Here is a 57,671-nt window from a genome sequence, read left to right on the forward strand (position 1 = left end):
GCGGCACGACCCGAAACGCTGAGAGTCAAATAATTGGCATTGACTATCAAGCACACTGTTGAGTTCTCAAACAACCGACGCACACCGTCAGAGCCACGATCTTCGTGACCGTTTCCCTGTCCGGGGCAGTTCCTTAAACTTACCAGATTCTTTCGGCCGATCAAATTCGCTTCGGTTCTGACGAACCGGAAGGAATTGCAACCCGCTTGCCGAAAATGGCGTCCCACCCGATTCCGGGGAACACAAAGTCCCTCGATCCTGCGATGTGGGTTTCAGCCCCGGCGCGGCCACTCGGTTCGTTTCCTACCCGGTGTCCGTCTGCCCGTCGGGCTGACCTGGAGAACATTACACACGATCCCGCGTACACGCCAACTCGGCCGCAGTGGCCTGCGGCACACCATGTTTCCGCAGGTCAGAGCGCATTTGAACAGCTGATGAGCGAACACCGGACAACGCTTGTGACCGGGGCCACGCACCTGAGGCACCAGCCCCTGGTCCGCGCACCTCGATGTGCCGTCCGTTGCCGCTCCCCCACGCTCATTTTCCGCTCCCCGTGCCTGGACCGCACGTCGAGACCGCACACCACGGCCGCGTACTACGTTCGGGTCGTGACACCTGAGCACTCACCGGCGTCGTCCGCCGGGCACCAGACCGCACCCCGCACCGCGCCGGACGCGCTCTCCGGCGCCGTCCGCCGGGCGGGCGTCGACGACGCGGCCGAGACCGCGTGGCTCGCCGCCCTCACCTTTCCGCTGGCGTGCCCGCCGGGTACACCGCCGTCCGACATGGCCACGCACATCGCGCACCAGCTGACTCCGGGGCGCTTCCGTGCGTGGGCCGACAGCGACCGGCACGTGCTGCTCGTGCACGACGACGGCACGCGCCTGCTGGGCTACGCGCTCCTCGTGCTCGGTACGCCCGACGGCACGGCGGAGGCCGACGCCGTCCGCACCGCGACCGGGCGTGCGGCGCCGTACGTCGAGCTGTCCAAGATCTACGTGCACCCCGACGTCCTGGGCGGCGGGGTGGCCGGCGCGCTCATGCGGGGCGCCGTGGACGCGGCGGCCAAGCTCGGTCCGGGCCTGCCGTTCTGGCTCGGCACCAACGCGCGCAACGAGCGCGCTCAGGCCTTCTACCGCAAGAGCGGCTTCGAGGTGGTCGGACGGCGCACCAAGCGCGTGGGCGACCTGGACCACGACGACCTCGTGCTGCTGCACACCCGGGCGTAGCCGGCGGGCAGAAAGGTGTGGCCGACGCCCTCCGGCGTCGGCCACACCTCACCTACCTGGCTGCGTGCGCCGGGTCAGCAGCGCTCGGCGCGCAGCGAGCGGATCTCGACGTACGACCGCTCGGCGTTGCCGAACGAGTCGACCGGGAAGCCGGGCGCGGCCACCGAGGCGGCGTTGTCCTGCTCCCAGATGCCGTGCCGCCGGCCCGAGCCCACGAGCGCCGACAGGAACTCGGTGTACGGCAGGTCGCCGGCGCCGAACTCCACGATGTCGTACCCACCGGTGTTGGCCGGGTTCGCGTCGCCGTCCTTGAGGTGCAGGAGCGGGTAGCGGTGCGGGTTGCGCTTGACGTAGTCGACCGGCTCGAAGCCCGGGTAGCGGTGCTGGCCCACGAACGCCCAGTAGACGTCCATCTCGAGGAAGACCTTCCTCGGGTCGGTGTTGTCGTAGAAGACGTCGTAGAGCCGCACGTCAGGGTTGTCGGTGGCGAAGCCGAACTCCCCGTCGTGGTTGTGCTGATAGAACTTCAGGCCACGGGCGGACGCCGCCGCGCCGAAGCCGTTGAACTGCTCGGCGGCGGCGAGGTAGCCGGCGACCGTGCGGTTGCTGGTGGGCGCCTGCGCGGTGCCCACGTGCTCCATGCCGAGGGTCTCGGCGATGTCGAGCTCCAGCTCCATGTTGTTGGCGAAGTCCGAGATCCCCCGGTGGGAGCCCACGGCCTTCAGGCCGTTGTCGTCGAGCAGCTGCCGGATCTCCTGCGGGGTGATCGCCCCGACCTGGCCCTGCGTGTAGCCGGCGAACTCGACCTCGGCGTAGCCCATGTCGGCGAGCCGCTCGAACACGGTGCGGAAGCCGAGCGAGGAGACCTTGTCCCTGATCGAGTACAGCTGGATGCCGATGTGACCGGCGGGCACGAGCACGCGGCCCCCGCCCTTGCCCGCGGCCGCTGCCGCGGGAGCGGCCGGGGCGAGCGTCGCCGCGGCGGCGCTGCCCGCGAGACCGGCACCGGCGAGCGTTGCCGCACCCACGGCCACGGTGCCGCCGGCCAGCCTCAGAAAGTTCCTGCGGTTGACGTCAGTGCGTGATTCCATCACTGCTCTCCTTCGGTCCGAGCGGCCCCGGACGGGCCGGTCGAGTTCTGTGCGGTCGCCGGGGGCGTCCCGACGCCCTCGCCGACCATCGTCAGGGCGTCCACGGCGAGGGTCCCGCCGGTCGCCGTGACGTAGAGCGTCCCCGTCTGGTCGCGGTCGCGGAACGACAGGTCGACGTCCTTCCAGGTGCGCGCGTTCACCTTCACGGTCGCGAACGGCTTGGCCGTGGGCGAGCCCCAGCGGAGCTGGAGCTGTCCCTTGCCGCGCACCGTCGCGGTCGCGCTGTCGATCCCGGACAGGCTCACCCGTTCCAGGGCGAGCGAGTCCTTCTTGCCCAGGCCGGCCACGTACGCGCCGGCCGAGGCCGTCTCGTCCTGGACCACCTCGACGCCCGTGAGGGTCGCGTGCTCCGCCTGCTGCAGCTTGGGGTTCAGGCGCAGCGTCGCCTCGCCGGCGGCGGGCGGCAGGCCGTTGGCCCCGTTGTCCGTGTAGGTGATGACGACGGCGCCGTACAGGTGCGCGCCGGCGCCGTGCTCCGGGGAGTTGGGGTCGGTCGGGAAGACGCCGGTGCAGCCGGTGCCCGACACCTCGGGGTGCGCGTGCTCGTCGTGGCCGAGGCCGTACGACCAGGCGACCCGCTCGCAGACGGTCTCGGTGCCGTCCTCGGCGTCGTTCGTGGTCACCTGGAAGGCGACCTCGTCGCCCCAGTCGAAGAACCCGCCGTCGGCCGGGAGGTCGACGGTGATCCGGGGCGCCTCGTTGCCGACGCTGATCGACGTCGAGGTGAGCGTGCGCTTGCCGCTGCCGTCGGTGACCCGCAGGCGGGCGGTGTAGACGCCGAGCTCGGTGTAGGTGTGCGTGACCTCGGGGCCGGTCAGGTCGAAGGTGCCGTCACCGTCGACGTCCCACTCGTAGGTGAGCGCGTCGCCGTCCGGGTCGCTGGAGCCCGACGCGTCGAAGGCGACCTCGACCGGTGCGGAGGTGGACGACTCCGGCGTGGCCGTGAACTGCGCCTGCGGCGACTTGTTCCCCTCGGCGTGATCGATGCGGTAGAGCCCGGAGTCCGGGTTCTGCCGGAAGAACCCGTCGCCGTACTCCAGGACGTACAGCGAGCCGTCCGGGCCGAACTCCAGGTCGATCGGGTTGTCGTTGATCGGCATGCCCGCGGCGGTGAGCGCCGAGTTGGGGAAGAAGTCCTCGATCTCGCCGACCTCGAACGTGGACCAGTCCACGCTGAACGCGGCGTAGTAGTCCTGGGAGAACTCGCCGAAGAACGCCTTGCCGTCCCAGTACTCAGGGAACTTGCCGGGCGCCGTGCTGTCCGCGTCGTAGTGGTAGACGGGGCCGCCCATCGGCGCCTGGCCGCTGCCCGAGCCGAAGCTCACGAGCTCGTCCCGGGGCTGCTGGCCCGGCTGGTCGCCGTAGTACAGGGTGGCGGCGCGCGACGGGGGCAGGTTCGTGAGGCCGGTGTTCCAGCGGGAGTTGTTGACGGGTGCCGCGCAGTCGAAGAACTCGCGCGGCGTGGCCGTCTCGAAGTTCCACTCGTTGTAGGCCGCGTTGGGGCCGTGGCAGTACGGCCAGCCGGCGTTGTGCGGGTCGTCGAGCCCCACGGCGTTCCACTCCACGTAGCCCATGGGACCGCGGTCCGCGTTCGCCGCGCCGGCGTCGGGCCCGTAGTCGCCCCAGGTCAGGGAGTTGGTCTCCGGGTCGACCTCGATGCGGAACGGGTTGCGCACGCCCATCACGAAGATCTCCGGGCGGGTGTTCTCCGTGCCGGGGGCGAACAGGTTGCCCGCGGGGACGTCGTAGGTGCTGCCCTCGCCCGGCGGGGCGCCGGCCGGGATCTCGTCCTTCACGTCGATCCGCAGGATCTTGCCCCGCAGGTCGTTCGTGCTGCCCGCGCCGCGCCGCGAGTCGAAGCCCGGGTTCATGTTCGGGGCGTCGTTGTTCGGGGCGTAGCCGTTGGCGCCCGGCGTGCCGGCCGGGGTGTTGTCGCCGGTCGACAGGTAGAGGTTGCCCTCACCGTCGAAGTCGATGTCGGCGCCGACGTGGCAGCACTGGCCGCGCTGCACCTCGATGTCGAGGATCGCCTGCTCCGAGTCGAGGTCGAGCGCGTCGCCCGTCCACGTGTACCTGGCCAGGCGGTTCACGCCCACCCACTGGTCCCAGTAGCTCTCGTCCTCGCCCGCCGGCAGCGTGTTGGGCGCGTTGCCTGCGGGGGTGTCCGCGGCGCCGTCGCCGTCCGCGTCCCGCGGCGCGTACACGAGGTAGACCTGGTTGCTCTCCTCGAAGTCGGGCGCCAGGGCGATGCCCTGCAGGCCGTCCTCCGAGTTGGCGTACACGTCGAGGGTGTTGACGACGCGCGTGACGCCCGTGGCCGGGTCGGTCAGCCGGACGTCGCCGTTGCGGGCCGTGTGGAGCACCCGCTGGTCGGGCAGGACCGCCATGTCGATCGGCTCACCGACGTCCTTGGTGAGCAGGATCTTCTCGTAGTTGCCCCAGTCGGTGTCGGCCGCCGCGGCGGCCGCGTCGTCGTGCCCGTCGTGCCCGGGGTGGGCGGACGCCGCCGGCATGGCCACGAGCGTCGTGCCCATCAGGGCGGCCGCCGCGAGCGCCGCGAGCGTTCTCTTCTGGCGCGCGTGAACGCGCGTCTCGATAGTCTTCATCTCGTGATGCAGCTCCTCGTCGAGTTGGTCACGCCGGCCGGGTCTCGTGCGCATCCCATTCGTCCGGGACCCGGTCCTTGCTGCCTCCGGCGCCGTACGGCGACGCCGGGTCGTGCATGTCGTTCCTGGTCGTACCTCCCTGTCAGCGGTGCGTCAGCGGGTCGAGGGCGTCAGCGCGTCGAGAACGCGGCGTCGAAGGCCGCGTCGGGCGCGTCGTAGGCGCGCGAGCGCACGAACTGGAGCGCCTCGGGGGCGCCGACGAGACGGTCCATGCCAGCGTCCTCCCACTCCACGGAGATGGGGCCGTCGTAGCCGATGGTGTTGAGCATCCGGAACGCGTCCTCCCAGGGGACGTCGCCGTGCCCGGTGGAGACGAAGTCCCAGCCGCGGCGTGGGTCGGCCCACGGCAGGTGCGACGACAGGCGGCCGTTGCGGCCGTTCGTCATGCGCTTCTTCGTGTCCTTGCAGTCCACGTGGTAGATCCGGTCCTTGAAGTCCCAGAGGAAGCTGACCGGGTCCAGGTCCTGCCACACCATGTGGCTGGGGTCCCAGTTGAGGCCGAACGCCTCGCGGTGGCCGATCGCCTCGAGCGTGCGGACGGTGGTCCAGTAGTCGTAGGCGATCTCGCTGGGGTGCACCTCGTGGGCGAACTTGACCCCCACCTCGTCGAACACGTCGAGGATGGGGTTCCAGCGGTCGGCGAAGTCCTGGTAGCCGGCCTCGATCGCGGCGTCGGAGACCGGCGGGAACATCGCCACGTACTTCCAGATCGCGGAGCCGGTGAAGCCGATCACGGTCTTGACGCCGAGCTTCGCGGCGAGCCGCGCGGTGTTCTTCATCTCCTCGGCGGCGCGCTGCCGCACGCCCTCGGGGTCGCCGTCGCCCCAGACGCGGTCGGAGACGATGTCGCGGTGGCGCTGGTCGATCGGGTCGTCGCAGACGGCCTGGCCCTTGAGGTGGTTGGAGATCGCCCACACCTTGAGGCCGTGCCGCTCCAGCAGCTCGAGGCGTCCGGCGACGTACTCGTCGTCGTCCCAGCGCCACGGGTCCAGGTGGTCGCCCCAGCAGGCGAGCTCGAGCCCGTCGTACCCCCATTCGGACGCGAGGCGTGCCACCTCCTCGAGCGGTAGATCGGCCCACTGGCCGGTGAACAGGGTGATCGGTCGTGCCATGGTGCTTCCTCCTGTAGGTGACGATCCGGCGTCTCCGGTCGTGCTCATCGGGGTTCGGTCCGCGGCGTGCGCCTGCGCAGGACGACGGCCGTCACCGCTCCTGCGGCCACGAGCGCGCCCAGCACCCAGCCGGTCCAGACCGGCAGACCGCTCGACGCCGGTGAGACGTCGTCGGCCCGCGCCGCCGTGCCGGCGCCGTCCGCTCCGTCGGCCCCGGCGGTGGTCTCGGTGGCGGTCTCCGCCGGCGGAGAGCCGGCCTCGGACCCCTCGGGCTCTGCCTCCTCGGCAGCGGGCGGGGCCACCACGTCGACCTCGGTCTCGACCTTCGCCTTGGCCGGTTCCTTGACCCGCGCGGTCACCGTCCAGTGCCCCTCGTCGAGCACCGCGGGTTCCGAGCGGTACCAGCCGACGCCCTCGGACGCCGAGACCAGGGTGATCGGTCCCACCTCGTCCCCAGCGTCGGAGACCGCCCGTACCTCCACCACGGCCGACTCCTCAACGGGGTGCTGGTCGCCCACCCAGACCAGTGCGGCGGAGATGCCGCCGGCGCCGTCCGTGCCGAGCTCGATGTCGATCTTCCCGCCGTGCGCCGACGCCGGCGCCACGGCGAGCGGCCCGACGGCGAGCCCGAGCGCCAGCATCAGGGCCGCCCCGTAGCGCGTGAACCTCTGCATGTCCGTCCCTCTCGGTTCAGGGGCCGCCGGCCCCGGGAGGACCCTCGGCACGGGAAGGAGGAGCTCCCTCCCGTACCGGGGGTGGTGGCCGGTGGTCACCGGCCCTGCCGTCGAGCCCTCACACGGCCCCCCGGTCCGTCGCGCACCCGTCCTCGACGGTCACGATGACGTAGGCCTTCCCGGAGGGGCTGAGCTGCCAGTCCCCGGCCACGGTCAGCTCCGTTCGTGGGTTCGGCGTGGCGATCACGCGGTAGTCGCCGGCCGCGAGGTTCCTGAGGTCGCGCGGCTTGCCGTCCGCCGTGCCGTCGACCCAGTTGTGGACGACGTAGCTCTTCACCCCGGGGAGCTCGACCGGGTCGATCGACCCCCCGGCGTCGCACGTCGCAGCCTTCACCACGACGTCCGGCGTGTTCGGGTCGGGGCAGTCGGGCTCCTCGATCGTCACGAAGAGCACGGCGAGCCCGGCGGCGTTGACCCTCCAGTCCCCCTCGGCGACGAGGACGTACCCGTCGGCAGGCCGGGCCGCGACCCGGTACCTCCCGGGAGCGAGGTCGTCCAGGTCGGTGACGACGTCACCGACCGCGCCGTCGACCCATTCCCGCACCACGTAGGACCGCACGCCCTCGACCTCGGCGGTGACCAGCGCGCCGCCGGTGACGACCTCGTGCCCCGACCGGTCGTAGGAGCACGTCGGCTGGACGATCTCCACCGCCGGCGTCGCCTCGTCGGCCGCCGGCTCGGCGATCGTGAACCCGAGGGTCTCGCCGGCGACCGTCTCGCCGTCCGCCGACGCCCGCACCTGGACGGTGTGGGCGCCCGACGTCGAGATCACCACCGGTGCCGTGTACTCGGTCCAGCCGCCGTCGTCGACGTTGACCTCCCGGTACACCGCGGCGCCGTCCGGACCGCCCGTGGTCTCCACCGTGACCGTCACCGGCCCGAGCCACTGCCCGTCCGGACCGTCCGGCTCGGACGGCGACAGCGTGCCCGTCACCGCGAGCGGCTCCGCCGCGCCGACCACCCGGAAGTGGTCGAACGACGCCGTGGCGGCCGACTGCTGGGACGCGCCCAGGGCGTACAGCCCCACGCGGGCGTCCTGCAGCCCGTCATGGGTCACCGGGTCGGCCAGCGCCGTCCAGTCCTCACCGTCCGCGCTGTACTCGCCGGTGAAGGTCGATCCTTCCTTCGACAGGCGCAGGTGCCACACGGCCGACGTCAGCCCGGTCGCGTTCGGCTGCGGATCCTGCACCACCGCGTCGACCTCGCTGCGCAGCTCGATGCGCTGTGCGACGGCGGCGCCTGGCGCGTTGTCGGTCACGAGGTCGAGCTTGACGTAGTTGTCGTCGTCCCCGTACACGATGAGACCGCCCTGCTGGTACTGCTGGTCGAAGTCCGACCCGTCCACCAGGGTCTCGACGGTCCAGTCGTCCTCCGGCAGGTCCTGCACGACGATGTTCGGCGTGCCGGTGTTGCTGCCTGTGTAGATGTCCGTGGCCGTCGTGTCGATCTCCAGCGCGCCACCGGTCACCCGGTGGCCCGTCGGGTCCTCGCGCACGATGTCCCACCGGCAGCCGTCGAGCCCGTCACCGTCAAACTCGTCGTCCGGGGCGGGGGCCTCGGCCGTGTCGTCCGGGGTGAGGTGGAACCAGTCGAACTGCGCGTCCACCACCGGTGCCGCCGAACCGCTGCCCGCGAGCGCGAAGAGCCCGATCTGCGGGTTGTCGATGCCGGCGAGCGACTTGGTCTGCGGCATGGCCGTGAAGTCCACCCCGTCGTCCGAGTACGCCGCCGTCAGGTCCTCGCCGTCGGTGCTGGACAGCCGCACGTACACGGTGTCCGGGTACGCCTGTCCGAGGGCGGCGGTGTTGGAGTCACCGACCTCGTTCGGCACGCCCGCCTCCTCACGGATGTACTGGAAGATGCGCGTGGCCGCGTCGGCGGGTGCCGAACGCCCCTCGATCACCATCTTGGCGTAGTTGTCCGCGTCGCCGTAGATCAGCAGTCCGGCCTGCTGGTACTGCGCGTAGGCCGGGACGGTGACCTTCGCCGTCGCGGTGAACGGGCCGTCCGGCAGGTCCTGGAGGACGAGGTTCGGCACGGTGGAGTTGCCCGTCCCGTAGAAGTCCGTGACGGCCGCCGGGATGGTGAGCGTCCCGTCGGCGACCCGCAGGTCCTGGTTGCGGTCCAGCACGGTCCAGCGGTCGGGGTCGACGTCGTCCCCGAGGAAGTCGTCCGACCGGCCCGCCAGACAGAGGTCCGGCTCCGGGGCGACCCCGGTGACCTCCACCATGACGTACTCGACGGCGTAGGCGCCGCCCTCGTCGGTGACGCGCACCTGGAGCCGGTAGGTGCCCGGCTCCTCGTAGGTGTGCTCGAACGCCGCCGTCCCGTCGACGAACCCGTCGCCGAGACCGGCGTCCCAGGCGTAGGTCAGGTCTCCGGTCCCGTCGGGGTCCGTGGCCGTGGCGGACGCGGTCACGGTGAGCGGGGCGTCGCCCGCGACCGGGTCGACCGTCAGCTCGACCTCCGGCCGCTGGTTGTCGGTGACACCGCGACCCTCGATCTCCATCCAGTTGGCGTTGATGCCTCCCGACAGCAGGACGAAGTGCAGCGAGCCCGAGCCCGAGGGCACGTCGTGCAGTTCGGTCCCGACGTCGACGTACTGCTGCCAGCCGCCGGTGCCGGGTACCGTGATCCGGCCGATCTCCGGACCGTCCGGGGCGTCCCAGCGCAGCGACACCTCGCCACCGCCGCCCTCCGAGGCCGCGCGCAGCGAGATCGAGTCGACCTGGGCCAGGCTCACCGGCTCGTGCGCCCAGTAGTCACCGGGCTCGATGAAGCCGATGTTCTGGCCGCCGCCGGCGGAGTCACCCGTCTGCTCGATCTGGACGCCGGGGTCGCCCGCGCCGTCACCGATACCGTCCACGCGGCCCGTGCCGGTGAAGAACTCCGACTGGACCAGCTTGGGCTGCAGCACCTGCAGGTCGGTCGCCGTCAGGGGTGCGCCGGCGGCGCCGCCGTCGTCCGTGTAGAAGCCCTCGATCACCCAGAAGATGTTCGACTCGATGCCGTGCCCCTCGTCCCGGGCCGTCTGGATGACCCCCGAGCAGCCGGTCAGCTCCTCGAACGGGTGCGCGTGGGAGTCGTGGCCGAGCGAGGTGAACAGGGTGACGTCGTCACAGCTCACCTCGCCGTCGGGATCGTCGACCGCGATCTCGTAGCGCACCTGGTCGCCCCACTCGAAGAACCCGCCGTTCTCCGGGAACGTGATCGACACCTCGGGAGCGATGTTGCCCACCACGATCGTCACGTTCGCCACGCCCGTCTGCCCGGCCGCGTCGGTCGCGACCAGCTGGGCGGTGTAGCGGCCGTTCTCGGTGTAGGTGTGGGTCGGGTTGGCCTCGGTGCTCGGCGCCGAGCCGTCGCCGAAGGTCCACTGCAGGGTGAGCGGCTCCCCGGCGGGGTGCCGGGTGCCCTCCGAGGAGAACTGCACGGTCAGCGGTGCCAGGCCGTTCGTCACGTCGGCGGACGCCCGGGCGATGGGTGCCGGGTCGCCCTCCACGTAGTCGACCCGGTACACACCCGACGTGTCGTTGTTGCCACCGAAACCGGAGCCCCAGTCCACGACGTACAGCGCACCGTCGGGGCCGAAGTCGAAGTCCATCGGCCGGTCGAACCCGGCGCTCGGGTCGAAGATCCCCGGCAGGACCCGGTTGATGTCCACGAGGTCGTCCCGCTGCTCCCCCGCGAGCTGGAAGGAGTACATCCGTCCCTGGTTCCACTCGCCGAACAGCGCCTTGCCGTCCCAGTAGGCCGGCCACTTGGTGTCGGACTCCAGCTCGGGGTCGTAGCTGTAGACCGGGCCGCCCATCGGCGCGCCGCCGCCCCCGATCTCCGGGAAGAGCGGGTTGGTCCCGTAGCCGTACCAGACCTCGGCCTCCACCGCGGGCGGAAGCTGGGTGATGCCGGTGTTGTTCGGGGAGTCGTTCACGGCGCCGCCGGCGCAGTCGTACGCCGCGCCCGACTGGCCCGTGGCGAAGTCGTAGGCGCGGTAGGCGTTGTTGGCGCCCGTGCAGTACGGCCAGCCGTAGAACCCCGGCTCGCTCACGACGTTCCACTCGACGGTCCCCGCCGGGCCGCGGTCCGCGTTCGCCGCCCCGGCGTCGGGGCCGTAGTCGGCCACGAGCACGTTGTCGGTCGCCGGGTCGACGCCGATCCGGAACGGGTTGCGGAAGCCCATCGCATAGATCTCGGGCAGCGTGTCCTGCGTGCCCGGCGCGAACAGGTTGCCGTCCGGGATCGTGTACGACCCGTCGTCCTGCGGCGTGATCCGCAGGACCTTGCCGCGCAGGTCGTTGCTGTTGGCCGACGTGCGCTGGGAGTCGAAGTTCGCCCGCCCCGCCCGCTCGTCCAGCGGTGCGTACCCCTGCGACTCGAACGGGTTCGTGTTGTCGCCGGTGGCCACGTACAGGTTGCCGTCGCCGTCGAAGGCCATGTCGCCGCCCGCGTGGCAGCACGTCTGGCGCTGCGTCGGGATGATCAGCACGGTCTCCTCGGACGCCTGGTCGATCGTTCCGGAACCGGCGTCGTAGTCGAACCGGGAGACGCGGTTGTGCGGTCCGTCGTCCCCGACGTCCTCCGGCGACCAGAACAGGTAGACCCACCCGTTGGCCGCGAAGTCCGGGTCGAGCACCACCCCGGTCAGGCCGTCCTCGTTGGACTGCGTGACCGGCAGCGTCATCGCGGTGCTGGTGGTGTTCGACTCCGGGTCGATCACCTGGACGCGGCCGTCCCGCTCGACGTAGAAGACGGTGCCGTCGGGCGCCACGTCCAGCATCATCGGGTTGGCGGTGTCCTCGTCGAGGGGCACCATCTCGTAGCTGCCGCTCTGCGTCGCGGCGCAGTCGGAGTCCACGACCCCGGCCGCGGTCTGCAGACCGCCCAGCAGGTGCTCGACGAACTCCGGCTCGGTGTACGAGGCGTCGGTGTGGCCGCCGCCGGTGTACCAGGACCGGCCCCCGTCGTAGACCTGGCACCAGGCGATCGGGTGCTCGGCCCCCATCGCGCCCGTCCCGGCGTCGTACGTCGTCTCGTCCAGGGAGGCGAGGACATGCACCTCGTCCCGCGGGTTCGTGCGGTAGTTGTACCACTCGTCGTGCCGCTCCCACCGCTGCGGCAGGTGCGCGGTCGAGGCATGGTCGTGGTCCTCGACCTTGACGGTGGCGTCCTGGTTGGCCGGGTGGGAGTTGAAGTAGGCCCCCACCAGCTCGCCGTACCACGGCCAGTCGTACTCCGTGTCGGACGCCGCGTGGATGCCGGCGTAGCCGCCACCGCCCTGGATGTAGCGCTCGAACGCGGCCTGCTGCTCCTCGTCCAGGACGTCGCCCGTGGTGGACAGGAAGACGACCACCTCGTACTCGGCCAGCCCCTCGTCGGAGAAGACGCTCGCGTCCTCGGTGGCGGTGACCGTGAAGTCGTTCGCCGCGCCGAGCTGGGTGATCGCCTCGATCCCCGCGGGGATGGAGCCGTGCCGGAAGCCGGCCGTCCTGGAGAACACCAGAGCGTCGAAGGGTTCTGCCGCGGCCGCTCCGGCCGCCGTCATCACGGCGGCCGACGTCCCGGCGGCGGCCTCGGCCGGCCCGCCCGGGGATGCGACCGAGGGCGCGGCGGCGGCCACCAGGGCGGGGACGCCGAGCGCGGTCACGGCTGCCGCCGCGACCACCGACCGCAGTACGCGGCGGGTTCGTAGCACTTTTCTCACCTGGAGCTCCTCATTGAGTCGGGTCAGTACCAGTGCCTTGCGGTAGTGCTCTCCCCCGGCCCGCGGCGGACCGGCCCGAGCGCAACGCTCAAGCCGGTCCCCCTGCTGGTCCGAGTCCGGTCAGGCGAGGGACACCCACCCTCCTCCACCGGCGGCGCTGCGCTCGACGGCGTCCAGCACCCGCTGGACGCGCAGGCCGTCGGCGAAGGACGGCGTCGGCTGCCGCCCGGCGGCCAGGTCACCCATCAGGTCCACGACCTGGTGCGTGAAGGCGTGCTCGTAGCCGAGCCCGTGCCCCGGCGGCCACCACGCGGCCACGTAGGGGTGCTCGGGCTCGGTGACGACGATCCGGCGGAAGCCCGCGATCGCCGACTCGTCCGTCGCGTCGTAGTAGTGCAGCAGGTTCATGTCCTCGAAGTCGAAGGCCAGCGAACCCTTGGACCCGTTGACCTCCAGCCGGATCGCGTTCTTGCGGCCCCAGGCGAAGCGCGTCGCCTCGAAGGTCGCCAGCCCGCCCCCCGACAGCCGCCCGAGGAACACCGCGGCGTCGTCCACCGTGACCTGCCCGGTGCGGCCGGCGTCGGCCACCCCCGACAGGCCCGACGACGACACGGCCTCCGGACGCTCGTGGACGAACGTCTCGAGCAGGCCGCTCACCCCGGTGAGCGACTCGCCCGTGACGAACTGCGCCATGTCGACCACGTGGGCGCCGATGTCGCCCAGGGCGCCCGAGCCCGCCTTCTGCTTGTCGAGGCGCCAGGACATCGGCGCCTGCGGGTCGGCCAGCCAGTCCTGCAGGTACTGCGCGCGCACGTGTCGCACCTGGCCGATCCGGCCCTCCTGCACGAGCTGCCGGGCCAGCGCCACGGCGGGCACGCGACGGTAGGTGAACCCCACCATCGCGCGCACGCCGCGCTCCGCCGCGGCCTCGGCGGCGGCGGTCATCGCCTCCGCCTCGGCCACGGTGTTCGCCAGCGGCTTCTCGCACAGGACGTGCTTGCCCGCCTCCAGGGCGGCGACCGCGATCTCCACGTGCGTGTCACCCGGTGTGCAGACGTCGACCAGCCCGACGTCGTCCCGGGTCAGCAGGTCCTGCCACCCGACGACCGCGTCGTCCCAGCCCAGCCGGTCGGCCGCCGCACGGACCGCGGCCCCGTCCCGCCCCGCGACCGCGCGCATGCGCGGCACGATGGGCAGGTCGAAGAACCGCGGCGCCGTGCGCCAGGCCTGTGAGTGCGCCGCACCCATGAACGCGTAGCCGACCATGCCGACGCCGAGCTCGCTCGTTGCCGTACTCATACCGCGCCTCCCCCCACTGTGGTCTCACCGCCGTGTTGCACGCCCGAGCGGGCGTCGTCCCGATGTGTCACAGCGTCAGGAGTCGAAGCCGATGGGCAGGTACTCCTCGACGTTGTCCGCCGTGACGACGGGCGCGTAGAGCTGCACGGTGCGCGGCACGCCGATCGAGGCGAGGTCGCTGACGGTCTTGTTCTGGGCGATCAGGCGGGCGAACTTGACGCCGTCCGCGGCCTGGGTGGACGGGTAGATGACGGTCGCCTTGACGACGCTCTCCGGGTCCTGGATCTCCTCCATCATGTTGTTGGAGCCCGCACCCCCGACCAGGAAGAACTCGTCGCGGCCCGCGTTCTCGATGGCGGCCAGGACGCCGATGCCCTGGTCGTCGTCGTGGTTCCAGATGGCGTCGATCTTGGGCTCGGCGGACAGCAGGTTCGCCGTCTGCTCCTCACCGGACTCGACGGTGAACTCGGCCGCGACACGGGCGTCGACGTCGAGCCCGCAGTCGTCGAGGGCGTCCTTGAAGCCCTTGCTGCGGTCCTGCGTCAGCGGCAGCGAGTCGATGCCGGCGATCTCGGCGACCACGGCGTCCGGGTTGTCCCCGAGCTGCTCGCAGATGTAGGTGCCGGCGCTGACGCCCATGCCGTAGTTGTCGCCGAGCACGGTGGCGCGGGCGGCGAACGGGCTGCTGAACTCGCGGTCCACGTTGATGACGGGGATGCCGGCCTCCATGGCCTCCAGGGCCACGTCGGTCAGGGCGGCGCCGTCGAACGGGAGGAGGACGATCGCGTCGACGCCCTGGTCGATGAAGCCCTCGATCTGGCTGATCTGCACGTTGACGTCGTTGGTGCCCTCGGCGACCTGGAGGTCGACGTCCTCGTACTTCTCCGCCTCGGCCTTGGCGGCGCTGGTGATGGCACCCATCCAGCCGTGGTCGGCGGCGGGGGCGGAGAACCCGATGACGACCTCGTCGCCGGGCTCGTCGTTCTCGGTCACCGTGACGGGTCCGGTGGCGGTCTCCTCGCTCTCGCGAGGCTCGTTGCTGGTGCAGCCGGCGACGACGAGCGCCGCGCAGGCCGCGGCGACGACGACGCCGGAGACCCGGCGTGTGCGAACGATGGACGAGGTCATGGTGATCTCCCTTGATCCTGGGTGGGAATGCTGAGTTGGCTGGTGAGGTGCTAGGTGGTCGAGACGCGCTCGCGCGAGGCGAACCACTGCTGCAGCAGCACGGCGCCGACGATGATCGCGCCCTTGGCGATCGCCTGGACCGAGCTGTCGAGGTTGTTGAGGACGAAGACGTTGGTGAGCGTCGAGAAGATGAGCACGCCCAGGATGGTGCCGGTGATGGTGCCGCGGCCGCCGGCCAGCAGCGTGCCGCCGACGACGACCGCCGCGATGACGTCCAGCTCCAGCAGCGTTCCGTGGGTCGAGGAGCCGGCGGTGGTGCGGGCCAGCAGGATCACGGCACCGATGCCCGCGGTCAGGCCCGCGAGCCCGTAGAGGTACAGCGTGTGCCGCTTGATCTTGATGCCCGCCAGCCGGGACGCCTCCGGGTTGCCGCCCACGGCGACGGTCCGGCGCCCGAACGTGGTGCGGTTCAGCAGGAACCAGCCCGCTGCCGCGACCACGACGAAGATCCACACGATCGTCGGCACGCCGAGCGGCCGCGCCTGGAAGACGTCGAAGAACGGCTCGACGTCGACGATCTGGGTCTGCCGGCCCGCGATGATCTCCGCGAGCCCGCGCGCCGCAGCCAGCATCGCCAGCGTCGCCATGAACGCGGGCATCTTGCCGTAGGCGACCAGCAGGCCGTTGATCAGTCCGGCCACCAGGCCGACGGCCAGCGCGGTCACCGGGATGACCCACCAGCCGTAGTCCTCGGCGGCGTACTGCGTCGCCAGGGTCGAGGCCCAGACGGACGCCAGTCCGACCACGGCGCCCACCGACAGGTCGATGCCGCCGGAGGTGATGACGAACGTCATACCGATGCTCACCACGCCGGTCACGGCCGTGAGGCTCAGGACGGTGATGAGGTTGCCGGTGCTCCAGAACCGCTCGCCGGCGGTCGCCACACCCACGACGATCAGCAGGACCAGGGCGAGCACGAGGCCACCCATCCGCAGGGCCGGGCCCATGAGGGCCGATCGTTCGCTCACGCCACACTTCCTTCCATGACCAGGTCGAGCACGGCGTGCTCGTCGATTTCGCGGGCCGGGCCCTCGTGGACCGCCTTGCCGTCGGAGATGACCAGCACACGGTCCGCGAGGCCGAGCACCTCGGGGATCTCGCTGGACACGACGATCACGGCGGCGCCGTCGTCGGCCAGGCGCCGGATCAGGTTGTAGATCTCGGAGCGGGCGCCGACGTCGACGCCCCGGGTGGGCTCGTCGAGCAGGAGCACCCGGCAGCCGTGCACGAGCCAGCGCGCGAGCAGCGCCTTCTGCTGGTTGCCGCCGGACAGCGTGCGGGCCTGTCGGTCCACGCCGGCCGGCCGCAGGTCGAGCGCCTCGACCTGCTCGCGCGCCGCGGCGCGCTCGGCGCCCTCGTCCAGGAGCCCGCCGCGCGCGAGGCGCGAGAAGGAGGACAGGGTGATGTTGCGGTACACGGGTTCGTCCAGGAGCAGACCCTGGCTCTTGCGCTCCTCGGGGCACAGGCCGATGCCCGCGGCGACGGCGGCGTCCACCACACCGGCGCGCAGACGCTTGCCGCCCACGCGCACGGTGCCCGACGTCGCGCGCCGGGCGCCGTAGATCGTCTCCAGGATCTCGGAGCGGCCCGAGCCCACCAGGCCCGCCAGGCCGACGATCTCGCCGGCGCGGACCGTGAGGGAGACGTCCTCGAAGATGCTGCCGAGCCCGAGGCCCTCGACCTCCAGCACCGGGTCCGCGTCCTCGGCGACGCCGGGGCGGTCGGGGAACGCGTACTCGACCGACCGGCCGGTCATGAGCTGGATCAGCTCCTTGGTCGGGGTGTCCGCCACGGACAAGCTCTCCGCGACCGTCCGGCCGTCCTTGAGCACGGTGATCCGGTCGCCGAGCTGCCGGATCTCCTCCAGCCGGTGCGAGATGTAGACGACGGCGACGCCGTCGGCGGTGAGCTCGCGCACGATGCGGTGGAGGTTGCCGACCTCCTCGGAGTCCAGCACGGCGGACGGCTCGTCCATGATGACGACGCGCGCCTCGCGCGACAGCGCCCGGGCGAGCTGCACGATCTGCTTGCCCGCGGCGGGCAGCGAGCCCACCTCGCGGTGCGGGGAGATCTCCTTGTGGCCGAGCCGGTCGAGGATCTTCCGGGTGGTGCGGGCCGCCTCGGACCGGCGCGAGACGCCGCCCGTCGCGAGCTCGTGCCCCAGGTAGATGTTCTCGGCGACGGTCAGGCCGTCCACGACGTCGAGCTCCTGGTAGATCGTCGCGATGCCGAGCCGCAGGGCGGCGACGGGGTCCGCGATGACGACCGGCTCCTCGTCGATCAGGATCTCGCCCGCCGTGGGCTGGTGGGCACCGGCCAGCGTCTTGATCAGGGTGGACTTGCCCGCCCCGTTCTGGCCCAGCAGGCAGTGCACCTCGCCGGGACGGACCTCGAGGTCCACACCGTCGAGCGCACGCGCGCCAGGGAATTCCTTCACGATGCCGCGCATCCGCAGCAGGGGCTGCTGCGCCGGCTGCTCTGTCGGTTGGGGGTCCGCGTCGACCATGTATCGAACGTAGTTGGACTTCTGCCGACGGTCAAGCAAAAGTCGCGACTTCGCCCACCATGATTGACTAGGGGCATGGTGGAAGTGGCACGGGAAGTATTCCAGCAGGTACCCAAGGTGTCCGGAGCGGGCGACATGTTCCAGCTCCTGCGCGACGGGCGACCCCGCACGCGGGCGGATCTTGCAGCCGTCACGGGGCAGGCGCGGTCGACCGTCGCGGCGCGCATCGACCTGCTGATGACGGCGGGTCTCATCGCGCCCGCGGGCGAGGCGACGTCGACCGGCGGACGCCCGCCCGCGACCTTCGCGTTCGCCCCGTCCGCCCGCGTCGTGCTGGGGGTGGACCTCGGCGCGACGCACGCGCGGCTCGCCCTGACCGACCTCGCCTCGACGGTGCTGGCGCAGCGCGACCTGCCGCTGCTCATCACGGACGGGCCGGACCTCGTGCTCGACCGCGTGGCCGAGACCGGGGCCGAGCTGCTCCGCGAGGCGGGGCGCTCGGCGAGCGAGCTCGCCGGCGTCGGCGTGGGCCTGCCCGGGCCCGTGGAGCACGCGACCGGCAAGCCGAACAACCCCCCGATCATGCCGGGGTGGGACAACGCGGACGTGCCGGCGATCCTCGGCGCCCGGTTCCACGCGCCCGTGCTCGTGGACAACGACGTGAACATCATGGCGCTGGGCGAGCACCGCGCGGCGTGGCCCGGCGTGGCCGACCTGCTGTTCGTCAAGGTCGCCACCGGCATCGGCGCGGGGATCATCGCCGACGGCGCGCTGCGGCGCGGGGCGCAGGGCTCGGCGGGCGACATCGGGCACGTCGCCGTGCCGGGCGTGACCGACGTCGTGTGCCGCTGCGGCAACGTGGGCTGCCTGGAGGCCATCGCCAGCGGGCAGGCCGTGGCGAGCCGCCTGGACGGCGCGACCACGCCCGCCGACGTCGTCGCCCTGGTCCGGGCGGGCGACGTGGCCGCTAGCCAGGCCGTGCGCCAGGCGGGCCGGGACATCGGCGCGGTTCTCGCCACCAGCGTGAGCCTGCTCAACCCGTCGATGATCGTGATCGGCGGCATCCTGGCGGACGCCGGGGAGCACATCGTGGCCGGCATCCGCGAGGTGGTCTACCAGCGGTCCCTGCCCCTGGCGACCCAGCACCTGCGCATCGTCACGGCCCGCACCGGCACGCAGGCGGGCGTGCTCGGCGCGAGCGCCATGGCGGTGGACCAGGCACTCTCCTCGGAGGCCGTGGACCGCCTGGTGGCGTGAGCCGCCGCGCACACGTCGGACGCTCAGGTCACGGGCGTGACCTGAGCGTCCGACGTCCGTGGGGCTAGCTCAGGTCCTTGACCCGGACGTCGCGGTAGCTCACCGCCTCGCCCTGACCGTGGTTCTGGAGCCCGATGAACCCCTGAGCGAGGTCACGTGCGGGGTCGGTGCTGACGAAGTCGTTCACCAGCACACCGTTGAGGAGGACCTTGATCGTCTGCCCCTCCACCCGGATCTCGTAGGAGTTCCAGGACCCGACCGGCTTCAGCGCCCGCTCCACGACCTCCGGGTCCGCGCCCTGGAAGGTGTAGATCGCGCCCGTGGTGCGGTCCGGCTCGTCGGTGGCGTCGATCTGGATCTCGTAGCCCTGGTTGACGGCGATCCACGGGTCGTTGCCCGGGTCCGGGAAGCCGACGAAGACACCGCCGTTGTCGTCCTTCTTGAGCTTCCAGTCAAGCTTCAGGCTGTACTCGTTCAGCTCCGTCGAGTGCCAGAGCAGACCCATGCCACCGGCCCCGCGGATCGTGCAGTCGGCCTGGCGGCCGAACGAGCCCGGGCCGGCCATGTTCCAGCCGTCCAGCGAGGCCAGCGTTCCGTCGAACAGCGCGGTGTAGCCGCGCTCGTAGCGCTTCGGCTCGCAGATGTCGGCCCCGCCACCGACCTTGAGGAGGTCGAGGTTGACGTTGCCGTCATCGTCCTCGTCGTACCGCAGGGTGATGGTGTTGACTCCCTTGCGCAGGTCGAGCGACCGGGTCGCCGTCGCCCAGGTCTTCCAGTCCCCCGTGGACTCCAGGGCCCACGGCTCGACCTCCTCACCGTTGACGAGCACCGACACCGTCTTGGTGCCCTGGAACGGGTTGGGACCGTTCGAGTAGCGCAGGCTCACGGGCTGGGTGCCCGCGCGCTTGACGGTGGTGGTGAAGGTCGCGGACGCGCCCACGTCGGTGAAGCCCGCCGCGAACCCGGAGCCGGAGTAGCCGTTGTGCTCGTTGGCCACGTTCGCGCTGCCGCGGAGCGTCGCCTCCTCCGCTTCCTGGAACCCCGCCGGGGCCCGGTAGCCCGGGATCGCGTTGAGCGTGTACCAGGCCTCCGTGTTCCACAGCTCCCGGCCTTCCGCGTCCGCGAACGGGCGCGGGCTGCGCAGGTGCACCACGTAACCGGGCTGGCGCCCGTCCACGGTCAGCGTGACCTTCGTACGGTCCCGGGACACCGTGGCACCCGAGACGAACAGCTGCTGCTCGTCGACCTTCGGGCCGCCGTAGGCGCGGGTGGGCACGTAGCGCCAGTGGTCCATGCGGAACGCCGCGTTCGGGCTCTCGGCGATCTTGTCCACCGTCTCCTGCGACAGCGGCTGCGTGTACTCGATCTCGAAGCCCTTCTTCGTGACCCGCATCTCGGTCATGTCGAAGGCGTCCTCGCCGTTCGGCGTGAGCTTCTGCAGGCCGTAGCGCAGCTTGCCGGGCTCGCTCCAGTTGCCGCCCTCGCCGATGCCACCCACGTACAGGGCGCCGTCGGGGCCGACGACCGTGCGGTTGACGCCCGCCTCCAGACCCGCCGAGTGCCGGAAGACGGCGCCCTGGTACTCGCCGTCGACCTTCTCCAGGAAGCCGCGCTGCAGCCCGCCGTAGGTGACGTCGCCGAACACGAGCTGGTCCGCGTACGGGCCCTCGGTGAGCTGCACCGGGGCGCTCGGCGAGTTGCCGATCTCGTTCTGCGGCACCCACAGGGCCGGGGCCGAGACGGGCTGGGCGTCGTACGGGCCGGACGGGTTGGTGAAGTGGTTGAAGAACTTGCCCTGCTCGATGTGCACCAGCTTCGAGCTGGGGAGCCAGGCGCCCTGGTTGTCCATCACGAAGAGTTCGCCGTCCGGACCCTTGACCATGCCGTTCGGCGTGCGCAGGCCGCCCGCCACGAACTCGACCTCGCCGGTCTCGCGGTCCACCTTGATCGCGGTGCCGCGGTTCTCGGCGGGCTGCGGGTCAGTGGTGGCGCCGCCGTTGTTGATGGCCACGGAGAGGTTCACGTAGAAGCTCTCGTCGTCGTACAGCAGGCCGAAGGCGAACTCGTGGAAGTTGCCGCCGAACGGCCACTCGGCCACGGTGCGGTGGTCGTCGTAGAAGCCGTCACCGTCCGGGTCGGTGAGCTCGGTGAGCTTGTCCCGCTCCGAGACGTAGATCGAGTCGCCGATCACGGCCACGCCCATCGGGTTGAACAGGTCGGTGGCGACCTTCTCGTACGTGACCTGGTCCTTCGAGGTCGCGCCGGTCACGTTGTCAAGCAGGAAGACCTCGCCGGGCTCCGGGTCCTCGACCCAGCCGCCGGGGCTCACCGAGCCGGACGTGACCACGGCGAGGCGGTCGTCGTCGGTCCAGTCGAGGCCCGAGACCATGGGCTCGAAGCCGTCGGGGCGCAGGTCGGTCAGGGTGTAGCCCGGGTACACGGAGTCGAGGCGCATGCCGTCGCCCGCCGAGTCGTCCTGGCCCTCGCAGTACTTGGTGCCCGGGGCGGTCACGCGCACGACGCCGGCCTCAGTGCTCAGCACGCTGGACGGCACGACGACGAAGTCGCTGGTGCCCGGCGTGCGCCACTCGAGCTTCAGGATGTTGTCGTTGGTGTTGTCGAAGTACTCCACGCGCAGGTCGTGGTACCCGGTGGTGAGCGCGACGGTGCCCTCCTTCGACTCCGCACCGTGCAGACCGTCGTTGTCGATCACCTCGGCGTCGTCGATCACCAGGCGCGAGCCGTCGTCGCTGGTGAGGCGGAACTCGTAGTTGCCCTCCGCCGGCACGTTCAGGTTGGCCAGCGCGTGCGCGATGAAGCGCTCGCCCATCCCGAAGTCGGCCTCGGTCGAGTAGTCGATGGTGGGCTTGAGCTGGTCGACGTTCGGCGTCTGGCCCGAGCGGAGCGTGCACAGCTCGCTGAGGTCGCGGGCCAGGTCATAGGTCCTCAGGGTGACGCCCGGCTCCTGGGGCGGGAGGTCGTCGACCGCCGCCGTCGCGGCGGGGACCGTCCCCGCGAGCGTTACCGCTGTCAGTGCCACGGCGGCCGCGGCTGCGGCGGCCTGTCTCGTGCGAGTTCTGGTTCCACGTTGACGCATGAGCTCTCCTCGGTCGGCGTTGACCTTGCGGGGAGAACCTACGGGGGACTTCTGTCGGGCGTCAAGCAAAAGTCGTCAGGTGTTCAGCGTTATGAGAGGAGGCCCGGACAGACGCCATCCGACCTGGACAGACCGGAACCGGCGGCGGTCTCGCACCCGCCGCCGGTTCTCGCGCTCGCTACAGAGCCGCCGGGCCGCCCTCCAGCAGCGTCTTGAACCCGTCCTCGTCCAGGGTCGGGATCTCCAGTGCCTCGGCCTTGGCCGCCTTGGAGCCGGCGTTCTCCCCCAGCACCACGTAGTCGGTCTTCTTGGAGACCGACCCGGAGGCCTTGCCACCCGCGGCGAGGATGGCCTCCTTGGCGCCGTCGCGCGTGAAGTCCACGAGCGAGCCGGTCACCACGACGGTGAGGCCCGCCAGCGGGCCGGTGGGCTCCGTGTCGGCCTCGGCCATCGCCGCCGGGCCCGGGTGCCCCGGCGTGGCGAGCTGGACCCCGGCCGCGCGCCAGGCCGCGAGGATCCCCTGGTGCCAGTCCACGGCGAGCCAGGCCTTGATCTCGGCAGCGATCACGGGACCCACGCCCTCGACGGCCGCGAGCTCCTCCTCCGAGGCCGCCTCGATCGCGTCCACCGAACCGAACCAGCCCGCGAGCGCCCGCGCCGCGACCGGCCCGACGTGCCGGATGTTCAGCGAGACGAGCATGCGCCACAGGTCCTTGGTCTTGGCACGCTCGAGCTCCTCGAGGAGCTTGGTCGCGTTCGCGGACGGCGCCCACTCGGGCAGCGTCTCACCCGTCTCCTCGGCGGCGGCGCGCTGTGCCTTGCCGTACGACAGCTTGCGGCGGAACGGGGCGCGGCGGCGCACCACGCCGTCGTCGTCCATCTTGGGCAGGCCCGTCTCGGCGTCGCGCACGACCGCCTCGATGGGCAGGAGCTGGTCGAGCGTGAGCGAGAACAGCCCGGCCTCGGTGACCAGCGGCGGCGTCTCGGGCACGTCGGGGTGGGTGAGCGCCGCGGCGGTCACCTCGCCGAGGGCCTCGATGTCGAGGCCGCCGCGCGAGCCGATGTGCTCGACCCGCCCGCGCACCTGTGCAGGGCAGGACTCCGCGTTCGGGCAGCGCAGGTCGACGTCGGCCTCCTTCATGGGGCGCAGGGGCGTGCCGCACTCGGGGCAGTTCGCCGGCATGACGAAGTCCTCGCGCGGGTAGCCGTCGCCCGCCAGCGCCGTCACGGGCCCGAGGATCTCGGGGATGACGTCGCCGGCCTTGCGCAGCACCACGACGTCACCGATGCGTACGCCCTTGGCCTTCACCACGTCCTGGTTGTGCAGCGTGGCCTGGCGCACCGTGGAGCCGGCGACCTTTACCGGCTCCATCACGGCGTACGGGGTGGCCCGGCCGGTGCGGCCGACGCCGATCTGGATCGCCAGCAGCCGGGTGTTGACCTCCTCCGGCGGGTACTTGAAGGCGATCGCCCAGCGCGGCGCGCGGCTGGTCGAGCCCAGCTTGCGCTGCTGCTCCAGGGCGTCGACCTTGAGGACGATGCCGTCGAGCTCGTGCTCGATGTCGTGCCGGTGCTCGCGGAAGTACTCGATCATCTCCAGTGCGCCGTCCAGGCCCGGGATCACCCGGTTGTGCGGGGACACGGCGATGCCCCACCGGTCGAACAGCGTGTACGCGTCGGACTGCCGCTCCAGCTCCGTGTGCTCGCCGGCCTGCCACTGCAGGGCGCCCACCCCGTGCGCGTACATGCGCAGGTTGCGGCTCGCGGTGACCGACGGGTCCTTCTGGCGCAGCGAGCCGGCGGCGGTGTTGCGGGGGTTGGCGTACGGGTCCTGGCCCGCCGCGACGAGCTTCTCGTTGAGCACCGCGAAGTCGGCGGTGGCCATGAAGACCTCGCCGCGCACCTCGATGAGGTCCGGGTGGTCGGCCGGGTCGCCCGCGAGCTGCTGCGGGATCGACGCGATCGTGCGGACGTTCGCGGTGACGTCCTCGCCCGCGCGGCCGTCCCCGCGGGTCACGCCGCGGACCAGCCGCCCCTTCTCGTACACCAGGGAGATCGCCAGCCCGTCGATCTTGACCTCGCACAGCAGGCCGGGGGTGTCCGTGCCGAGGTCGCGGTGCACCTTGTCGGCCCACACCCCGAGCTCCTCGGTGCTGAAGGCGTTGTCGAGCGACAGCATGCGCTCGATGTGCTCCACGGTGGCGAACCCCGCCGTCGCCGCGCCGCCGACGCTCTGCGTGGGTGACTCCGGTGTCACCAGCGCGGGGTGCGCGGCCTCGAGGGCCTGCAGCTCACGCATCCGCACGTCGTACTCGGCGTCCGACGACACGGGCGCGTCGTCCTCGAAGTATGCCCGCCGATCCTCCTCGATCTGGGCGACCAGCTCCGCCCATCGGCGCTGCGCCGCCGCCTCGTCGCCTGCGTCGGCCGGTCCCGGGATGCCTGTCGTCTCGCTCACGGACACAATCATGGCTTGAACCACTGACATCCGAGCGGTGACCTGTGGACGCCTGCGCCGAAGATGCTGCCGACCTGGCCATTCGCCAAGATCCGCCCCCTATCGCGCACGAGCGGGTCCCGCTACCATTCGAGCAAAATGCCGCAAATCTACTGAGAGCAGGGGTCCCTTGAAGATCGCCGTCGTCGGTGCCGGGTTCGCAGGTCTCGCCACCGCGAAAACCCTCCGCGAGTTCGACCACGAGGTCACCGTCTTCGAAAAGGCGCCGGATGTCGGTGGCGTGTGGAGCGCGACCCGCCGGTACTCCGGTCTCCGGACGCAGAACAACAAGGATTCGTACGCGTTCTCGGACCTGCCGATGCCGCGCGACTACCCGGAGTGGCCCACCGGCGAGCAGGTTCAGGCCTACCTGGAGCGGTACGTCGCGAAGTTCGAGCTGCGCCCCTACCTCCGGCTCGCCACCGAGGTCGTGCGCGCCGAGCTCACCGACGCGGAGGACGGCTGGATGGTGACGGCGCGCCGCATCGGCGCCCCCGTCTCGGCGCCCGAGCGGTTCGACCACCTGGTCGTGGCCAACGGCATCTTCTCCGACCCGGTCTTCCCGCAGTACGAGGGCTACGCGGACCTGGTCCGCGCCGGCGGCAAGCTCGTCGCCTCCAGCCAGCTCAACAACCTCGAGGACGCCCGCGGCAAGAACGTCGTGGTGGTCGGCTACGGCAAGTCGGCGTGCGACGTCGCCGCCGAGATCGGCGTGGTCGCCGAGTCCACCACCGTCGTCGCCCGGCGCCTGCTGTGGAAGATGCCCAAGCGCATCGCCAACTCCCTGAACATGAAGTACCTGCTCCTGTCCCGCCTCGGCGAGGCCCTGTTCAAGTACCAGGAGCTGGACAACGGCATGGAGCGGTTCCTGCACGGCCCCGGCGACAAGGTGCGCGCGAGCATGCTCGCGAGCATCGGGTCGGTCGCGACCTGGCAGTTCAAGCTCAAGAAGCTCGGGCTCGTGCCCCGGGGCGAGTTCGCCGACATCGCCAACAGCACCGTGTCGCTGTCCACGGACGGGTTCTACGAGCAGGTCGCGAGCGGCGCCATCAAGGTGCACCGCGACACCGAGATCCAGCGGTTCGAGGCCGACGGCGACCGCCCGGTCGCGGTCCTCAGCGACGGCGCCCGGATCCCCGCCGACCTGGTCGTCTGCGGCACCGGCTTCCACCAGCGCGTGCCGTTCCTGGACGACGCCGTGTCCGCCCGCCTGCTGGACGAGGACGGCAACTACAAGCTCTACCGGCAGATCCTGCCCGACGGCGTACCGAACCTGACCTTCGCCGGCTACAACTCGTCGCTGTTCTCGCCGCTGTCGGCCGAGGCGGGCGCGATCTGGATCGCCGCGTACCTGGGCGGCGTCGTGAACCTGCCCCCGATCGAGGAGCGGCGCAAGCACGTCGCCGAGCGCGTGGCCTGGATGGAGCAGCGCACGGGCGGCAAGCACGCCCGCGGCACCAACGTCATCCCGTTCTCGATGCACCAGATCGACGAGACCCTGGACGAGGCCGGCGTGAACATCAGCCAGCGCGCCCAGGCGATCCAGTGGCTCCTGCCGATCGACCCGTCCGTCTACAAGAACGTGGTGCCGCGCCTGAAGGAGAAGATCCGCGCCCAGGCGCCCAAGGACCGCGTCGGCTCGGACTCGTCCGTGGGCTGACGCCTCGCTCCACCCTCAGGCCGTCCTTCTGCGACACAGTCAGGACGCACCGCGGGCCCGGCCGGGAGATCCGGCCGGGCCCGAGGTGTGTCGAAGCGGTGTCAGATGGTGCAGGACGCCGCGTACGGCGCCGTCAGACGGTCGTCGGAGACGTGAAGCGCACCGGCAGGCTGCGCGGGTAGCGCGACCACGGCGAGACCGACATCTTGATCGAGTCATACGCCACCGTCAGCTCCATGTCGAGGATGCGGCGCAACAGGGTGTCCACGGCGATGCGGCCGATGAGCGGGCCGATGCGGTGCGCGGGGCACGAGTGCGCGCCCGCGCCCCACGTGAGGTGGAACCGGCTGCCCAGCTCCTCCCACGGGTCGTCCGTGCGGATGGCCCGGTCCGCGTTCGCCGCCGCCACCGCGGGGACGAGGGCGTCGCCGAGCGCGATCCGACGTCCGCCCAGCTCGCAGTCCTGCCGCGCGAAGCGGGGCAGGACGTGGGGCGCCGGCGGATGACGCCGGGACACCTCGTCCAGCGCGTCGTCGAGGTCGAGCCGGCCACGGCGCACGCGGGCCGCGAACGCCGGGTCGGTCAGGATCATGTGCAGGGTGCTCGCGATCCAGGCGATCTCGGCGTCGTGCCCCAGGCTGAACATCACGCCGATCGAGGCCATGACCTCGACGTCGTTCGCGTGGTTCGGGTGGTTCACCAGGGCCGTGGTCAGGTCCTCGCCGGGCTCGGCCCGGTGGGTGGCCACGAGCACCGCGAGCAGCGACTCCTGCTCGATCGCCGCCGCGCGCGCCTTCTCCTTGCCCGCGTACAGGGCCTCGGTGAGCTCGTGCATCTTGTTCCCGTCGGACAGGCTCATGCCGAACATCTCGGTCATGACCATGACGGGGACCGCCACCGCGTAGTCCTTCACCAGGTCCGCCTCGCCGCGCGGCATGAGGCGGTCGATGATCGCCTCGCACGTCACCGCGACCGTACGGGCCAGGCGCTTCTCGTCGACGGACCCGAGGGCGTCGTCGAGCGGGGCGCGCAGCCGACGCTGCTGCATCCCGTCGAGGAAGTAGGCGTTCTCGCGGGGCGCCAGCGCCGCGAACACGCCGGAGTCCGCGGGCAGCGAGCGCTCCTGGACGTACCGCCAGTTGCGCGAGTTGCGCGAGAACAGCAGCTCGTTGCGCATCACGCTGCTGGCCTCGTCGTAGCCGAGCACGAGCCACGCGGGCACGCCCGGCTCCAGGTCCATGGGCGCCACCGGGCCCCATTCGTCCCGCAGCCGCTCGTAGAGCTTGTGCGGGTCGCGCGCGGTCGTGATGTCCGACAGCTGCATCCGGTCCGGAATGTCTTCCAGCCGCCGATGCAGTCTGTTGGCCAACGTCACGCGTTGACCTTCTGGAAGACCGGGAAGGTCATCGCGTGCTCGACCAGCGTGATGAGGGTCAGGACGGCCGACTGCCGGTCGCGCGCGTCGCACTCGACGATGGGCGTCTCCGGCAGCAGGTCCAGCGCCGCACGTACCCGCTCGAGCGGGTAGTCCGGCGAGTCCGGGAACTGGTTGACGACCACCGCGAACGGGATCTTGGTGCGCAGCTCCAGCTGGTCCAGCACCTCGAAGCTGTCCTCGAGGTGCCGGGTGTCGATCATGACGAGCGCGCCGACGGCGCCGTCCGCCAGACCGGACCACAGGTCCCAGAAGCGGCGCTGGCCCGGGGTGCCGAACAGGTAGAGCGCGATGTCCTCGGTCACGGTGATGCGACCGAAGTCCATCGCGACCGTCGTCGTCTCCTTGTTCGGCTGCCCCGGGTCGATGCCCACGCTCGCCGTCGTGATGCGTTCCTCGGTACGCAGCGGTTCGATCTCGCTGACCGCACCGATCAGCGTCGTCTTGCCCACCCCGAAGGCACCCACGACAAGGATCTTGACCGACCGTGCCACGGTCGGCGCAAGGTGCTGTCCGGGCACGGTGCGGTCAGAGCTTGCGGAGTCCATCGAGAATCTTCTCCAGGATGTCCTTGCCGGGCAGGACGTGCGCTTGATGGTTGGAACGAATCGTCAGGTTCCCCGTGTCGACCAGGTCCGAGACCATGACCGCCACAAGACTTACCGGTAGCTGCAGGTACGCCGCCACCTCGGCCAGCGCGAGCGTGCCGTGGCACAGCTGCACCAGCTCACGCTCCAGCCGGCCCGCCGTCGAGAGCACGGGCCGGCTCTCGACGGCGCGGACGAGCGTCTCCGGTCGCAGCGTGTTGCGCGACGGGTGTGCACGTCCCGAGGTGAGCACGTACGAGCGCACCGGGTGATCGCGGTACTCCTCGGAGTCCATCCCCTCGCCCCCTGTTGGTCGATCAGGTGTCGGTCGAGCTGGTGGTGCTTGAAACTGCCGGGCCGCGGACGGCCCGGGTACTGCTTTCCGTGACGACGCCGGAGACGGGATCAGCTGTTGATCCGCTCCGTGCCCAGCGTGCGCTCCCCGATCATGAGCACCTGGGCCTGCATCTGCTGGGCAATCAGTGCCGGGTCGATCACCGTGTCCGTGATGACCGCCAGGCGGGAGCCGTCGCCGGCCCCTCGGACGAACAGGAAGCCGCCGTCGAACTCCACCATCACCTGGCGGATCGTGTCGCTGTTCCCGAACTCCCGGCTCATTCCGATCCCCAGCGCCGCCAGTCCGGCGCATGCCGCCGAGACCTTGTCGGCCACGTCGAGCGGGGTCTGGTCGGTCCGAACCTTCATCAGCCCGTCCGAGGTGAGCACGACTACATGCCTGACCCCCCGTACACCACTGATGAGCTCGAGCATCCAGCTGTTGCCGTCGGTGCTCGTCATGCCGTCGGCCTGCGTAGTCATCGGTCCTCCGAAGGTCCGCCGGCACCAGCCGGCGGTTCGCTGCTGTCTGGTGAGTCCCCGAACCGCGCCTCGCTGGAGCTGAAGAAGGCGCCCATCCACTCACCGGCCTCCTCGGCCGTCTGAGCGGGACCGGTGTCCTCGGTACGAGGCTCCGGCCTGGGCTCGGCCCGGTCGGTGGGCACGTCAGCCTCTCCACGGCGTGACCGCCGCTGCGGGAGCGCAGCCGGCTCGGGGAACTCGTCATCCTCAGGGCGGGCTCGCCCAGGGCGTAGGGGCAGCTCACCGGGGGCCTTCACGTGAGCACCGGCCACGGGCGTCTCCTCCTCGTCCTCGACCACGTCGCCGGGCACGCTCAGCGGCTCGACGGGTAGCACGGTCGCGGCGTCGGGCGCCGCAGGGGCTGGCCACTCGTCGTCCTCGGCGGGCTTCGCCGTGGGCAGCTCGCGCGGGAGCGGTGCCTCCACGACGGCGGTGGCGGCTCGGCTCGACGCGAGCGCCGCGACGCCGGTGGACGGGACGTTGGCGCTCGGCAGCGTGGCGGCGGGCGTCAGCATGCCCGACGGCACCACAGCCTCGGTGAGCTCGGCCGGGATCATGACGATCGCGCGGAGGCCGCCGTAGACGGACTCGGTGACGTCCACGCGGAAGCCGTGGCGGCGGGCGTAGGTACCGACCACCGCGAGGCCCGTCTGCGGGATCTCGCCCAGCTCGGTGATGCTGATCTCGCGCTTGCCGGAGGCGATGTCGCGCGCCTGCTCGAGCTGCTTGAGGTCGAGGCCCACACCGCAGTCGTCGATCTCGACGACCGCGCCGCGCTGCACCTGGCGCAGGGCGACGAGGACCTGCGTGGTGGGCGGCGAGGACTGCGTGGCGTTGGAGAGCAGCTCGGCCACGAGGTGGATGAGCGGCTCCACGATGCGCGCCGAGACGGCGACGCCGGGGTCACCCGACACCTCGACGCGGTGGAACGCGGTGATGCGGCTGGCAGCGCCCTTGACGACGTCGGGCAGCGGGAGCGGCTCGCTCCACTGCTGGCCCGGCCACTCGCCGCACAGGGCCGCGAGGCTCTGTGCCTGGCGGGCCTGCTGCGCCGCCGCGTGGTCGACGCGCATGGAGGTCTGCAGGATGTCCGCGTCGGTGGGGTGGCGCTGCACCATGCGCGCCGCCTCCTCCTGGATGCGGTGCGCGGCGGCCTGGACCTTGCGGCTCAGCGCCACGACGGCGACCTGGACCGCGTCGCGGCGGGCGACCCGCTCCTCCTGGACGCGGGCCAGCATGCCGGCCGCCTCGTCCAGGCGCGCCTGGGCCCGGGCGTCGCCCGGCAGGTGCGGCAGGGGCGGGGCGGGCTCGCTGTCGAGGAACGCGGGGAGCTGCTCCTTCGCCAGGGCGTCGAGGGCCGCGGAGGCAGCGTCGGCGCGCTCCTCGGCCCGGCGGTAGGCGAGGAGCAGGTCCTCGTGGGAGGCGAGGTCGTCACGGGAGGACCGCGCGGCGATCAGCGCGGCCGCCACCGCGAGCCCGACGGCGGCGACGCCGACGAGCCAGGCGGGCCACGTGGAGCTGGCCCCGGTGGCGGTGAACAGGACGGGTGCCACGAGGACGTAGGCGAGCACACCGGCGACGCACACCCAGGGCGCGACCTGGCGCAGCCTGCTGGGCGGAGGAGAAGAAGACATCGAGCTCACCGAGCCGATCCCCCTAGTAGTTGTGTCGTCAGAGTTCGGGTGGTCCGGACAGGGCGGATACCGCGACCTGGACCTCGAACTCGGCTGAAGGGGGCGAACAACCCCCTGGAGTGCAGTTTCTACCACAGGCCGTCCCACACGTGGAAGGGCACGACCGTGGTGCGAACTGCGAAAATATGTGCCAGTGAGGAATGGGGAGAGCCCGTGGCCGAGTAACCCCCCAAATCAGCAAAAAACGGGCGTGGAGGGTTCAGGCGGACGGCAAGCGGGCCCGACGTCGGCGGCGGCCGCGACTGGCCGCGTAGGGTGCTCACCATGAGCGCCGAGCCCACCCAGACCGCCCCCCGAACCGCTCTCCCCGACACTCCTCTCGACCCCGCGACCGACCCGTTCGCCTGGCTCGAGGACGTCGAGGGCGACACCGCCCTGGACTGGGTCCGCGAGCGCAACGCGCACAGCGCCGCCGTGCTCGGCGGCGACCTCTTCACGACGATCGAGGGCCAGGTCCGCGAGGTCCTCGACTCGGACGACAAGATCCCGCACGTCTCGAAGGTCGGCGAGCACTACTACAACTTCTGGCAGGACGCCGAGCACCAGCGCGGCCTGTGGCGCCGCACGACGCTCGACTCCTACCGCACCGACGACCCCGAGTGGGAGGTCGTGCTCGACCTCGACGCGTTCGCCGAGCAGGAGGGCGAGAGCTGGGTCTGGCACGGCGCGAGCGTGCTGCGCCCGACGCCGGAGCAGCTCGCCGCGGGCGAGCCCCGCCGGCACGCGCTCGTCGACCTGTCGCCCGGCGGCTCGGACTCGGACGTCACGCGCGAGTTCGACCTGGTCACCAAGCAGTTCGTGGCGCCCGAGGCGGGCGGGTTCGTCCGTGACGAGGCGAAGGGCGGGCTGTCCTGGGTCGACGCGGACACGGTCTACGTGTTCACCGACTTCGGCGCGGGCACGATGACGCCGTCGGGCTACCCGCGGCAGGTGAAGCGGTGGACGCGCGGCACCCCGCTGGCCGAGGCGACCCTCGTGTACGAGGGCACCGAGCAGGACATGTACATCAGCGCGTCCCGCTCGCACACGCCGGGCTTCGAGCGCGACCTGGTGCACCGCGCGCTGCGCTTCTACGCCAACGAGACGTACCTGGCCACGGCCGTCGGCACGGCCGAGCAGACCCTGACGAAGATCGACGTGCCGGACTCGGCCAACGTCGGCCTGCACCGCGAGTGGATGCTGGTGCGGCTGCGCGACGACTGGACGCCGTCCGGCACGACGTACCGCGCCGGGTCCCTGCTCGCCGCTCCGTTCGACGACTTCATGGCCGGGTCCCGCGACCTGACGGTCCTCTTCGAGCCGACGCCGACGACGTCGCTCGCCGGGACCACCTGGACGCGGCACCACCTCGTGGTCAACGTGCTCGACGACGTGAAGAACCTGCTGCACGTGCTGACGCCGCCTGCCGTCCCGGTGGTCGAGCCTGTCGAGACCCAGGTCTCGACAGGCTCGACCACCGACAAGGGTTGGGTGCGCTCCGACCTGCCCGTGGGCGGCGAGCTGCTGACGGTGGGTGTCGGCGCGGTGGACGTCGTCGACTCGGACGACGTCTGGGTGGTCACCACGGGCTACCTGACGCCGTCGACGCTGGGCCTGGCCACGGTGGGCGCGGCGCAGGACGCGCCCGAGGTGCTCAAGTCGGCGCCGTCGTACTTCGAGGCGGCGGGCCTGGAGGTGCGCCAGGAGTTCACGGTGTCGGACGACGGCACGCGCGTCCCGTACTTCGTCGTCGGCCGGGCGGACCTGGTGTCCGGACAGGCCGGTCCGGCACCCACGCTGCTGTGGGGCTACGGCGGGTTCGAGCACGCGATCCTCCCCGGGTACTCGGGCACGATCGGGCGGGCGTGGCTGGACCGTGGCGGGGTGTACGCCGTGGCGAACATCCGGGGCGGCGGCGAGTACGGCCCGGCCTGGCACCAGGCCGCGCTGAAGGCCGACCGGCACCGGGCCTACGAGGACTTCGCGGCCGTGGCGCGTGACCTGGTCGCGCGGGGCGTCACCGTGCCGGAGCGCCTCGGCATGGAGGGCCGGTCCAACGGCGGGCTGCTGGCGGGCAACATGCTCACGCAGTACCCGGAGCTGTTCGGCGCGATCATCGTGGGCGTGCCGCTGCTGGACATGAAGCGGTACTCGCACCTGCTGGCGGGCGCGTCGTGGATGGCCGAGTACGGCGACCCGGACACCGCCGACTGGGAGTTCGTGCGGACGTTCTCGCCGTACCACCTGTTCGACGCCGCGCGTCGGTACCCGCCGGTGCTGTTCACGACGTCGACCAAGGACGACCGGGTGCACCCGGGCCACGCCCGCAAGATGGCGGCGCTCATGCTCGCCGCGGGCAAGGACGTGACGTACTACGAGAACATCGAGGGCGGGCACGGCGGCGCGGCCAACAACGCGCAGGCGGCGTACATGGCGGCGACGCACTGGACGTTCCTGTGGAACCGCCTGGCCGGCTAGCTGACCCGGCCGGCTGGCCGCTTCACCTCCGAGGAGTCAGGCCTCGGCCTTCTCCGCCAGGGTCTCCGCGACGCGGCCCAGGTTGGCCAGCTCAGCGCGGTGCGCGTCCGTCGAGCCGAGCTGACGGCGCGGGGCGGCCAGCAGCGTGACGTCGGCGAGCTGCGCGGCGGGCAGCCCGATGCGGCGCCACGGCACCCCGACCACGTCGGCGAGCTCGCCCAGGGCGGGGCCCGCGCACTGCGAGACCTGCGCGGGCGGCAGCCCCGCCCACAGCCCGGTGCCCCGCTCGACGGCGCGCGCGATCAGCTCCCAGGCCTTCTCGTTCCAGCCGCCCGGGCCGACGTCGGCCAGGTCGAGCCCCAGCGCGTCCGCCCCGGCGAGCACCACCGGCGGAACACCCACCCAGGTGCCGCCGAGGTGCACCACGGAGCGCGCGCCGGCGTCGCGGACCGCCGCGAGCACCGGCTCCAGCCCGCCCACGATCTCGGGCCCCGCCACGGCCCGCAGGCGGGAGAACCCGGAGAACGTGGGCAGCACACCCGCGTGCACCTGGCCGAGCAGCGGCTCCGCGACCTGCACGGTCACCTCGGCGCCGGGCACCTGGGCCACGACGTCGGACACGAGCGTGCGCACGCCGTCCGCGAGGGCGAGCGCCAGGTCGGCGCGGGCACCGGCGTCCGCCAGGACGCGGTCCCCGCGGGCCGACCAGAGCTGGGCCGCCAGGGTCCACGGCCCCAGCACCTCGACCGTGAGGGCGCCCGTGTGGCCGTGCGCCGCGATGGCGAGCGCACCCAGGTCCTCGCGCCAGAACGCCTCCGACCGGCGGCCGTCCACGCCGGGACGCTCCGTGAGCTTCCAGCCGTGCGGGCCGAGCTCGACGGGCATCTCGGTCAGGAGCGCCGCGGTGCGCCCCAGCGGGTCCGCGCCCGGGCCGCGCTGCGTGAGCTGCGTCAGGAACGGCACCGCGTCGACGCCGGTCGGGAGTTCCGCGAGCTCGCCCAGCGCCGTCTTCTGCGCCTCCAGCACGTCGCGCTCGCCGCCGGGCCAGGGCCCGTGCCCGCTCACCGCAGTCATCGGCTCTCCTCGTTCAGGGGTGGTCCCCGCGTCGTGCGACGCCGGTCCAGGTGGTCCCGGCGTCGTCCCCGCCGGGTCGCAGGGCACGTGGCCGTCCCCGCCGTGGTGCTGATTCTCCCGGACGCGCTGCCGCACGCGGAACCGGCCGGGCGACTACCCGCCGGCCGGAGCCCGCCAGGCGCGCGAGACGGTCGCCTGACCCAGCACCCGCGTGCCGCGGTACACCACGACCGACTGACCCGCCGCGACCCCGCGCAGGGGCGTACCCGTCAGCTCGATCTCCATGGTGGGGCCGACAACGTCCGTGCCGGAGTCGTCCACGCCCGAAGCACCCGCGCCAGAAACATCCCCACCGGAAGCCCGCACCCGCGCCGGGACGGGCGCCCCGTGCGCGCGCACCTGCACCTCGGCGTCGAACCACCCGTCGGGCTCGTGCTCCAGCACGCCGTCGAACCACAGGGCCTTCTCCCCCGCGATCCGGTCCACGCTCAGCAGCTCCGCGGGGCCCACGACCACGGTGTTCGTCGCGGGCTGCACGTCCACGACGTACCGCGCCCGGCCGTCGGCCGCGGGGCGGCCCAGCCCGAGACCCTTCCGCTGACCCACCGTGAACGCGTAGGCGCCGTCGTGCTCGCCCACCACCTCGCCGTCGACGTCCACCACCTCGCCCGGGCGCGACCCCAGGCGGGACTGCAGGAACCCGCGGGTGTCGCCGTCGGCGACGAAGCAGATGTCGTAGGAGTCGGGCTTGGCGGAGACCGACAGGCCGCGGCGCGCGGCCTCGGCCCGGACCTCGTCCTTGGAGGCGAAACCGCCCAGCGGGAACATCGCGCGCGCCAGCCGCTCCGGGCCGGCGACGGCCAGCACGTACGACTGGTCCTTGGCGTCGTTCGGCGAGCGGTGCAGCTCGCGCACGGTGCGCGGCCCGCCGTCCGCCCCGGCGACCTCCCGGGTGACGATCTGCGCGTAGTGACCCGTCGCGACGGCGTCGAACCCCAGGGCCGTCGCCTTGTCCAGCAGGGCCTCGAACTTGATGTGCTCGTTGCAGCGCACGCACGGGTTGGGGGTGCGGCCGGCCTCGTACTCGGAGAGGAAGTCGGCCACGACTGTGTCCTCGAACCGCTCGGACAGGTCCCACACGTAGTACGGGATGCCGAGCACGTCGGCGGCCCGGCGCGCGTCGCCGGCGTCCTCGATGGAGCAGCAGCCGCGCGAGCCCGTCCGGAACTGGTCCCGGTTGCGCGAGAGCGCCATGTGCACGCCCACCACGTCGTGCCCCGCCTCGACGGCGAGCGCGGCCGCGACCGCGGAGTCCACGCCGCCCGACATGGCGGCCAGCACCCTCACGACGCGCCGCCCAGCGCGCGGCCCGACACCAGGCCCGCGGCCTGCGCCCGGGCCACGACCTGCGGCAGCGCGGCCACGAGGCGGTCGACGTCGGACTCGGTGGACGTCGCCCCGAGCGTGAAGCGCAGGGCGCCGCGGGCCTCGGCCTCGGGGACGCCCATCGCGAGCAGCACGTGCGACGGCTGCGGCACGCCCGCCTGGCACGCCGAGCCGGTGGACGCCTGCACCCCCGCGGAGTCCAGCAGGTACAGCAGCGAGTCGCCCTCGGCGCCGGGGAACGTGAAGTGCGCGTTCCCGGGCAGCCGGTCGCCCGACGCCGGGTCGGGGCCGCGCAGCACCGCGGACGGCGCGGCGACACCCACCCGGGCGACGAGCGCGTCGCGCAGCGCGCGCAGGCGCGCGGCCCGCTGGGGCAGGCACTCGACGGCGTGGCGCGCCGCGACGCCGAAGGCCGCGATCGAGGCGGCGTCGAGCGTGCCGGACCGCACACCGCGCTCCTGCCCGCCGCCGTGCAGCACGGCGTCGAGCGCGAGGTCGCGGCGCGCGAGCAGGGCGCCCACGCCGACGGGGCCGCCCAGCTTGTGGGCGGAGACGGTCATGGCGTCCACGCCGGACTCCGCGAAGTCCACCTCGGACTGGCCGACCGCCTGCACGGCGTCGGTGTGCACAGGGATGCCGTAGGGGCGCGCGGCGCGCACCACGTCGCGGACCGGCTGGAGCGTGCCCACCTCGTTGTTGGCCCACATGACGCTGATCAGCGCCGTCTCGGCGGCGTGGGCGGCGAGCTCGGCGCGCAGGGCGTCGAGGTCGAGCCGGCCCTCGGCGTCGACGGGCAGCAGCACGATCTCCGCGCCCGCGTGGCCCGCCAGCCAGAACGCGGGGTCGAGCACCGCGTGGTGCTCGACGGCGGAGACGAGGACGCGGGTGCGGCGCGTGTCCTGCGCCCGGCGTCCCCAGAAGATGCCCTTGATCGCCAGGTTGTCCGACTCGGTGCCGCCCGACGTGAAGATGACCTCGCTGGGCCGCGCGCCCAGGGCCTTCGCGAGCGTCTCCCGCGCCTCCTCGACGGCGCGCCGCGACGTGCGGCCCGCCGAGTGCAGGGACGACGCGTTGCCCGTGCGCTGTGCCTCGGCGACGTACGCCGCGAGCGCCGCGGCCGACATCGGCGTGGTCGCGGCGTGGTCGAGGTACGCCGCGTCGGGCTCGCGGGTGGGCTCGCCGTGGGCGCCGCTCGCCGTCAGGGGCGTGCGCGCCGGGTCAGGGGGCGGAGTGGTCACGATCATCAAGTCTACGAACGCATCCGGACCGGGAACGCTTCCCGGGGTGTGAGCCGCGCGATGCTCACGCCGGGCGTGCGCCCGGCCCGCGCCCGTCTCACTCCCGGGGGAACACGTGGGAGAGGTCCGTCTCCCACCGGTCCAGGGCGCCCGCGGGGAGCTGCCAGACGTACTCGTTCTTGAGCTTGCCGCTGTCCGTGGCGAACGGTCCGGTGCGGTGGGCGTAGAACGCGATGGTGGGCAGCGTGCCGTCCGGCGCGGTGCGGACGCCGTTGTGGAAGTCGCCGTTGCGGCGCCTGAGCTCGTCGACGACGAAGACGCGCAGCCGGTCCTGGTCCAGGGTGGCCGCCTCGGTCGCGCTCGCGCCGAGCTGGAGCGCGATGTGGAGCTGGCGGTCGCCGCGCTCGTCCTCGTAGCTGATCAGGCGGTGGTTCTCGACCGCCTCCAGGAGCTCGGGGTCGCTGTGCACCACGTCGCGCAGCGCGTCCGGCCCGATGACGGCGCCGTTGTAGTCGACGGACAGGTCGGAGCGCCCGTAGTGGAACAGCAGCGGCAGGTCGAGGAACTTCTCGGCCACGACCTCGTGGTGGCCGAGCTCCTTGAGCACCGGCAGGACGTCGCGCACGCGCATGACGTGGCCGCGGTCGTGGATGTTGTAGCGCACGCGGGGGTTGATGTTGCGGTCGCGGGCGATGGTCACGACCAGCTCGCCGTCGTCGTTGGTCTCCAGCAGGTAGTCGAAGGGGTTGAACTGGAAGATCATCGGGAGCACGCCGTACTCGCCGGTCCGCGTCAGCCGCTCGGACAGGCGCGGGTCCGCGCTGACGGCGCGGCGCAGGGCGACGGTGAAGTCGGTCTCGATGCTGAGGTTGATCTCCAGGTCGCTCGCCCCGTAGGAGCCGAACACGCTGTGGGCGTACTTCAGGATGTGCGAGCGCATGTTCTCGCTGATGCCCTCGCCGCCGAACGCGGCCACGATGTCGTAGGCGGCCCAGTCCAGCCGGTCGTCCTCGAACAGGGACTTCAGGAACGGCGGGTAGCTGGTGATGATGTAGGTGTAGTCGGTCCCGAACTCCTGCATCGTGGCGATGATCTTGTCCTTGTCGGGCCCGCAGGACTTGATCATCGTGACCTCGGTCAACGAGGCCGTGACGTTCATGCCGGTGGCCCACGCGCCGAGCGAGAACGCGTTGAGCACGAACGGCTTCTTGCGCAGGGTCGACGCCGTCCGCGCGAAGCCGACCTGGAGGAGCTGGCGGGTCGCCGCGCGCTCCTCGCTGCCGCGCACCCAGCTCGTGGGCGTCCCGGAGCTGCCGGACGACTCGTCCACGACGACGCCGCGCCGCGGCAGCGCTCCCCCGATGCAGCGCTCGGGGATGCTCCACCGCTTGACGTAGGACTCCTTGTCCATCTCCGGGATGCCCCGGAACGTCTCCGCGAGCGAGCCCGTGTGGCGCAGCCGGCTGTCGCGGCCGTGCTCGGCGAGGAACGCGCGGTAGGCGGGCACCTCGCGCGCCGCCAGGTCGAAGGTGCGCCAGGCGCGCAGCCGGCCGAGCCACCAGCGCAGCGGCTCGATGCCCGGCCCGAGCAGCAGCTTGTGCGTGTGCACGCTGTACGTCAGGGGGCGGACGACGGCGTCCACCAGGGCGACGAGGGTGAAGGCGAGGACACGTCTCATCGTTCGGCTCCCAGCAGCATCGAGGTGGCCGGACGGCGGTGCGCCACCGGCGGGGTCTTGCTGTACCCGAACCGGAACAGCATCCAGGCCATGCGGTCGCCGCTCTCGTCGGCGGCCACCTCCCGGGCGAACGCCTCGTGCGAGCCGGGGTTGGTGATCACCGTGCCGAACGGGTGGAGCCGCACGCCGTGGGCGGTGAGCTCCAGCCAGAGGCGCATGAAGGTGCGACCCGCCTCGACGTGGTCGGCCGGCCGCGCGAACGGGCCCTCCAGCCAGCCGAGCTGCCGCACCCCGCGCATGGTGTTCAGGTACATCGCGCGGATCGCCCCGCCGATGACCGGCGCGTCCCACAGGCCGCGGTGGCCCATCGCGAACCGGAGCAGGCCGCCGGGCATGAGCATGGCCTCGGCGCTCAGACCGTCGGCCCGCGTGCGGGCGTCGTCCTTGCTGAAGCGCAGCCAGGTCATGATCTCCTCGTAGACGGCGTCGTTGCGCAGGTCGGAGAAGAGCGTGGCCTGGTTGATGTGCACCAGCCGGCGCACCGTGCCCGGCTCGGCGGTCGTGCGGAACGTGTGCCCGGCCTCGCCGGCGACGGCGGTCGCGGCGGCCACGACGTCGTCGGGCACCAGCCGGGCGTCGTACGGACGGCGCGACGTCCGGCGGGACCGGAACAGCTCGAGCCGCGCACGGGCGGCGTCGGACACGGGGCGCGGGACGAGCCGGACCGTGCCCAGGTGGTGCAGGCGGTCGGTGCCGCCGAAGTCCATCTCGCCGTGGTCGAGGGTCTCCTCGACCCCGTACCCGAGCCCCTCGGCCACCGTGCGGAGCGACTCCAGGAAGACGCCGGCGCAGACGTGCCCGAACGGGATGCCGAACGACTCGGCGGGCAGCCCGAGGTCGAGGTCGTAGTAGAGCGCGGCGGTGGACTCGTCCACGGGGCGCAGCTTGATGGGCTGCGAGTTGTGGGGGGACGGGTAGTGGCGGGCGTCCTCGACGATGCTCAGCCACGGCTCGGTGTGCGACACGACCGCAACCTAGCGCGAGCAGTGGACCTACCGACCGGCAAGATGTCGAACCGTTATGCACCCCGGAAAGTTGAGTGCGGGGTATTTGTGCTCCCGGACCGGCCGGAAGCGCAAATACCCCGCACTCAGCGGCGCGTGATCAGTGGCGGTCGCGGTAGACCTGGACGACCGTGGGGCGCGGGCCGCGGAAGTCGCCGGCCTCGACGGTGGCGCCCGCGCCGACGTAGTCCGGGAAGTACGAGTCCGGCGCCTCGAAGGAGCCGTTCTCGCCCGGGTGCTGCACGTTCACGTAGACCATGCCGTCGCGCGAGTCGACCAGCGGCCCGCAGGTCTCGGCACCCGCGGGCACCGAGAGGAACTGCTGGACGTGGCCCCGCTCGCGGCCCGCGACCGGCACCTTGAACAGGCCGTCGCACCGGGCGATCGCCGACGAGCTGGGCTGGCCGTCCGTCGAGATCCAGAGGTTGCCCTCGGCGTCGAACGCGAGGTTGTCGGGGCACGAGATGGGCGAGACCCGGTCCTTCGGGTAGCCCGAGAAGTACGTGCCCTCGACGGCGGGGTCGCCGGCCACGAGCAGCAGGTTCCACGTGAACCGCGTGGAGGTCTGGTCGCCCGACGGGATGATCTCGACCACGTGGCCGTCCCGGTTGCCGTTGGTGGTCACGCCGCCGACGACCTTGTGGGTGCGCGGGTTGGCCTCGGTGGCGCCCTCGGTCGCGTTGCCCGGGGTGCGGCCCGAGTTGTTGGTGCAGGCCACGTAGATCCGGCCCGTGACGGGGCTGATCTCGACGTCCTCGGGGCGGTCCATCTTGGTGGCGCCCACCTTGTCCGCCGCCAGGCGCGTGTAGATCAGCACCTCCTCGACCGACATGCCCGGAACCTTGCTGCGGCCGTCCTGGACGAGCGGGAGCCACTCACCGGTGCCGTCGAACGCGCCGTCTGCCGGCACCGCGCCCGAGCCGTCGATCTGGGCGGCCGGCGAGTCGCCGGTGAACTTGGCCACGAACAGGTCGCCCTCGGACAGCAGCGTCTTGTTGTGGGTGCGCGCCCAGCGGGAGTCGCCCTTGGCCACGCGGTCCTTCGAGACGAACTTGTAGACGTAGTCGAACGCCTGGTCGTCGCCCATGTACGCGACGGCGTGACCCTTGCGGGACAGCGTGACGTTGGCGCCCTCGTGCTTGAACCGGCCCATCGCGGTGTGCTTGACCGGCTTGGCGGTCGGGTCGTACGGGTCGAGCTCGACGATCCAGCCGAAGCGGTTGGCCTCGTTCTCGTAGCCCGCGGACTGCGCGAAGCGCGGCTCGTCGGCCTCCCAGCCGTAGCTGGTGGAGGTGCCGATGCCGTAGCGGGCGTCCGCGGTCGGGTTCACCCCGGCGGCCACGAAGTAGCCGTTGAAGTTCTCCTCGCCCGACAGGACGGTGCCCCACGGCGTGGTGCCGCCGGCGCAGTTGTTCATGGTGCCCAGCACGCGCCGGCCGGTGCGGTCCGCGGCGGTCTTGAGCAGGTCCGAGCCGGCGGCCGGGCCGTCGAGCACGAACTCGGTGTCCAGGTGGATGCGGCGGTTCAGCACGCTGATGCGCTGGTAGTCCCACGGCTTGCCCGTGCTGCGGCGGCGCACCTCGACGACGGCCATGCCGTGCGCCGCCCGCTCGATCGCGCGGGAGTAGGCGTTCTTGGTGCGGCTGCCGTCCGCGGCGATGTCCCAGTACCTCGCGGTGGGCGGGAACATGATCTCGGGGTTGGTGTACTCCAGGTTCGAGACGAGGATGCCGCGCGTCCCGCGGTGCTTGTCGCCGGGCTGGATCGGCAGGATGTCGAGGTAGTCGCAGTTGTAGCCGAACTGCTTGGCCTGCTGCTCCGGCGACTGGTTGTTCGGGTCGAAGGTGCGGCCGCCCGGGAGGATCGGGTCGCCCCAGCGGATGATCGGGTCCCAGGTGTAACCCTCGGGGACCACCAGCGCGTCGACGTCGACGGGCTGCGGGTCGATGGCGCCGAACGACAGGCCCTTGCTGTGCCCGCCGCCGGGGAACCGGCCCTCGGGCAGCGGCGCGGCGGCGGCCGACGGCGCGTCGGCGGTGCCCTGCGCGCCGATCACCACGGCACCGGCGGCGACGGCCAGCGTGCCGAGCATCGCGCGGCGCGACAGCACCGAGCTCACGACGTCCTTGAAGTACTCGTTGGCGCTCTCGTTCGGCGCGGGGTGAAGGCACGCGTCATTGCACTTGAGGCGACAGGTGACGGGGCTGCGCTTGCCACGCGCATGCGTGTGCACCGTCAGCAGCGGGCGGTTCTCAGGGGCGATCGTCATCGGAGGCTCTCCGGTCCGAAAAGGGGGGTGGGACGTCGTCAACCTAGGAGCAGGCGATGTCTGCGCCACGAAAGGTCCGGTACGCCCAGGTGAACGGGACGTGTCCAGCAGGTGGGTGCTCCGGGCTCCGGGCTCCGGGGCCACAGCCGACTTCGGTCGTTCGCATCGAGATCGGTCCTGCGATGGACCGGTCTCGATGCAGGCGGCCGAGGTCACTGGCCCCGCGTCCACCTAACCGACGAGAGCGCGGCTCGTGACGTCCCGCCAGCCCTCGGCACGCAGCAGCTGCTCCGCGCCGCGCGAGCGCAGGCCCCGCTCGCACACGACGACCACGGGCCGGTCGGCCGGGTGGTCCAGCAGCTCCGGCGGGAAGACTCCGGCGGCCAGGTCCTCCAGGCGCGCGAACACGGCGCCGGGTACGCCGCCCGGCCGCAGCCCGACGTCGAGCAGCAGCACGCCGGGGGCGCCGGAGTCGCCGGGCCTCTTCGGCTCGCTCAGCCCACCGGGCAGGTCGGACGACGACGGCGGTACCTCCACCGTGCCCGGTGCCACCGAGGGCGACCCCGCCGACACGGGCGCCGCGTCCGCGCCGTCGACGTCGGCCGCCGGCGGCGCGGCCAGCTCGATCGTGTCCCACGCGGACGTCCGCGCGTCGTAGGCGAGCAGGCGGCCCAGCGCCGGGTCGCCCGTACCGGTCAGGACCTTGACCGCCTCGACCGCCAGGGTCGAGCCCACCACGCCGCACGCCGGGCTGAGCACGCCCACGGTCGCGCACGACTCCCCCTCGGGCGGCTGCGGGCCGAATACGTCGGGGTAGGTGATCGCGCGCCCGTCCGGCGACGCCGACCAGAAGACGCTCACCTGGCCGTCCCAGCCCAGCACGGTGCCCCAGACGACCGGCAGCCCCAGCCGCGCTGCGGCGTCGGACACGGCGTAGCGCGTCTCGAACGTGTCGGAACCGTCGACCACCAGGTGGTACCCGGCCAGGATCGCGGCGGCGTTGTCCCTCGTGAGCCGCTCGCGGTGCACGATCACCTCGACCTCGGGGGCCAGCCCGCGCAGGGTGTCGGCCGCCGAGTCAGGCTTGGCGCGTCCGACGTCGGCCACCGAGTGCAGCACCTGGCGCTGCAGGTTGGAGGCCTCCACGACGTCGTCGTCGATGATGCCGAGCGTGCCCACGCCGGCCGCCGCGAGGTACTGGAGCGCGGGCGACCCGAGGCCGCCCGCACCGACCACGACGACGCGCGACGCGGCGAGGCGCTCCTGCGCGGCCAGACCGAAGCCGTCGAGCAGGAGGTGTCGCGCGGCCCGACGGCGCTCGGCGGGCCCGAGCCCGCCTGCGGGGTTCACGAACGGCTCCATCCCGTCATTCCACCACCTCGAACGGGGTCGGCGCACACTCCCCCTCGAGGCCCGGGTTTCTCCGCTGTGCGACGTCCGAAAGGCGAGAAACCCGGGCCTCGAAGAGAACCCGGCGAGCGCGGACCGGCCGGTCCCGCGGGGCAGCCGGTCCAGACAGCCGGCCGGACGGCATCGGCCGGACGGCGCCGGACGCCGCCCCGGGTCAGCCCTTGCGCTTGCGGATCTCCGCCGCGGCCTGCGGGAGCACGTCGGCGAGCTGTCCCACGACGGCGAAGTCGCAGATCTCGAAGATCGGCGCCTCCGGGTCGCTGTTCACGGCGACGATCACCTGGGACGCCTGCATGCCGCCGCGGTGGTGCGGCGCGCCCGAGATACCGGCGCCGATGTAGACGCGCGGGGCGATCGTCACGCCGGTCTGCCCGACGTACGAGTCCCACCAGCCCTCGAACGCGGCGTCGCGGGACGCACCCACGGCCGCGCCGAGCGCGTCCGCGAGGTCCTCCACGGGGCCGAAGTCGCCGTCGGTACCACGTCCCCCGGCGACCACCACGGCCGCCTGGTCCAGCGGCGGCCGGCCGCTGGTGTCGGCCTTGACCTCGCGGGACAGCAGCGCCACGGGCGACGCCGGCACGTCGACGGCGTAGCCCTCGGTCACCGGCTCGACCGCGGCCTCGACGGGCTGCGCGACGGCGGAGTTGGCCCGGACCGTCACCACGGCGACGTCGGCGGTCACCGCGCACTCGGTGTCCCACGAGCCCGCGAAGACGCGCTTGCCGGCCACGACTCGACCGTGCACGTCGCGCAGCGAGGAGGCGTCGATGACCAGGCCCGCACCCAGGACGTGGGCGGCCAGGGCGGCGGCCTCCTTGGCGGCGAACGACGTGGGCAGCAGGACCGTGTCGGCGTCCGTGAGCCGCACGGCGGCGGCCAGGGCGGCCGCGACGACGGCGGGCAGGTGCAGCTCGTCACCGCTCACGCAGGCGCCGTCCCGGGCGGGCTCCGCCTGGTGCACGGTCTCGACGCCGTACGCGCCGAGCTGCGCCAGCACCTCGACGGTGGGGGCCTCCAGGGCGACTGCCTCGACCCGGCCGAGGCCGCGGGCGATGGTGAGCAGCTCCAGCGTGCTGGTGCGGACCTCGGTCGCGGGGTCGAGCAGGACCAGGACGGTGCGGTTGGTCATCTGGGTTTCTCCTCGGAGCGCTCAGGCTCTGTCTTTCCTGGTCTGACCCTGCGGTTCGGCTGCGGGCGCGTGCCTCGTTCCTCGGCCCCCACCCTTCGCCTCACCTCCGGCTCAGACCAGGTCGTTGCGGATCAGGAAGTCGGCCAGCGCCACGCCGCCCTCGCCCTTGTCGGTGACGAGCTCCACCTCGGGGCGCGCGGGGCGCGGGGCCGCCGACAGGGTCTCGGTGCGGGCGCCCGCGCTGCCCGCCACGGCGGGGTCGAGCCCGAGGTCAGCCGGGGACCACACCTCGATCTCCTTGCTGCGGGCCGCCATGATCAGCTTGAAGCCCGGGAACCGCGGCTGGTTGGCGCCGTCCGTCACGGACAGGACGGCGGGCAGCGGTGCGGTCAGGGACTCGGTGACGTCGTCGATCTCGCGGGTGATCGTCAGCACGCGCTCGCCCGAGTCGGCCGGGTCGGCGAGCGCGACCTTCTTGGCGAGGTTCAGCGTGGGCAGGCCCAGCTCGGCGCCGAGCAGCGTCGGGACCACGGAGCCCAGGCCGTCGAGGGCGGCCATGCCGGTCACCACCAGGTCCACCGGCGCCTCGTCGCCCAGCTTGCGGACGGCGGCGGCCAGCACCGCGGCGGTGCCGAAGTAGTCGGAGCCGGCCAGGGCGTCGTCGGACACGCGGATGCCCCGGTCCACGCCGAGCTGGAACGCCTTGCGCAGCGCCACGTCGCCGTCGGGCCCGGCCATGGTGACCACGACCACCTCGCCCTCGTCCGCCCCGATCCGGCCGGCGGCGCGCTCCGCCTCGACGATCCGCAGGGCCGCCTCGATCGCGTTCTCGTCCAGCTCGTTGAGGGTGCCCTCCCCGGCCGTGCGCACGACCCGGCCGTCGGAGAAGCCACGCTCCGTGTTGATGTCCGGGACGTACTTGGCGGTGACCACGATGCGCATGGGGTAACCGTACGACGTCCGGCGGCGTGGGACGGATCGGGTCCATCGGCGGGCCTGAGACGATGGGGCATATGGCGCAGTCACGACGAGCAGAACCGCAGCGAGCGCCGGGCGACCCGGTGCCCCGCCCGGTCGTCCGGCCGCTCATCCGGCCGTCGGCCCGCCGCAGCCACGTGCCGCCGCTGGGCGTGTACGTGACGCCGGACGGCGGGATCGACGCGGCCGTGCTGGCCTCGCACGCGACGGCGGTGGACCTCTGCCTCATCGACGTCACGGACCCGGCCCTGGACGAGCACGACCCGGCCCGGTACACCGAGCGCCGGTTCGAGATGGTGGGGCCGGTGTACGGCGTCTGGCACACGCACGTGCCGGACGTCGCGCCCGGTCAGCGCTACGGCTTCCGCGTGTACGGGCCGTGGGACCCGCGCGCGGGGATGCGGCACAACCCGGCCAAGCTGCTGGTCGACCCGTACGCCCGCGGGTTCGCGGGCCGGCTGCGCTACGGGCCCGAGGTGGTCGGCGCGGTGAGCACGGAGCGCGAGGACGGCTGGTGGCTCAGCGACCCGTACGGCCCGCCGGACGCGACCGACTCCCTGGCGTACGTGCCGCACTCCGTCGTCGTCGGGCCGCTGCCGCCGCCCCCGCCGCTGACCCGGCCCCGGGTGCCGTGGGCCGACACGGTGGTCTACGAGGCGCACGTGCGCGGGCTCACGATGCTGCGCGAGGACGTCCCCGAGGGGCTGCGGGGCACGTACGCGGGCGCGGCGCACCCGGCCGTCGTCGAGCACCTGAAGAGTCTCGGCGTCACGACGCTGGAGCTGCTGCCGATCCACAAGAGCGTGGCGGAGCCCCGGCTCGCCGCGCACGGGCTGTCGAACTACTGGGGCTACAACACGCTCGGCTTCTTCGCGCCCAACGCCGCGTACGCGACCCGGGCCGCGCAGGAGCAGGGCGCGGAGGCGGTGCTCGACGAGGTGCGCGGCATGGTGCACCTGCTGCACGACGCGGGCATCGAGGTGCTGCTCGACGTGGTCTACAACCACACCTGCGAGGGCGGCGACGACAGCCTGCACCTGTCCTGGCGCGGCCTCGACAACCCGGTCTACTACCTGCACGACGGCGCCTCGCCGGCCGCGCTCGCGGACGTCACGGGCACGGGCAACTCGCTGGACTTCCGGCGGCCGCGCGTGATCCAGCTCGCCCTGGACTCGCTGCGCTACTGGGCCGAGACCGTGGGCGTGGACGGGTACCGGTTCGACCTCGCGGTGACGCTGGGCCGCGGCAACGTCGGGTTCGACCCGGACCACCCGTTCCTCGTGGCGCTGCAGACGGACCCGGTGCTGTCGGGGCTCAAGCTCGTGGCGGAGCCCTGGGACGTGGGGCCGGGCGGCTGGCAGACGGGCTCGTTCCCGCCGCCCATGGCGGAGTGGAACGACCGGTTCCGCGACGCCGCGCGCGGGTTCTGGCTGGACGCGCCCAAGCAGGGCGTGCGCGGACAGGAGATGCGCGGCCTGCGCGAGCTGGCCACGCGGCTGGCCGGGAGCGCCGACCTGTTCGGTCCGGGCGACCCGCCGCTGGTGCGCGGGCCCGTGGCCTCGGTCAACTACGTGACGGCGCACGACGGCTTCACGCTCGCCGACCTGGTCGCCTACGACCACAAGCACAACGAGGCCAACGGCGAGGACAACCGCGACGGGTCGGACAACAACCTGTCGTGGAACCACGGGCTGGAGGGGCACACCGCCTCGGGCGACGACGCCACGACGGAGCCGTGGCAGGCGATCGTGCCGCCGCGCCGCAAGTCACAGCGCAACCTGCTGGGCACCCTGCTCCTGGCCGCCGGCACACCCATGCTCACCGCGGGCGACGAGCTGGGCCGCACCCAGGGCGGCAACAACAACGCCTACGTCCAGGACAACGAGACGTCCTGGCTGCACTGGGCCCTGGACGACGCCGCCACCGATCTCCTGGAGACCACCCGCTACCTGGTGCGCCTGCGGCGCGAGCACCCGGCGCTGCGCGCCGACTCGTTCTTCCTGGGCTCGCCCCGGCCGCACGAGACCGACACCGACCTGCTGTGGTTCTCCGAGACCGGCACGGCCATGGAGGTCGACACGTGGAACCAGCCCGGCCGCCGCGTGCTGCAGATGCTGCGGCCCGGACCGGCAGCGGGCGACGCGGACGTGCTGCTGGTCATCAACGGCGGCCTCGACGACGTCGAGGTGACGCTCCCGCCGCGCGACGGCGCGGCGCCGTGGGAGCTGGTCTGGGACTCCGCGTGGGACGCGCCCGTGGTGCCCGACGACGAGACCGGGCCCCGGACGTCGGTGACCCTGGACGCCCTGAACATCAACGTGCTGCTGTCCCGGGGCACCTGACCCGGCCGGTCGTTTCACCCGGGTTGTGCAGGGCCGGGGGCACCGCGGGGGGACGGTCCTGGCTAAGGTGCGCACATGACTGACTCCGTCCACAACAACGCCGTTGGCACCACGGGGAACACCGACGTCATCGTCATCGGTGCGGGCCTGTCCGGGCTCGTCACCGCGACCGAGTTGACCGCCGCGGGCAAGCGCGTCGTCCTGCTCGACCAGGAGCCGGCCGCGTCGCTGGGCGGGCAGGCCTGGTGGTCGTTCGGCGGGCTGTTCCTGGTCGACTCCCCCGAGCAGCGCCGGCTCAAGGTGCGCGACTCCGCCGAGCTGGCGTTCTCCGACTGGCTGGGCTCCGCCCAGTTCGATCCCGGCGCCGAGCGCGGCGAGGGCCCGGACCGGTTCGGGTACCGGTGGGCCCAGGGGTTCGTCGAGTTCGCCGCGGGCGACCTGCGGCCCTGGCTGCACGCCAAGGGAGTGCGCTGGTTCCCGCTGGTGCAGTGGGCGGAGCGCGGCGGCTATCCCGCCGGCGGGCACGGCAACTCGGTGCCCCGCTTCCACGTCACGTGGGGCACCGGCCCCGCCGTGGTGGAGCCGTTCGTCGCCGCGGCGCACGAGGCCAACCGGGCCGGGCTGCTCGACCTGCGCTTCCGGCACCGGGTCACCTCCCTGGTCGTCACCGACGGCCGGGTCACCGGCGTCCGCGCGGAGATCCTGGCCGACGACGACGCCGGCCGGGGCGAGCCGTCCGGCCGCACGGTGACCGGCGAGGTGGAGCTGTCCGCCCAGGCCGTCGTGGTCGCGAGCGGCGGCATCGGCGCGAACCACGACCTGGCGCGCGCCCGCTGGTCCGCCGGCGCCGGCCGCCTGCCGGAACGGATGCTCTCGGGCGTGCCGGACTCCACCGACGGCCTCATGCTCGGCGTCGCCGCCGACTCCGGCGCGACGCTGGTGCACGAGGACCGCATGTGGCACTACCCGGAGGGCATCGCGAACCACTCGCCGGTCTGGACCCGGCACGGCATCCGGATCCTGCCCGGCCCGTCGTCGCTGTGGCTCGACGCCGACGGCAACCGGCTGCCCGGTCCGCTGTTCCCCGGCTTCGACGCGCTCGGGGCCCTGCAGCACGTGACAACCCGCGGCGACGACCACTCCTGGTTCGTGCTGAACAAGACGATCATGGAGAAGGAGTTCGCGCTGTCGGGCTCGGAGCAGAACCCCGACCTGACCGGCAAGTCCGTGCCGCTGCTCCTGGAGCGGGTGCGCGGCCGGTCGGTGCCGGTGCGCACCTTCGCGGAGCAGTCGGAGGAGTTCCTCTGGGCCGACACCCCGGCGGAGCTCGCCGGGAAGATGAACGCGCTGACCGCCGCCACGCCCGGGTCGAGCGGGCACGTCGACGCCGCCGCCCTGGGCGCGCTGATCGCGGCCCGCGACGCCCAGGTCGCCACCGGGCTCGGCAAGGACCCGCAGGTCGTGGCGACGTCGGCCGCGCGGCACTTCATCGTGGACAAGGCCATCCGGGTGTCGCCGCCGCGGGCGCTGACCGACCCGCAGGACGGGCCGCTGCTCGCCGTGCGCCTGTCGGTGCTGACCCGCAAGACCCTCGGCGGCCTGTGGTGCGACGAGACCGGCCGGGCGCTCACCCCGGACGGGGAGGTGCTGGAGGGTCTGTGGGCTGTGGGCGAGGCCGCGGGCTTCGGCGGCGGCGGAGCCCACGGGCACCGCGCCCTGGAGGGCACGTTCCTGGGCGGCTGCCTCTTCACGGGCCGCACGACGGGCCGCGCCCTGGCGGCGGCGCTGTGAGTGGCCGGCTGACTCGGCAGGCATGATCCGCCGAGTCAGCCGGCTGGTCACGCGCCCCTAGCGCAAGAGGGCCGCCCCGTCCTCCAGGGCGACGACGACGGCGCCCCGTGTGCAGCGGGCCAGCAGCTCGGCGGGCCAGTCGCCCGTCAGCGGCACCACCTCGACGTCCAGGCCCACGCCGGTCGTTGCCCCGGCGGTCCCGGTCCCGTCGCCCGGGCGCAGGCCCGTCACCCGCGCCGCCCCGGCCCGGCCGAGGCGCTCCCGCACGGGTTCGGGCCGGTCGAAGAACCAGTGGGTCGGCGCGTTGGAGTCCAGCGCGTCCGCGAGCCGCTCCAGGTCCCGGGCCGCCAGCCGCAGCACGGGGGCCACCCAGGCCGCGTTCTCGGTCACCATCGCCTCGGTGCGCCGCGGGTCCGTGAACCCCACGCGCGTCCCGTCGCGGAACGAGCCCGCGGCGAGCCGCAGCGCCACGTCCCGCACGGGGGCGCCGGCCACGGCGCCGAGAAGCTGGTTGGCCAGCACGTGCGGCACGTGGGACACGAGCGCGACGGCCTCGTCGTGCAGCTCGTCGGTCAGCACCGCCGCCGTCCCGCCCAGCGGGCCCGTGACCAGGGCCAGCACCTGCAGCAGCCGGTCCGGGCCGGTCCCGGCCGCCACGGTCACCGCCCACGGGACACCCTGCATCAGCTCCGCCGACGACGCCCCGAACCCGCTGTGCTCGGTGCCCGACATCGGGTGGGCACCGACGTACCGCTCCCCCAGCCCGGCCTCGGCGACCGCCTCCCGGACCGGGCCCTTGACGGACCCCACGTCGGTCACCGTCGGGTCCCAGCCCGGCTCGTCCGCCAGCGCCTCGGCCAGCTCCGCCGCCACCGACCGCATGGCGCGCAGGGGCGCGGCGAGCACCACGACGTCGGGCCGGTTCGCGGCCAGGTGCGCGACGTCGTCGGCGATCGTGAGGCCGGCCGCGCGCGCCTGACCGCCCGAGGCCGGGTCGGTGGCGACCACGGGCACACCCGCCGCCTGCAGGGCGCGGGCGAGCGAGCCGCCGACCAGCCCCAGCCCGACGACGCCGACGCTCACCACAGCAGGCCCCGCTCACGGTCCTCGGCGGAGTCCGTCGCCGACACGGAGCCGACCGGCACGTGGTCCGGGTCGAGGACACCCTCGAGCGCCCGGAACCCCGCCCCGGCCGGGAACATGCCGAGCGTCTTGAGGGAGTCGCCGGCGGCCAGCAGGTCGCTCAGCATCTCTCGCGCGCCCCGGTCCCACGGCGCCTCGTCGAAGGTCACCACGAACGCGTACTTGCTCTCCTGGGCCTTGACCGGCCGCGTGATCAGGCTCGACATGTTCACGCCCCGGTCGCCGAACGCCGCGGTGATCCGCGCCAGGACGCCCGGACCGGTCACCGAGGGGGTGATCGCCAGCATCGTCTTCCAGTCCGTGGCGCCCGCGGCGCGGGACTGCGCCAGGTGCGCGGCGGCGGCGCTGCGTCGGGTCAGCACGAGGAACCGGGTCCGACCGCCCTTGAAGTCCTCCACCGCCTTCGCGTACGTCTGCAGCCCGTACAGCTCGCCGCAGATCGTGGGCCCCAGGGCGATCGTCCCCGGACCGGCGTCGCGGCAGGCCGCCGCGTTCGACGACGCCGGGGCGGTCGCCAGCCCCGTGCCGGTCACGAAGCCGGAGCACTGCGCCAGGCCGTGCGGGTGCGCCGACACCTCCGTCAGGTCGCCGTGGCCGGGCCGCACGAACGCGTCGAACGACACGTCGATGGCCACCTCGTCGACGGCGACGACGTCCGCGCTGGACAGCAGCGCGTCCAGGGACGGCACCACATAGCCCTCGACCGAGGACTCGATCGCGACCACGCCCACGTCGGCACCGCCCGCGGCCACGACGTCGTGCACGTCCTTGACGGTGTCCAGCGGCTCGGCGGCCACGTCGTCGCCGGGCGCGCCGTGCCGGCGGGCCCACTCCAGCGCGGCCTGGTGCGTGAAGGTGCCCTCCGGGCCCAGGTAGGCCACCCTGGTGCCGCCCGCGGGGCGGCCGCCCGGCGCCGTCATGCCCATCGGGGGGTCAGGGCGTCCGGTCCAGGCACGAACGTCTCGCCCGGCAGCACGGCCAGCGTGCGGTGCGCGACGCCGCGCTCGGTCAGCGCGTCCACCAGCACCGACAGCTTGTCCGACGTCGGGCAGGAGAACGACGCGAAGAAGACGTGCGGCCCGCCCGACGACGGCTGGCTGCGCAGGTGGTCCAGGTCGAGCCCGGCGTCCGCGATGACCGCGAGGGTGGGCTGCAGCGAGCCGAGGTGGTCGTCGGCGGGGCCGAAGGCGAGCCACACCTGGGCCGGCTCGGTGAACGGGGGCCAGTCGTCGCGGGACTCCAGCAGGCCGTACCAGACGGGGCCGCCCTCGGCGAGGGCCGCACTGTCCGGGAGCTCCGCGAAGCCCGCGGGCACCCGGGAGCGCTCGATCACCAGGGACCCGCCCTCGCCGGCCAGCGCGATGCGCTCCTCGACGCTGGTGCGAGTCGGCACCAGGCGCGGGCTCACGCCGAGGCCGCGCAGCACGCCCGCGCAGTCCCGCATGCCCGCCTCGTCGATGACGACCTGCCCCACCGTGGCGTTCGCCCCGACCCAGACCCACTGGCCGGGCACGGCCACCGCCGACGTCACGATGAGCGACGGCGCGCCCTCCAGGAGGGCGCGCTCGAGGCCCGGCGCCGGGTGCTCCGGGTGTCCCAGGTGCACCACGGCCGCCAGGGCCTCGATGCTCGCGACCGTGGCGAGGGTGTCCGCCGTGGTCCCGAGGTCGAGGAGTTCGACCGGGTCGTTCCATCCCGCCATCCGCGCGGCCAGCACCGCGTGCGCGGGAGACTCCCGCTCGCTACGTCCAAGCATGTGCCGAACCTACCGCCGCGGAGGCGTCAGAGCCGCACCGTCAGTCGCACACGACGGGGTTGTCGGGGTTGTACGAGTGGTTGAACGAGTTCTCCTTGACGACCTTGCCGTCGTGGAGCACCTTGCGGGAGATGGTCACGGAGAAGCCGTCCTCGCCGCCCGGGTAGGCCTGGCAGTCGGACGACGAGTCGTGGATCGTCGTCTTGGGCACGATGTTCCGCTTCGCGCTCGTGTTCTCCTGCACCGTGTAGTACTTGGTGCTCCAGATCCGGACCGTCAGCTCGCCACCCGAGACGTAGGCCTGCATGACCGCGCCGTACGGGGTGTCGTTGGTGAACTTCATGTCCTTGGCGCCCACGTAGATCGTGGCCTCGCGGCCCGCGGGGTAGCGCGGGAACCAGTAGGAGTGCGCGTGGTGCTCCACGTCCTCGAACCCGGCGAAGAAGCCCGCGTTGAACGACGTCGTGGCCATCTGCGAGAGGCCACCGCCCACCGCCTCGACGTGCTCGCCGTTCTCGACGACGCCCGCGTCGAAGTACCCGTTCTCCAGCGTGATCGGGGCCAGTGCCTCCAGCAGGGAGAACGTCTCGCCCGGCTTGATGAGGTTGCCCGTGACCATCTGCGCGCCGCGCACCAGGTTCTGGGTGCGCACGGGCTCGTTCGTGAGCGGCGTGCTGAACTCGGAGACGACCTCCTTGACGCCCAGGGCCTCCAGCGACTCGACGGTGTCCTGGGGGTCCTGCTCGACGAGCTCGACCGACGTCTCGCGGTCGTCGCCCGTCGCGGCGATCCGCACGGCCTTGCCCGCCTCGGCGGGGTCGAGCGTGGTGCCGGTCTTGCCCGCGACGACGGTCGGCTTGCCGCCCGCGAACTCGAAGTGGGCGTCGGACGGGACCTCCAGCAGGTTCGTGGTGGCGTCGACGATCGCCGCGACGGTCGCCTCCCGGTCCACGATGGTGACGAGCTGGTTGTCCTTCTGCTCGAAGCGGATCAGCCCGGACAGCACCTGCGGCGAGAGCTGCGGCTGCTGGCCGCCCACCGAGACCGTGACCGGCGCCGAGACGATCTTCTGCGCGACCGCGAACTGCTTGTCGGTCTGCGCCTGGGTGATCACCGGGTCGACGGGCTCGACCGGCAGGTCGAACGGCCCGTCCTGGTGCAGCCAGCGCGCCTGGATGATGCGCGAGGTCTCGCTCGCGACGATGCGCGAGCCGTCCTTCGCGTCCGTCTTGACCGCCTGCCCGTCGACGAACCCGACGGTGCCGTCCACGGGCTCCACGGCGAGCGACTCCTCCAGGCCTGCGACCGCGGCGTCGAACTTCTCCGAGTCGATCGCCAGGACCAGCTCCTGCTCGGCACCGCCGAACGCGTGCGCCCACATGCGCGCCGGGCTCAGCGAGAAGCCCGTGAGCTCCGCCGTCGTCGCCTCGGCGTCGATCGCCAGGCCGCTCGGCTCCGGGGAGAGCTGCGCGGTGCCCTCGCCCGCCGTGAGGTCGATCGGCTCCTTGAGCCGCGGGCCGAGCTGCTCCGTCAGCGCGGAGGCAGCCTCCGTCTGCGTCATGCCGCCGACGTTCACGCCGGCCACGGTGGTGTCCTTGGGCACCGTGTCGCTCACGCCCCACGCCGCGAAGGCGTAGATCGCGAACAGCACGACGGCGCCGAGCACCGAGAGCAGGGCGATCTTGGGGCCCCGGCTCGGCGCGCCGTCACCGGCGAGGCCGAAGAAGCCGTCCTGACCCGCTGCGCCCGGGCCGTTCGGGCCCACGGGGCCGCCGGGTGCGCCCGGTCCGCCGGGGCCCTGGGGGCCGGACGTCGCGAGCGGCGTCGCCTCGGGACGCACCGGCGCCCACGGGCGCGCCACGCGCTGGATCGCGCCGGTCAGCGGCTTGAGGAAGGGGATCTGGCCGGCTTCGGCCGTGGGCACGGCGCTCGGGTCCGACGGCGCCGCGCCGGGGCGCGGGGCGAACGGCGGGACCGACGGCGGCGCGGGTGCTGCCGTGCCGGGAGTGGTGTCCGACTCGGTGCTGGTCGTGGTGTCCGCCTTGGCGTCGGGTGCGGTGGCCGGGGCGCCCGCCGCTGCCGTGCCCGCCGCTGCCGTGCCCGCCGCTGCCGTGCCCGCTGCTGCCGTGCCCGCCGCTGCGGCGCCGGTCTTGGGCGGGCGGTCGAACGCGAAGACGCGCGGGGTGTACCCGCTCCGCGGCTTGGCGGCCTTGGTCGGCGGTGTCGCGAGCTCCGCGACGACGGTCTGCAGCACGGCGACCTGGTCGGCGTCGTCGGCGGCAGGCGTCGCGGGCTCGGTCTGCGCGCCGGGCTTCGTGGCGTCGGGCTTCACGGCTGCCGGCTTCACGGTCGCGGGCATCACGGCCGCGGGCTTCTCGACGCCGGGCCTCGCGGCGTCGGGCTTCGGGGCGTCGGGCTTGGCGGCCGCGGTGGCGCTGGTCGCCGGGGCGGGGCTGCTGGGAAGCGCGGCCTTGGCCGCGGCGTCCGACGCACCCTGAGCCGCCGGCTGGGCCGGAGCGACGGGCTGGGCCGGAGCGACGGGCTGGGCCGGAGCGACGGGCTGGGCCGGAGCAGCAGGCCGTCCCTGAACAGGCTGCGCCGGGGCCGCGGACGGATCTGCTGCGACAGGGCGCGTCGGGGCGGCGGGCGTGGTCGCGGCGTCCGAGGTACCCGGGATGGCGGGCTTGTCCTCGGCGGCGGACGCGGTCACGGCGGGCTGGTTCGCCGCGGAGGCGGACGAGGCGTCGGGTGCAGCGCTGGCGCGTGCGGGAGCCGCGCCACCAGAGACGGGGCCGCCGGACGCAGGCGTGCCGGACGTTCGGGCGTCCGGCGTCCGCGCGCCCCCGGGCGTGCTCGCACCCGCCGGCGGGACCGGCTCGGACGGCGGGACGGCGGCAGGCGGAACTGCACCCGCGGGGGCACCGCCGGACGGAGCCGCAGGCGGCACGACGGGCGGGGCAGCGACGGGCTTGTCGACGGCGGGCTTGTCGACGACCGGCGCGCTCGGGGCGGCCGCCGGGCTCGCGGGCTCGTCCGCGGCCTCCGCCAGGCGACCGGGCGCGGTTGCCTCAGGGCTCGGCGCGCTCGCCCGGTCCTGCGCGTTCCCGGCGCCGGGCGCACTCGCCGCGGCGGACGCGGCCGGAGCAGGCACAGCGGGCGCGGCTGGAGCAGCCGCGGCAGGCGCGGCCGAAGCAGGCGCGGCAGGCGCGGACTCCGCCGCCGTTCCGGCGGGCTCGGCAGCGCCGACGGCGGGCGCCTCGACGTCCGAGGCGTCGCTCGGAGCGGTGTCGGGCGCGGCGTCGCCGGGCACGGAGGGAACCCCTGCCGGCGGTGCGGCAGGGACGGACGGGGCCTTGGTGGGCTCGGAGTGTTCCGGAGCGGTCACAGGTTCGACCTTGTCTGCGGATCGGGGAACCGGCTGAGCGGTCGGTCGACCGGCCGGTACTGCGGGCTGCGCGGCCTGGGCGGCCGACGGACGTGCCGGGGGTTGCGACGGCTGTCGCGGCACGCTGCCAGGGCGTTTCTGGTACAAGCGAGGCGGTACGGCCGGGGCAGGTTGAGCCCCGGTGTTCTCGTCTGATGTCGGCTCGAGCGGTTCGTCACGCTCGGTCGGCTGACCCATCGGCACGCTCCGTGCAACTACCCGAGACGCGGGCTCTCCGCGTCCCCAAGGGCGCACCGGACCCGCGGCGAATCCGCTGGACGGAGTCGCCCTGCCGGGCATCCTATCCAGCGAGAATCCTGCCCAAGGCCGCGTACTGGACGCCCCGAGGTGGAGGTTTCGTATCAATCCTGCCCACCATCCTGAACCACCCTGCGAAGATGCGCAGAGGTCAGGCAGCGGGCCGATCCCGGCGGGCCGGGACCTCGGCGAACCACGAGGACGGCAGGAACGCGACGACGGCGAGGATCGCCACCCCCGCGTACGACCAGACCATGCCGAGCACGCCGGCCGGGACGACGACGTCGCCCCCGGAGCCCGGCAGCGACAGGGCCTGCACGATGCCGACCCAGCCCACGCCGAACCCGAGCAGCGTGCCATAACCGGCCCAGGCGCGCGCGAGCACGCCGGCCGCTGCCGTCAGCCCGAACGCGAGGATCAGCCCGAGGTACAGGGAATCGGCCCCGTACCGGTGCACCACCGTCCCGAGCGCGCCCATCACGACGCCGAGCGCGACGGCCAGAAGAGTGCGCACGATCGTTCGTCCGAGCGGGCGTCGGGAGGAGTTCACCCGAGCATTCTCCAGCATCCACCTGGGAGGACTCTGCATGTGTGGAACACTCCGCGGGTGAATACGCTCCAGGATCAGACGCAGCTCATCATTCGCCAGCGGATCCGCATGCTGGTCAACCAGTACGAGGTACGCGGCGCCCTGCCGGACGGCTCCGAGGGTGACCTCTACGCGTTCGCCCAGCAGAAGCGCATGGCCTTCCGCGAGCAGGTCACGCTCTACACCGACGACACCAAGCAGGAGTCGGTGCTCGGCTTCAAGGCGCGCCAGGTGGTCGACCTCGGCGCCACCTACGACGTCGTCGACGCGGGCGACACCCCGATCGGCACGTTCCGCAAGGACTTCGCCAAGTCGCTGCTGCGCAGCACGTGGCACGTCGAGCAGCCCGGCCTCGGGGTGGCCACGGGAACCGAGCGGAGCCTCCCGATCGCCATCATCCGGCGGCTCGTGGAGGTCGCGTGGCTGCCGTACCACTTCGACTTCACGATCGACGGCCGGCCCGCGTTCACCGTGGAGAAGAAGTGGGGCCTGCGCGACCGGTACGTCGTGAACGTCCAGGACCCGCGGCTCGACCGCCGGCTCGTGACCGCCATGGCGATCGGCCTGGACGCCCTCCAGGAGCGCTGAGCCGGCCCGCCCTGGGCGCACCGACGCCGTCATCACCTTTGACGCCCGGGTTTCTTCGCATTGAGCACTCTCAAAGCGAAGAAAGCCGGGCCTCAAAGGTGAGGGGGACCTGCGGCCAGCTCCTCAGCCGAGGGGGTCGACGACGGCGTAGGTCTCGGTCGTGAGGATCGGCGCCAGCACCCCGTTGGACAGCGCGTACCACCCGGCGACGGCCCCGGCCGCCTGCGGCAGCGCCGTCGCGTGCTGCACCTGCGTGGCGTGCGCCCGCATCGCCGCGACGACCCGCCCGAGCACGCCACCGACGTCCACCCGCACGACCCGCTCCCCGTCGCGTCGCCCGCTCCCGCCGCCAACCTGTGTGATCGGTAGTTCGTCAGGTGATCGGTAGCCCGAAGTGCCGATCACCTGACGTTCTGCCGACGA

At 72.5% G+C, this 57,671-nt stretch carries 38 protein-coding genes (1 of these 38 running past the window's edge); 7 read left to right on the plus strand and 31 right to left on the minus strand.

Features of this window, described 5'->3' with window-relative positions; translation table 11 throughout:
* The first annotated feature begins 608 nt into the window (after positions 1-608).
* On the plus strand, positions 609-1,229 hold the full coding sequence (locus tag ACZ7LE_RS25540; protein WP_470406033.1) for a GNAT family N-acetyltransferase: 621 nt from the start codon (positions 609-611) through the stop codon (positions 1,227-1,229).
* Between the two features lie 74 nt (positions 1,230-1,303).
* Here the strand turns inward: ACZ7LE_RS25540 and ACZ7LE_RS25545 are convergent, their stop codons facing one another.
* The 9 genes from ACZ7LE_RS25545 to ACZ7LE_RS25585 all read right to left on the minus strand — a co-directional run bounded on the left by ACZ7LE_RS25545 (position 1,304) and on the right by ACZ7LE_RS25585 (position 17,586).
* Positions 1,304-2,320, minus strand: a complete 1,017-nt coding sequence (locus tag ACZ7LE_RS25545; protein WP_470406034.1) for a sugar phosphate isomerase/epimerase family protein — start codon at positions 2,318-2,320, stop codon at positions 1,304-1,306.
* On the minus strand, positions 2,320-4,986 hold the full coding sequence (locus ACZ7LE_RS25550; protein WP_470406035.1) for a PQQ-dependent sugar dehydrogenase: 2,667 nt from the start codon (positions 4,984-4,986) through the stop codon (positions 2,320-2,322). Before ACZ7LE_RS25550 ends, ACZ7LE_RS25545 begins: the two co-directional genes overlap by 1 nt.
* Positions 4,987-5,156: 170 nt before the next feature.
* Positions 5,157-6,158, minus strand: coding sequence for a sugar phosphate isomerase/epimerase family protein (locus ACZ7LE_RS25555; RefSeq protein ID WP_377229393.1), 1,002 nt, complete (start codon positions 6,156-6,158; stop codon positions 5,157-5,159).
* Positions 6,159-6,202: 44 nt separating this feature from the next.
* Entirely contained in the window at positions 6,203-6,832 is a 630-nt protein-coding gene (locus ACZ7LE_RS25560; protein ID WP_470406036.1) for an Ig-like domain-containing protein, read from the minus strand.
* Positions 6,833-6,950: 118 nt separating this feature from the next.
* Entirely contained in the window at positions 6,951-12,584 is a 5,634-nt protein-coding gene (locus tag ACZ7LE_RS25565; RefSeq protein ID WP_470406037.1) for a ThuA domain-containing protein, read from the minus strand.
* 129 nt (positions 12,585-12,713) lie between these two features.
* Positions 12,714-13,892 (minus strand): Gfo/Idh/MocA family protein, encoded by a 1,179-nt coding sequence (locus ACZ7LE_RS25570; protein ID WP_470406038.1) that lies wholly within the window; start codon positions 13,890-13,892, stop codon positions 12,714-12,716.
* Positions 13,893-13,967: 75 nt separating this feature from the next.
* Positions 13,968-15,020, minus strand: a complete 1,053-nt coding sequence (locus ACZ7LE_RS25575; protein WP_470406039.1) for a substrate-binding domain-containing protein — start codon at positions 15,018-15,020, stop codon at positions 13,968-13,970.
* Positions 15,021-15,070: 50 nt separating this feature from the next.
* The gene (locus ACZ7LE_RS25580; protein WP_470406219.1) at positions 15,071-16,027 is read right to left on the minus strand and encodes an ABC transporter permease; all 957 of its coding nucleotides are present in this window, start codon (positions 16,025-16,027) and stop codon (positions 15,071-15,073) included.
* A gap of 17 nt (positions 16,028-16,044) precedes the next feature.
* A complete protein-coding gene (locus ACZ7LE_RS25585) occupies positions 16,045-17,586 on the minus strand; it encodes a sugar ABC transporter ATP-binding protein (protein ID WP_470406040.1) in 1,542 nt (513 codons plus the stop codon).
* Positions 17,587-17,661: 75 nt separating this feature from the next.
* Here ACZ7LE_RS25585 and ACZ7LE_RS25590 point away from each other — a divergent pair, with 75 nt between their 5' ends.
* Positions 17,662-18,843 carry an ROK family protein gene (locus ACZ7LE_RS25590; protein ID WP_470406041.1) on the plus strand — a complete coding sequence of 394 codons (1,182 nt, stop codon included), beginning with the start codon at positions 17,662-17,664 and terminating at the stop codon, positions 18,841-18,843.
* A 64-nt stretch (positions 18,844-18,907) separates the two neighbouring features.
* Here the strand turns inward: ACZ7LE_RS25590 and ACZ7LE_RS25595 are convergent, their stop codons facing one another.
* Together ACZ7LE_RS25595 and ligA are read right to left on the minus strand one after the other, a co-directional pair.
* A complete protein-coding gene (locus tag ACZ7LE_RS25595) occupies positions 18,908-21,940 on the minus strand; it encodes a 3-keto-alpha-glucoside-1,2-lyase-like domain-containing protein (protein ID WP_470406042.1) in 3,033 nt (1,010 codons plus the stop codon).
* Positions 21,941-22,118: 178 nt separating this feature from the next.
* Positions 22,119-24,410, minus strand: a complete 2,292-nt coding sequence (gene ligA / locus ACZ7LE_RS25600) for an NAD-dependent DNA ligase LigA (protein ID WP_470406043.1) — start codon at positions 24,408-24,410, stop codon at positions 22,119-22,121.
* Between the two features lie 157 nt (positions 24,411-24,567).
* Between ligA and ACZ7LE_RS25605 the strand changes: the two genes are divergently transcribed.
* Positions 24,568-26,097 (plus strand): flavin-containing monooxygenase, encoded by a 1,530-nt coding sequence (locus ACZ7LE_RS25605; protein ID WP_470406044.1) that lies wholly within the window; start codon positions 24,568-24,570, stop codon positions 26,095-26,097.
* A gap of 133 nt (positions 26,098-26,230) precedes the next feature.
* Here the strand turns inward: ACZ7LE_RS25605 and ACZ7LE_RS25610 are convergent, their stop codons facing one another.
* The 5 genes from ACZ7LE_RS25610 to ACZ7LE_RS25630 all read right to left on the minus strand — a co-directional run bounded on the left by ACZ7LE_RS25610 (position 26,231) and on the right by ACZ7LE_RS25630 (position 30,611).
* Positions 26,231-27,421, minus strand: coding sequence for a cytochrome P450 family protein (locus ACZ7LE_RS25610; protein ID WP_470406045.1), 1,191 nt, complete (start codon positions 27,419-27,421; stop codon positions 26,231-26,233).
* Between the two features lie 47 nt (positions 27,422-27,468).
* Positions 27,469-28,080 (minus strand): GTP-binding protein, encoded by a 612-nt coding sequence (locus ACZ7LE_RS25615; RefSeq protein WP_350224608.1) that lies wholly within the window; start codon positions 28,078-28,080, stop codon positions 27,469-27,471.
* Positions 28,061-28,414, minus strand: coding sequence for a DUF742 domain-containing protein (locus ACZ7LE_RS25620; RefSeq protein WP_377230406.1), 354 nt, complete (start codon positions 28,412-28,414; stop codon positions 28,061-28,063). The genes ACZ7LE_RS25615 and ACZ7LE_RS25620 overlap by 20 nt, the downstream gene beginning before the upstream one ends.
* Before the next feature lie 110 nt (positions 28,415-28,524).
* Positions 28,525-28,917 (minus strand): roadblock/LC7 domain-containing protein, encoded by a 393-nt coding sequence (locus tag ACZ7LE_RS25625; RefSeq protein ID WP_397398605.1) that lies wholly within the window; start codon positions 28,915-28,917, stop codon positions 28,525-28,527.
* Positions 28,918-28,934: 17 nt separating this feature from the next.
* Positions 28,935-30,611 (minus strand): ATP-binding protein, encoded by a 1,677-nt coding sequence (locus ACZ7LE_RS25630; RefSeq protein ID WP_470406046.1) that lies wholly within the window; start codon positions 30,609-30,611, stop codon positions 28,935-28,937.
* Positions 30,612-30,935: 324 nt separating this feature from the next.
* On the opposite strand from ACZ7LE_RS25630, the gene ACZ7LE_RS25635 reads away from it, so the two are divergent.
* Positions 30,936-33,128, plus strand: coding sequence for a prolyl oligopeptidase family serine peptidase (locus ACZ7LE_RS25635; RefSeq protein ID WP_470406047.1), 2,193 nt, complete (start codon positions 30,936-30,938; stop codon positions 33,126-33,128).
* 36 nt (positions 33,129-33,164) lie between these two features.
* Here ACZ7LE_RS25635 and ACZ7LE_RS25640 read toward each other — a convergent pair whose 3' ends face one another.
* From ACZ7LE_RS25640 to ACZ7LE_RS25680, 9 genes are all read right to left on the minus strand, one after another.
* Entirely contained in the window at positions 33,165-34,202 is a 1,038-nt protein-coding gene (locus tag ACZ7LE_RS25640; RefSeq protein ID WP_470406048.1) for a uroporphyrinogen decarboxylase/cobalamine-independent methonine synthase family protein, read from the minus strand.
* 153 nt (positions 34,203-34,355) lie between these two features.
* A complete protein-coding gene (gene mnmA, locus ACZ7LE_RS25645) occupies positions 34,356-35,549 on the minus strand; it encodes a tRNA 2-thiouridine(34) synthase MnmA (RefSeq protein WP_470406049.1) in 1,194 nt (397 codons plus the stop codon).
* Positions 35,546-36,832: a cysteine desulfurase family protein gene (locus ACZ7LE_RS25650; RefSeq protein WP_470406050.1), complete on the minus strand. Its 1,287-nt coding sequence runs from the start codon at positions 36,830-36,832 to the stop codon at positions 35,546-35,548. Before ACZ7LE_RS25650 ends, mnmA begins: the two co-directional genes overlap by 4 nt.
* 91 nt (positions 36,833-36,923) lie before the next feature.
* The gene (locus ACZ7LE_RS25655) at positions 36,924-38,504 is read right to left on the minus strand and encodes a phenylacetate--CoA ligase family protein (RefSeq protein ID WP_470406051.1); all 1,581 of its coding nucleotides are present in this window, start codon (positions 38,502-38,504) and stop codon (positions 36,924-36,926) included.
* Positions 38,501-39,529, minus strand: coding sequence for a hypothetical protein (locus tag ACZ7LE_RS25660; RefSeq protein WP_470406052.1), 1,029 nt, complete (start codon positions 39,527-39,529; stop codon positions 38,501-38,503). The genes ACZ7LE_RS25655 and ACZ7LE_RS25660 overlap by 4 nt, the downstream gene beginning before the upstream one ends.
* A 139-nt stretch (positions 39,530-39,668) precedes the next feature.
* A complete protein-coding gene (locus ACZ7LE_RS25665) occupies positions 39,669-41,837 on the minus strand; it encodes a PhoX family protein (RefSeq protein WP_470406053.1) in 2,169 nt (722 codons plus the stop codon).
* 231 nt (positions 41,838-42,068) lie between these two features.
* Positions 42,069-43,199, minus strand: coding sequence for a ThiF family adenylyltransferase (locus ACZ7LE_RS25670; protein ID WP_470406054.1), 1,131 nt, complete (start codon positions 43,197-43,199; stop codon positions 42,069-42,071).
* A 202-nt stretch (positions 43,200-43,401) separates the two neighbouring features.
* The gene (locus tag ACZ7LE_RS25675; RefSeq protein WP_470406055.1) at positions 43,402-44,379 is read right to left on the minus strand and encodes an electron transfer flavoprotein subunit alpha/FixB family protein; all 978 of its coding nucleotides are present in this window, start codon (positions 44,377-44,379) and stop codon (positions 43,402-43,404) included.
* Positions 44,380-44,490: 111 nt separating this feature from the next.
* The gene (locus ACZ7LE_RS25680) at positions 44,491-45,321 is read right to left on the minus strand and encodes an electron transfer flavoprotein subunit beta/FixA family protein (protein WP_470406056.1); all 831 of its coding nucleotides are present in this window, start codon (positions 45,319-45,321) and stop codon (positions 44,491-44,493) included.
* Between the two features lie 71 nt (positions 45,322-45,392).
* On the opposite strand from ACZ7LE_RS25680, the gene glgX reads away from it, so the two are divergent.
* A complete protein-coding gene (gene glgX, locus ACZ7LE_RS25685; RefSeq protein WP_470406057.1) occupies positions 45,393-47,699 on the plus strand; it encodes a glycogen debranching protein GlgX in 2,307 nt (768 codons plus the stop codon).
* Between the two features lie 75 nt (positions 47,700-47,774).
* The gene (locus tag ACZ7LE_RS25690; RefSeq protein WP_470406058.1) at positions 47,775-49,490 is read left to right on the plus strand and encodes an FAD-binding dehydrogenase; all 1,716 of its coding nucleotides are present in this window, start codon (positions 47,775-47,777) and stop codon (positions 49,488-49,490) included.
* Positions 49,491-49,547: 57 nt separating this feature from the next.
* On the opposite strand, the gene ACZ7LE_RS25695 is transcribed toward ACZ7LE_RS25690, so the two are convergent.
* The 5 genes from ACZ7LE_RS25695 to ACZ7LE_RS25715 all read right to left on the minus strand — a co-directional run bounded on the left by ACZ7LE_RS25695 (position 49,548) and on the right by ACZ7LE_RS25715 (position 56,585).
* Positions 49,548-50,573: a prephenate dehydrogenase gene (locus ACZ7LE_RS25695; protein WP_470406059.1), complete on the minus strand. Its 1,026-nt coding sequence runs from the start codon at positions 50,571-50,573 to the stop codon at positions 49,548-49,550.
* Positions 50,570-51,553 (minus strand): prephenate dehydratase, encoded by a 984-nt coding sequence (locus ACZ7LE_RS25700; protein WP_470406060.1) that lies wholly within the window; start codon positions 51,551-51,553, stop codon positions 50,570-50,572. Before ACZ7LE_RS25700 ends, ACZ7LE_RS25695 begins: the two co-directional genes overlap by 4 nt.
* The gene (locus ACZ7LE_RS25705) at positions 51,550-52,389 is read right to left on the minus strand and encodes a hypothetical protein (protein ID WP_470406061.1); all 840 of its coding nucleotides are present in this window, start codon (positions 52,387-52,389) and stop codon (positions 51,550-51,552) included. Before ACZ7LE_RS25705 ends, ACZ7LE_RS25700 begins: the two co-directional genes overlap by 4 nt.
* Positions 52,390-52,429: 40 nt before the next feature.
* Complete coding sequence (locus tag ACZ7LE_RS25710; protein ID WP_470406062.1) at positions 52,430-55,774, minus strand: VanW family protein; 3,345 nt, start codon at positions 55,772-55,774, stop codon at positions 52,430-52,432.
* A gap of 448 nt (positions 55,775-56,222) precedes the next feature.
* Entirely contained in the window at positions 56,223-56,585 is a 363-nt protein-coding gene (locus ACZ7LE_RS25715; RefSeq protein ID WP_470406063.1) for a hypothetical protein, read from the minus strand.
* 93 nt (positions 56,586-56,678) lie between these two features.
* On the opposite strand from ACZ7LE_RS25715, the gene ACZ7LE_RS25720 reads away from it, so the two are divergent.
* Positions 56,679-57,248 carry an LURP-one-related family protein gene (locus tag ACZ7LE_RS25720; RefSeq protein ID WP_470406064.1) on the plus strand — a complete coding sequence of 190 codons (570 nt, stop codon included), beginning with the start codon at positions 56,679-56,681 and terminating at the stop codon, positions 57,246-57,248.
* A 123-nt stretch (positions 57,249-57,371) separates the two neighbouring features.
* Here the strand turns inward: ACZ7LE_RS25720 and ACZ7LE_RS25725 are convergent, their stop codons facing one another.
* Positions 57,372-57,671, minus strand: partial view of a PIG-L family deacetylase gene (locus ACZ7LE_RS25725; RefSeq protein ID WP_470406065.1) — the 3' end only. The gene runs 903 nt beyond the window's last position; the window shows 300 of its 1,203 coding nt (coding positions 904-1,203); its start codon lies beyond the right edge, outside the window — the gene reads right to left on this strand; it ends in the stop codon at positions 57,372-57,374.

The organism is Promicromonospora sp. NPDC110617 (genome assembly GCF_055598465.1).

What these genes read in the sequence shown, in the direction of transcription:
- ACZ7LE_RS25610 (WP_470406045.1), bottom strand. Translation starts at nt 27,421, where the DNA reads ATGCAGCTGTCGGACATCACGACCGCGCGCGACCCGCACAAGCTCTAC.
- ACZ7LE_RS25665 (WP_470406053.1), bottom strand. Translation starts at nt 41,837, where the DNA reads ATGACGATCGCCCCTGAGAACCGCCCGCTGCTGACGGTGCACACGCAT.
- ACZ7LE_RS25555 (WP_377229393.1), bottom strand. Translation starts at nt 6,158, where the DNA reads ATGGCACGACCGATCACCCTGTTCACCGGCCAGTGGGCCGATCTACCG.
- ACZ7LE_RS25560 (WP_470406036.1), bottom strand. Translation starts at nt 6,832, where the DNA reads ATGCAGAGGTTCACGCGCTACGGGGCGGCCCTGATGCTGGCGCTCGGG.
- ACZ7LE_RS25655 (WP_470406051.1), bottom strand. Translation starts at nt 38,504, where the DNA reads ATGAGACGTGTCCTCGCCTTCACCCTCGTCGCCCTGGTGGACGCCGTC.
- ACZ7LE_RS25575 (WP_470406039.1), bottom strand. Translation starts at nt 15,020, where the DNA reads ATGACCTCGTCCATCGTTCGCACACGCCGGGTCTCCGGCGTCGTCGTC.
- ACZ7LE_RS25580 (WP_470406219.1), bottom strand. Translation starts at nt 16,027, where the DNA reads ATGGGCCCGGCCCTGCGGATGGGTGGCCTCGTGCTCGCCCTGGTCCTG.
- ACZ7LE_RS25670 (WP_470406054.1), bottom strand. Translation starts at nt 43,199, where the DNA reads ATGGAGCCGTTCGTGAACCCCGCAGGCGGGCTCGGGCCCGCCGAGCGC.
- ACZ7LE_RS25700 (WP_470406060.1), bottom strand. Translation starts at nt 51,553, where the DNA reads ATGACGGCGCCGGGCGGCCGCCCCGCGGGCGGCACCAGGGTGGCCTAC.
- ACZ7LE_RS25590 (WP_470406041.1), top strand. Translation starts at nt 17,662, where the DNA reads ATGGTGGAAGTGGCACGGGAAGTATTCCAGCAGGTACCCAAGGTGTCC.
- glgX (WP_470406057.1), top strand. Translation starts at nt 45,393, where the DNA reads ATGGCGCAGTCACGACGAGCAGAACCGCAGCGAGCGCCGGGCGACCCG.
- ACZ7LE_RS25545 (WP_470406034.1), bottom strand. Translation starts at nt 2,320, where the DNA reads ATGGAATCACGCACTGACGTCAACCGCAGGAACTTTCTGAGGCTGGCC.
- ACZ7LE_RS25680 (WP_470406056.1), bottom strand. Translation starts at nt 45,321, where the DNA reads ATGCGCATCGTGGTCACCGCCAAGTACGTCCCGGACATCAACACGGAG.
- ACZ7LE_RS25640 (WP_470406048.1), bottom strand. Translation starts at nt 34,202, where the DNA reads ATGACTGCGGTGAGCGGGCACGGGCCCTGGCCCGGCGGCGAGCGCGAC.
- ACZ7LE_RS25595 (WP_470406042.1), bottom strand. Translation starts at nt 21,940, where the DNA reads ATGCGTCAACGTGGAACCAGAACTCGCACGAGACAGGCCGCCGCAGCC.
- ACZ7LE_RS25690 (WP_470406058.1), top strand. Translation starts at nt 47,775, where the DNA reads ATGACTGACTCCGTCCACAACAACGCCGTTGGCACCACGGGGAACACC.
- ACZ7LE_RS25615 (WP_350224608.1), bottom strand. Translation starts at nt 28,080, where the DNA reads ATGGACTCCGCAAGCTCTGACCGCACCGTGCCCGGACAGCACCTTGCG.
- ACZ7LE_RS25675 (WP_470406055.1), bottom strand. Translation starts at nt 44,379, where the DNA reads ATGACCAACCGCACCGTCCTGGTCCTGCTCGACCCCGCGACCGAGGTC.
- ACZ7LE_RS25635 (WP_470406047.1), top strand. Translation starts at nt 30,936, where the DNA reads ATGAGCGCCGAGCCCACCCAGACCGCCCCCCGAACCGCTCTCCCCGAC.
- ligA (WP_470406043.1), bottom strand. Translation starts at nt 24,410, where the DNA reads ATGATTGTGTCCGTGAGCGAGACGACAGGCATCCCGGGACCGGCCGAC.
- ACZ7LE_RS25630 (WP_470406046.1), bottom strand. Translation starts at nt 30,611, where the DNA reads ATGTCTTCTTCTCCTCCGCCCAGCAGGCTGCGCCAGGTCGCGCCCTGG.
- ACZ7LE_RS25705 (WP_470406061.1), bottom strand. Translation starts at nt 52,389, where the DNA reads ATGCTTGGACGTAGCGAGCGGGAGTCTCCCGCGCACGCGGTGCTGGCC.
- ACZ7LE_RS25585 (WP_470406040.1), bottom strand. Translation starts at nt 17,586, where the DNA reads ATGGTCGACGCGGACCCCCAACCGACAGAGCAGCCGGCGCAGCAGCCC.
- ACZ7LE_RS25570 (WP_470406038.1), bottom strand. Translation starts at nt 13,892, where the DNA reads ATGAGTACGGCAACGAGCGAGCTCGGCGTCGGCATGGTCGGCTACGCG.
- ACZ7LE_RS25620 (WP_377230406.1), bottom strand. Translation starts at nt 28,414, where the DNA reads ATGGACTCCGAGGAGTACCGCGATCACCCGGTGCGCTCGTACGTGCTC.
- ACZ7LE_RS25650 (WP_470406050.1), bottom strand. Translation starts at nt 36,832, where the DNA reads ATGATCGTGACCACTCCGCCCCCTGACCCGGCGCGCACGCCCCTGACG.
- ACZ7LE_RS25550 (WP_470406035.1), bottom strand. Translation starts at nt 4,986, where the DNA reads ATGAAGACTATCGAGACGCGCGTTCACGCGCGCCAGAAGAGAACGCTC.
- ACZ7LE_RS25625 (WP_397398605.1), bottom strand. Translation starts at nt 28,917, where the DNA reads ATGACGAGCACCGACGGCAACAGCTGGATGCTCGAGCTCATCAGTGGT.